At 68.4% G+C, this 55,887-nt stretch carries 49 protein-coding genes (1 of these 49 only partly in view); 20 read left to right on the forward strand and 29 right to left on the reverse strand.

The genetic code is table 11. The features are described 5' to 3' along the window. Positions 1 to 21: 21 nt before the first annotated feature. Positions 22 to 294, reverse strand: a complete 273-nt coding sequence (locus tag ACUTR7_RS28015; RefSeq protein ID WP_445610306.1) for a hypothetical protein — start codon at positions 292 to 294, stop codon at positions 22 to 24. Positions 295 to 787: 493 nt separating this feature from the next. Continuing rightward, positions 788 to 1,060 (reverse strand): hypothetical protein, encoded by a 273-nt coding sequence (locus ACUTR7_RS28020; protein WP_445610307.1) that lies wholly within the window; start codon positions 1,058 to 1,060, stop codon positions 788 to 790. 454 nt (positions 1,061 to 1,514) lie between these two features. Between ACUTR7_RS28020 and ACUTR7_RS28025 the strand changes: the two genes are divergently transcribed. Both ACUTR7_RS28025 and ACUTR7_RS28030 read left to right on the forward strand, forming a co-directional pair. After that, positions 1,515 to 1,934, forward strand: a complete 420-nt coding sequence (locus ACUTR7_RS28025; RefSeq protein ID WP_123693043.1) for a hypothetical protein — start codon at positions 1,515 to 1,517, stop codon at positions 1,932 to 1,934. A 176-nt stretch (positions 1,935 to 2,110) separates the two neighbouring features. Then, the gene (locus tag ACUTR7_RS28030; RefSeq protein WP_445610308.1) at positions 2,111 to 4,987 is read left to right on the forward strand and encodes an aconitate hydratase; all 2,877 of its coding nucleotides are present in this window, start codon (positions 2,111 to 2,113) and stop codon (positions 4,985 to 4,987) included. A gap of 142 nt (positions 4,988 to 5,129) precedes the next feature. On the opposite strand, the gene ACUTR7_RS28035 is transcribed toward ACUTR7_RS28030, so the two are convergent. Next, on the reverse strand, positions 5,130 to 6,029 hold the full coding sequence (locus ACUTR7_RS28035; RefSeq protein WP_445610309.1) for a LysR substrate-binding domain-containing protein: 900 nt from the start codon (positions 6,027 to 6,029) through the stop codon (positions 5,130 to 5,132). Positions 6,030 to 6,165: 136 nt separating this feature from the next. On the opposite strand from ACUTR7_RS28035, the gene ACUTR7_RS28040 reads away from it, so the two are divergent. The 3 genes from ACUTR7_RS28040 to ACUTR7_RS28050 all read left to right on the forward strand — a co-directional run bounded on the left by ACUTR7_RS28040 (position 6,166) and on the right by ACUTR7_RS28050 (position 10,084). Further along, positions 6,166 to 7,869: an acyl-CoA dehydrogenase family protein gene (locus ACUTR7_RS28040; protein WP_445610310.1), complete on the forward strand. Its 1,704-nt coding sequence runs from the start codon at positions 6,166 to 6,168 to the stop codon at positions 7,867 to 7,869. 75 nt (positions 7,870 to 7,944) lie between these two features. After that, a complete protein-coding gene (locus ACUTR7_RS28045; protein WP_063326753.1) occupies positions 7,945 to 8,949 on the forward strand; it encodes a Bug family tripartite tricarboxylate transporter substrate binding protein in 1,005 nt (334 codons plus the stop codon). 13 nt (positions 8,950 to 8,962) lie between these two features. Further along, positions 8,963 to 10,084: a CaiB/BaiF CoA transferase family protein gene (locus tag ACUTR7_RS28050; RefSeq protein WP_445610311.1), complete on the forward strand. Its 1,122-nt coding sequence runs from the start codon at positions 8,963 to 8,965 to the stop codon at positions 10,082 to 10,084. A 7-nt stretch (positions 10,085 to 10,091) separates the two neighbouring features. On the opposite strand, the gene ACUTR7_RS28055 is transcribed toward ACUTR7_RS28050, so the two are convergent. Further along, positions 10,092 to 11,747, reverse strand: coding sequence for a GDYXXLXY domain-containing protein (locus tag ACUTR7_RS28055; RefSeq protein WP_445610312.1), 1,656 nt, complete (start codon positions 11,745 to 11,747; stop codon positions 10,092 to 10,094). Then, entirely contained in the window at positions 11,744 to 12,715 is a 972-nt protein-coding gene (locus ACUTR7_RS28060) for a DUF2157 domain-containing protein (RefSeq protein ID WP_013803422.1), read from the reverse strand. Before ACUTR7_RS28060 ends, ACUTR7_RS28055 begins: the two co-directional genes overlap by 4 nt. A gap of 232 nt (positions 12,716 to 12,947) precedes the next feature. Between ACUTR7_RS28060 and ACUTR7_RS28065 the strand changes: the two genes are divergently transcribed. The 4 genes from ACUTR7_RS28065 to ACUTR7_RS28080 all read left to right on the forward strand — a co-directional run bounded on the left by ACUTR7_RS28065 (position 12,948) and on the right by ACUTR7_RS28080 (position 18,260). Beyond that, entirely contained in the window at positions 12,948 to 13,481 is a 534-nt protein-coding gene (locus ACUTR7_RS28065; protein WP_445610313.1) for a hypothetical protein, read from the forward strand. A 136-nt stretch (positions 13,482 to 13,617) separates the two neighbouring features. Continuing rightward, complete coding sequence (ccoG, locus tag ACUTR7_RS28070; protein WP_051940588.1) at positions 13,618 to 15,087, forward strand: cytochrome c oxidase accessory protein CcoG; 1,470 nt, start codon at positions 13,618 to 13,620, stop codon at positions 15,085 to 15,087. Between the two features lie 245 nt (positions 15,088 to 15,332). After that, positions 15,333 to 17,186: a dihydroxy-acid dehydratase gene (ilvD, locus tag ACUTR7_RS28075; RefSeq protein ID WP_445610314.1), complete on the forward strand. Its 1,854-nt coding sequence runs from the start codon at positions 15,333 to 15,335 to the stop codon at positions 17,184 to 17,186. Between the two features lie 81 nt (positions 17,187 to 17,267). Next, positions 17,268 to 18,260, forward strand: coding sequence for a Bug family tripartite tricarboxylate transporter substrate binding protein (locus ACUTR7_RS28080; RefSeq protein WP_012204371.1), 993 nt, complete (start codon positions 17,268 to 17,270; stop codon positions 18,258 to 18,260). Positions 18,261 to 18,488: 228 nt separating this feature from the next. On the opposite strand, the gene ACUTR7_RS28085 is transcribed toward ACUTR7_RS28080, so the two are convergent. The 5 genes from ACUTR7_RS28085 to ACUTR7_RS28105 all read right to left on the reverse strand — a co-directional run bounded on the left by ACUTR7_RS28085 (position 18,489) and on the right by ACUTR7_RS28105 (position 25,691). Further along, the gene (locus ACUTR7_RS28085; protein WP_445610315.1) at positions 18,489 to 20,651 is read right to left on the reverse strand and encodes a TonB-dependent receptor family protein; all 2,163 of its coding nucleotides are present in this window, start codon (positions 20,649 to 20,651) and stop codon (positions 18,489 to 18,491) included. Positions 20,652 to 20,899: 248 nt separating this feature from the next. Next, entirely contained in the window at positions 20,900 to 22,345 is a 1,446-nt protein-coding gene (locus ACUTR7_RS28090) for an aminotransferase-like domain-containing protein (RefSeq protein WP_445610316.1), read from the reverse strand. Between the two features lie 32 nt (positions 22,346 to 22,377). Next, positions 22,378 to 23,247 carry a hypothetical protein gene (locus ACUTR7_RS28095; RefSeq protein WP_012204374.1) on the reverse strand — a complete coding sequence of 290 codons (870 nt, stop codon included), beginning with the start codon at positions 23,245 to 23,247 and terminating at the stop codon, positions 22,378 to 22,380. A gap of 122 nt (positions 23,248 to 23,369) precedes the next feature. Then, a complete protein-coding gene (gene trhP / locus ACUTR7_RS28100) occupies positions 23,370 to 24,758 on the reverse strand; it encodes a prephenate-dependent tRNA uridine(34) hydroxylase TrhP (RefSeq protein ID WP_012204375.1) in 1,389 nt (462 codons plus the stop codon). Positions 24,759 to 24,779: 21 nt separating this feature from the next. Next, positions 24,780 to 25,691, reverse strand: coding sequence for a LysR family transcriptional regulator (locus tag ACUTR7_RS28105; RefSeq protein ID WP_445610317.1), 912 nt, complete (start codon positions 25,689 to 25,691; stop codon positions 24,780 to 24,782). Between the two features lie 144 nt (positions 25,692 to 25,835). Between ACUTR7_RS28105 and ACUTR7_RS28110 the strand changes: the two genes are divergently transcribed. Beyond that, positions 25,836 to 26,606, forward strand: coding sequence for a sulfite exporter TauE/SafE family protein (locus ACUTR7_RS28110; protein ID WP_012204377.1), 771 nt, complete (start codon positions 25,836 to 25,838; stop codon positions 26,604 to 26,606). 10 nt (positions 26,607 to 26,616) lie between these two features. Here ACUTR7_RS28110 and prfH read toward each other — a convergent pair whose 3' ends face one another. The 11 genes from prfH to ACUTR7_RS28165 form a co-directional block, all read right to left on the reverse strand. Then, positions 26,617 to 27,216 carry a peptide chain release factor H gene (gene prfH, locus ACUTR7_RS28115; protein WP_239974454.1) on the reverse strand — a complete coding sequence of 200 codons (600 nt, stop codon included), beginning with the start codon at positions 27,214 to 27,216 and terminating at the stop codon, positions 26,617 to 26,619. Further along, the gene (locus tag ACUTR7_RS28120; protein ID WP_445610318.1) at positions 27,207 to 28,361 is read right to left on the reverse strand and encodes an RNA ligase RtcB family protein; all 1,155 of its coding nucleotides are present in this window, start codon (positions 28,359 to 28,361) and stop codon (positions 27,207 to 27,209) included. The genes prfH and ACUTR7_RS28120 overlap by 10 nt, the downstream gene beginning before the upstream one ends. Before the next feature lie 397 nt (positions 28,362 to 28,758). Beyond that, entirely contained in the window at positions 28,759 to 29,901 is a 1,143-nt protein-coding gene (gene tolA, locus ACUTR7_RS28125; RefSeq protein WP_445610319.1) for a cell envelope integrity protein TolA, read from the reverse strand. A gap of 24 nt (positions 29,902 to 29,925) precedes the next feature. Then, the gene (locus tag ACUTR7_RS28130; RefSeq protein ID WP_012204381.1) at positions 29,926 to 30,351 is read right to left on the reverse strand and encodes an ExbD/TolR family protein; all 426 of its coding nucleotides are present in this window, start codon (positions 30,349 to 30,351) and stop codon (positions 29,926 to 29,928) included. A 30-nt stretch (positions 30,352 to 30,381) separates the two neighbouring features. Further along, entirely contained in the window at positions 30,382 to 31,086 is a 705-nt protein-coding gene (gene tolQ / locus ACUTR7_RS28135; protein ID WP_012204382.1) for a protein TolQ, read from the reverse strand. Continuing rightward, positions 31,083 to 31,499: a tol-pal system-associated acyl-CoA thioesterase gene (ybgC, locus tag ACUTR7_RS28140; RefSeq protein ID WP_016450455.1), complete on the reverse strand. Its 417-nt coding sequence runs from the start codon at positions 31,497 to 31,499 to the stop codon at positions 31,083 to 31,085. Before ybgC ends, tolQ begins: the two co-directional genes overlap by 4 nt. A gap of 12 nt (positions 31,500 to 31,511) precedes the next feature. After that, a complete protein-coding gene (locus ACUTR7_RS28145; protein WP_043796416.1) occupies positions 31,512 to 32,696 on the reverse strand; it encodes a pyridoxal phosphate-dependent aminotransferase in 1,185 nt (394 codons plus the stop codon). Positions 32,697 to 32,800: 104 nt separating this feature from the next. Further along, positions 32,801 to 33,439 carry a transcription antitermination factor NusB gene (nusB, locus tag ACUTR7_RS28150; RefSeq protein ID WP_445610320.1) on the reverse strand — a complete coding sequence of 213 codons (639 nt, stop codon included), beginning with the start codon at positions 33,437 to 33,439 and terminating at the stop codon, positions 32,801 to 32,803. Further along, complete coding sequence (ribH, locus tag ACUTR7_RS28155) at positions 33,436 to 33,906, reverse strand: 6,7-dimethyl-8-ribityllumazine synthase (protein ID WP_012204386.1); 471 nt, start codon at positions 33,904 to 33,906, stop codon at positions 33,436 to 33,438. The genes nusB and ribH overlap by 4 nt, the downstream gene beginning before the upstream one ends. A 3-nt stretch (positions 33,907 to 33,909) precedes the next feature. Next, positions 33,910 to 35,031, reverse strand: a complete 1,122-nt coding sequence (gene ribBA, locus ACUTR7_RS28160; protein WP_013803408.1) for a bifunctional 3,4-dihydroxy-2-butanone-4-phosphate synthase/GTP cyclohydrolase II — start codon at positions 35,029 to 35,031, stop codon at positions 33,910 to 33,912. Positions 35,032 to 35,243: 212 nt separating this feature from the next. Continuing rightward, complete coding sequence (locus ACUTR7_RS28165) at positions 35,244 to 35,558, reverse strand: 2Fe-2S iron-sulfur cluster-binding protein (RefSeq protein WP_016450460.1); 315 nt, start codon at positions 35,556 to 35,558, stop codon at positions 35,244 to 35,246. Positions 35,559 to 35,710: 152 nt separating this feature from the next. Here ACUTR7_RS28165 and ACUTR7_RS28170 point away from each other — a divergent pair, with 152 nt between their 5' ends. The 3 genes from ACUTR7_RS28170 (at position 35,711) to gshA (ending at position 39,420) form a co-directional block, all read left to right on the forward strand. Further along, positions 35,711 to 36,136, forward strand: coding sequence for a hypothetical protein (locus ACUTR7_RS28170; protein WP_043823767.1), 426 nt, complete (start codon positions 35,711 to 35,713; stop codon positions 36,134 to 36,136). 575 nt (positions 36,137 to 36,711) lie between these two features. Further along, the gene (locus ACUTR7_RS28175; protein ID WP_013803405.1) at positions 36,712 to 37,620 is read left to right on the forward strand and encodes an SDR family NAD(P)-dependent oxidoreductase; all 909 of its coding nucleotides are present in this window, start codon (positions 36,712 to 36,714) and stop codon (positions 37,618 to 37,620) included. Between the two features lie 270 nt (positions 37,621 to 37,890). Further along, positions 37,891 to 39,420: a glutamate--cysteine ligase gene (gshA, locus tag ACUTR7_RS28180; protein ID WP_445610321.1), complete on the forward strand. Its 1,530-nt coding sequence runs from the start codon at positions 37,891 to 37,893 to the stop codon at positions 39,418 to 39,420. 7 nt (positions 39,421 to 39,427) lie between these two features. Here the strand turns inward: gshA and ACUTR7_RS28185 are convergent, their stop codons facing one another. Beyond that, on the reverse strand, positions 39,428 to 39,640 hold the full coding sequence (locus ACUTR7_RS28185) for an oxidoreductase-like domain-containing protein (protein WP_012204391.1): 213 nt from the start codon (positions 39,638 to 39,640) through the stop codon (positions 39,428 to 39,430). A 2-nt stretch (positions 39,641 to 39,642) separates the two neighbouring features. After that, positions 39,643 to 39,885, reverse strand: a complete 243-nt coding sequence (locus tag ACUTR7_RS28190) for a hypothetical protein (protein ID WP_043823769.1) — start codon at positions 39,883 to 39,885, stop codon at positions 39,643 to 39,645. A 167-nt stretch (positions 39,886 to 40,052) separates the two neighbouring features. Here ACUTR7_RS28190 and ylqF point away from each other — a divergent pair, with 167 nt between their 5' ends. Further along, positions 40,053 to 41,006, forward strand: a complete 954-nt coding sequence (ylqF, locus tag ACUTR7_RS28195; RefSeq protein WP_012204393.1) for a ribosome biogenesis GTPase YlqF — start codon at positions 40,053 to 40,055, stop codon at positions 41,004 to 41,006. 136 nt (positions 41,007 to 41,142) lie between these two features. Further along, positions 41,143 to 43,434 carry a putative bifunctional diguanylate cyclase/phosphodiesterase gene (locus ACUTR7_RS28200; protein WP_071954809.1) on the forward strand — a complete coding sequence of 764 codons (2,292 nt, stop codon included), beginning with the start codon at positions 41,143 to 41,145 and terminating at the stop codon, positions 43,432 to 43,434. 70 nt (positions 43,435 to 43,504) lie between these two features. On the opposite strand, the gene ACUTR7_RS28205 is transcribed toward ACUTR7_RS28200, so the two are convergent. Then, positions 43,505 to 44,701 (reverse strand): M20 aminoacylase family protein, encoded by a 1,197-nt coding sequence (locus ACUTR7_RS28205; protein WP_445610322.1) that lies wholly within the window; start codon positions 44,699 to 44,701, stop codon positions 43,505 to 43,507. 244 nt (positions 44,702 to 44,945) lie between these two features. Here ACUTR7_RS28205 and ACUTR7_RS28210 point away from each other — a divergent pair, with 244 nt between their 5' ends. Further along, complete coding sequence (locus ACUTR7_RS28210) at positions 44,946 to 45,938, forward strand: DHH family phosphoesterase (RefSeq protein ID WP_071954811.1); 993 nt, start codon at positions 44,946 to 44,948, stop codon at positions 45,936 to 45,938. Here the strand turns inward: ACUTR7_RS28210 and ACUTR7_RS28215 are convergent. Further along, on the reverse strand, positions 45,878 to 46,747 hold the full coding sequence (locus ACUTR7_RS28215) for a pseudouridine synthase (RefSeq protein ID WP_445610323.1): 870 nt from the start codon (positions 46,745 to 46,747) through the stop codon (positions 45,878 to 45,880). The two genes, ACUTR7_RS28210 and ACUTR7_RS28215, sit on opposite strands and share 61 nt — an antisense overlap. A 218-nt stretch (positions 46,748 to 46,965) precedes the next feature. Between ACUTR7_RS28215 and ACUTR7_RS28220 the strand changes: the two genes are divergently transcribed. After that, a complete protein-coding gene (locus ACUTR7_RS28220; RefSeq protein ID WP_445610324.1) occupies positions 46,966 to 47,964 on the forward strand; it encodes a diaminopimelate dehydrogenase in 999 nt (332 codons plus the stop codon). On the opposite strand, the gene ACUTR7_RS28225 is transcribed toward ACUTR7_RS28220, so the two are convergent. Next, positions 47,961 to 49,334, reverse strand: coding sequence for an MFS transporter (locus tag ACUTR7_RS28225; protein ID WP_445610325.1), 1,374 nt, complete (start codon positions 49,332 to 49,334; stop codon positions 47,961 to 47,963). The genes ACUTR7_RS28220 and ACUTR7_RS28225 overlap by 4 nt on opposite strands. A gap of 90 nt (positions 49,335 to 49,424) precedes the next feature. Between ACUTR7_RS28225 and ACUTR7_RS28230 the strand changes: the two genes are divergently transcribed. After that, on the forward strand, positions 49,425 to 49,772 hold the full coding sequence (locus tag ACUTR7_RS28230; protein ID WP_012204400.1) for a MoaF-related domain-containing protein: 348 nt from the start codon (positions 49,425 to 49,427) through the stop codon (positions 49,770 to 49,772). A 366-nt stretch (positions 49,773 to 50,138) separates the two neighbouring features. Beyond that, a complete protein-coding gene (cls, locus tag ACUTR7_RS28235) occupies positions 50,139 to 51,587 on the forward strand; it encodes a cardiolipin synthase (RefSeq protein WP_445610326.1) in 1,449 nt (482 codons plus the stop codon). 61 nt (positions 51,588 to 51,648) lie between these two features. On the opposite strand, the gene ACUTR7_RS28240 is transcribed toward cls, so the two are convergent. Then, positions 51,649 to 52,491 (reverse strand): META and DUF4377 domain-containing protein, encoded by an 843-nt coding sequence (locus tag ACUTR7_RS28240; RefSeq protein ID WP_013803395.1) that lies wholly within the window; start codon positions 52,489 to 52,491, stop codon positions 51,649 to 51,651. A 332-nt stretch (positions 52,492 to 52,823) separates the two neighbouring features. On the opposite strand from ACUTR7_RS28240, the gene ACUTR7_RS28245 reads away from it, so the two are divergent. Next, positions 52,824 to 53,402, forward strand: coding sequence for a DUF2242 domain-containing protein (locus ACUTR7_RS28245; RefSeq protein WP_013803394.1), 579 nt, complete (start codon positions 52,824 to 52,826; stop codon positions 53,400 to 53,402). A gap of 22 nt (positions 53,403 to 53,424) precedes the next feature. Here the strand turns inward: ACUTR7_RS28245 and ACUTR7_RS28250 are convergent, their stop codons facing one another. Then, positions 53,425 to 54,297, reverse strand: coding sequence for a peptidoglycan DD-metalloendopeptidase family protein (locus ACUTR7_RS28250; protein ID WP_063326734.1), 873 nt, complete (start codon positions 54,295 to 54,297; stop codon positions 53,425 to 53,427). Positions 54,298 to 54,427: 130 nt separating this feature from the next. After that, positions 54,428 to 55,887 carry the 3' portion of a DUF3300 domain-containing protein gene (locus ACUTR7_RS28255; RefSeq protein ID WP_445610327.1) on the reverse strand. It continues 862 nt past the right edge of the window, so 1,460 of the gene's 2,322 nt are visible here — the last part of the coding sequence; its start codon lies off the right edge, out of view; its stop codon occupies positions 54,428 to 54,430.

Consider the following 55,887-nt stretch of genomic DNA (forward strand, 5'->3'; position numbering starts at 1 on the left):
CTTTGCTGCGCTCGGCCCGGTTCAGGGGGGTGCGCTGCTTTTGACGTGGTGGGAGCAGCCCACGGCGACGACTTCGCCGCTGGTTTCGCTGGCCAGCATGTCGGCGCTGTTGCGGATGGTGCGCAGGGCGCTGGCGAGCACTTCCAGGCGGTTGCTGGTTTCGGGCGTTTCCAGCCACAGCAGGGCCATGCGGGAGAGTGCCGAGATTTCGGCACAGCCTTGCTGCACCAGGCGGTCCACCTCGGTCACGATCTGGGTGAAATGCTCGGCGCTGGGTGGGGGTCTGGGTGTCATGGCTCGGCTCTCCGTGCAAGGTTGAGAGAGGCCGTGGAAAGGCAAACGTTGCGCATGCTTCCGTGCTCCTAGTCGAGGCTTGAGACCACCGGGTTGCGTTTTCAAGCGCAGGCAGGTGGGCGGGATGTTGAAAACACGAGACTAGTCGTGCGGGCAGCCTTGCGGTGAGCCCCATCCCGCCCGAAATCGCACAGACGTGGGCAAGCGCCCACGAATACAGGATTCAGACGTGACAAAGCCTCGCTGACGGGGAGGCTGCACCGCTAGTCTTGGAAAAGGTGTTTTCAAGCACCGGCCCCGTGACAGGGGGCTGGTGCGGATTGTGGCATAGCGACTGGAGTTGCTCCAACGGGGCTGGCATGACCTGGCAACTGCGGCGAGTCAGATGACGAAGCAGTCCTGTCCTTCGGCAGGACTGCAACCCCGCAGGCGGCCCGACGCAGGCGCTGACATACGGGGAGTGGGCTCGGGCCTTTGCTGCGCTCGGCCCGGTTCAGGGGGGTGCGCTGCTTTTGACGTAATGGGAGCAGCCCACGGCGACGACTTCGCCGCTGGTTTCGCTGGCCAGCATGTCGGCGCTGTTGCGGATGGTGCGCAGGGCGCTGGCGAGCACGTCCAGGCGGTTGCTGGTCCCGGGCGTTTCCAGCCACAGCAGGGCCATGCGGGAGAGCGCCGAGATCTCGGCACAGCCTTGCTGGACCAGGCGGTCCACCTCGGTCACGACCTGGGTGAAATGCTCGGCGCTTGGTGGGGGTCTGGGTGTCATGGCTCGGCTCTCCGTGCAAAGGTGAGGCGGGCCATCGAGATGGATGCGATGTACATGGTTCCGTGCTCCTATTCGAGACTGAACCACCAGGCCGGGTTTTCAAGCACAGCAAGGGTGGACGGGATGTTGAAAACACGAGAATAGTCGTGCGGGCAGCCTTGCGGTGAGCCCCATCCCGTCCCAAACCGTTCGGATGCAGGCAAGCGCCCACGATCCAAGCAAATCAGACGTGACAAGGCCTCGCTATCGGGGAGGCCGCTCCGCTATTCTTCAAAGGTGTTTTCAAGCACCGGCCCCGTGACAGGGGGCTGGTGCGGATTGTGGCATAGCGACTGGAGTTGCTCCAGCGGGGCTGGCATGACCTGGCAGGTCATGGACTCGGGGGGCGGTGGCGGCGGAGCATCGGTGGGGCCGGCTTGCGAGGTGCATGCCCGGCAATCCACAAGGAGTGCTGATGCCGATGTTTTCCCATGCCCGTTTCCTGCCCCGCACCCTGTGGGCCGACGCCATCTGCTGTGCCGCGGCCGGTGCGGTGCAACTGGCCTTTGCGCAGCCGCTGGCCGTTGTCACGGGCTTGCCGCAGGCGCTGCTGCTGGGCACGGGGTGCTTCTTGCTGGCCTGGGCCTGCGTGGCTGGCTGGGGCGCGTGCCGCATGCCGCGCAGCAGGGGGCTGGTGGCGCTTGCCGTGTTCGGCAACTTCGGCTGGGCCCTGGCGTGCGGGGTTGTGCTGTACAGCGGCGTGCTGGAGCCTGCGCCCGCAGGCTGGGCATGGGTGCTGGGCCAGGCGGCCATCGGCGTGGCGCTGGGCGATCTGCAGTGCGCGGGGTTGTGGCGCAGCAGGGCTTCGCTGGCCGGTTCGATGACAGCCCCGTGAAAGCCTGCCGCTTTTGCCGCGCGGACAGCGTTGTCCGCGTGTGACTATCGCCAATGGACCACAGCATCCGCGGGCACTTCTGGGCACAATGGAAATCAGAGTCTTGGTGCATGCCCAGCAGCCCGGAAAAGGCGGCGCGCATGTGCCTTCCCAGAGTTTCATCCAGGAGTCTCACGATGCGCCACGAATATGAAAACACCCTCAAGTCCTTTGCTGCGGCGGGGGGCAAGAAGGGCAAGTTCTTCTCCCTGCCTGAACTGGCAAGGCAATATCCACAGGTCCGGCGATTGCCCGTGTCGCTGCGCATCGTGCTGGAGTCCGTGCTGCGCAACTGCGATGGCAACAAGGTGACGCGCGAGCATGTGGAGCAGCTGGCGAGCTGGAAGCCCCAGGCCGAGCGCGTGGACGAGATCCCCTTCGTGGTATCGCGCGTGGTGCTGCAGGATTTCACGGGCGTGCCGTTGCTGGCCGACCTGGCCGCCATGCGCAGCACGGCCGCCAGGCTGGGCAAGAAGCCCAAGTCCATCGAGCCGCTGGTGCCCGTGGACCTGGTGGTGGACCACTCCATCATGGTGGACTACTTCGGCACCAAGAAGGCGCTGGACCTGAACATGAAGCTGGAGTTCCAGCGCAACAAGGAGCGCTACCAGTTCATGAAGTGGGGCATGCAGGCCTTCGACACCTTCGGCGTGGTGCCGCCGGGCTTCGGCATCGTCCACCAGGTGAACCTGGAGTACCTGGCGCGCGGCGTGCACAAGACCAAGGACGGTGTGCACTACCCCGACACCCTGGTGGGCACGGACAGCCACACGACCATGATCAACGGCATCGGCGTGGTGGGCTGGGGCGTGGGCGGCATCGAGGCCGAGGCGGCCATGCTGGGCCAGCCCGTGTACTTCCTCACGCCCGATGTGGTGGGCTTCGAGCTGTCGGGCCAGCTGCGCGAGGGCGTGACGGCCACCGACCTGGTGCTGTCGGTGACCGAGATCCTGCGCCGCGAGAAGGTGGTGGGCAAGTTCGTGGAGTTCTTCGGCGAAGGCACGCGCAGCCTGGCGCTGCCCGACCGCGCCACCATCGGCAACATGGCGCCCGAGTACGGCGCCACCATGGGCTTTTTCCCCGTCGATGAAAAAACCATCGACTACTTCAGGGGCACGGGCCGCAGCAAGGCCGAGATCGAGGCCTTCGAGGGCTATTTCCGCGCGCAGGAACTGTTCGGCGTGCCGGCCGCCGGCGAGATCGACTACTCGCATGTGGTGCGCCTGGACCTGGGCACGGTGGCGCCCAGCCTGGCCGGACCCAAGCGCCCGCAGGACCGCATCGAGCTGGGCAATGTGTCGTCCAAGTTCGATGAGCTGTTCAGCGCCCCTGCGGCGCACAACGGGTTCAACCAGCCGATGGAACGGCTGGGCCGGAGCTTTCGCGTAGGCGGTGGCGGCGAGGGCGAGGTGGCGCCCGAGACGCCGGCCCATCCGCCCGGCGCGCAGCGCTCGCTGGCCGAGATGGAGGCCAACAAGCCCAAGCTGGAGGCCGCCCACAGCGAGGCGCCGGTCGATGCCCCCACGCCGCCCAAGCGCCTGAGCATCGCCAACGGCGACGTGCTGATTGCCGCCATCACCAGCTGCACCAACACCTCCAACCCCAGCGTGATGCTGGCCGCCGGCCTGCTGGCCAAGAAGGCGGTGAAGGCCGGGCTCACGGTGCAGCCGCACATCAAGACCTCTCTGGCGCCGGGCTCGCGCGTGGTGACCGAGTATTTGACGGAAGCCGGCCTGCTGCCCTACCTGGAAAAGCTGGGCTTTGCGCTGGCCGGCTACGGCTGCACCACCTGCATCGGCAACGCGGGCGACCTCACGCCGGAGCTCAACGAGGCCATCACCAGCAACGACCTGGTCTGCGCGGCCGTACTGTCGGGCAACCGCAACTTCGAGGCGCGCATCCACCCCAACATCAAGGCCAACTTCCTGGCCAGCCCGCCCCTGGTCGTGGCCTATGCCATTGCCGGCACGGTGCGCCGCGACCTGATGACCGAGCCCGTGGGCCAGGGCAAGAACGGCCGTGACATCTACCTGGGCGACATCTGGCCGACCAGCGAAGAGATCCATGCGCTGATGAAGTACGCCATGAACGGCAAGGCCTTCCGCGAGAACTACGAGAAGGTGCGCTCCGAGCCCGGCAAGCTCTGGGAAAAGATCCACGGCGTGACGGGCGCCACCTATACCTGGCCCGAGAGTACCTACATTGCCGAGCCGCCGTTCTTCGACGGCTTCCGGCTTGAGCTGGAAGCGCCCGCCGCCGGCGCCGAAGGCTCCAACCCCTACGTGGTGCACGGCGCGCGCGTGATGGCGCTGTTCGGCGACTCCATCACCACCGACCACATCTCGCCGGCCGGCTCCATCAAGGAAAGCTCGCCCGCAGGCCAGTGGCTGCTGGCCCATGGCGTGCAAAAGGCCGACTTCAACAGCTACGGCTCGCGGCGCGGCAACCATGAGGTGATGATGCGCGGCACCTTTGCCAACGTGCGCATCAAGAACCTGATGATTCCGGCGCAGCCCGATGGCTCGCGCGAGGAGGGCGGCCTGACGCTGTACCGCGACGGCACGGGCCAGGTCACCAAGATGCCCATCTACGACGCGGCCATGAAGTACCAGGCCGAGGGCCGTGCCACCGTGATCTTCGCGGGCGAGGAGTACGGCACGGGATCGAGCCGCGACTGGGCCGCCAAGGGCACGCAGCTGCTGGGCATCAAGGCCGTGGTGGCGCGCAGCTTCGAGCGCATCCACCGTTCCAACCTGGTGGGCATGGGCGTGCTGCCGCTGCAGTTCCTGGGCACGGACAGCTGGCAGACCCTGGGCCTGACGGGCGAGGAGTTCGTGGAAGTGATTCCCGCCGCCGACCTGGCACCGCAAAGCGAGGCCCAGCTGGTGATCACGCGTGCCGACGGCAGCAAGCAGACCGTGGTGGTCAAGCTGCGCATCGACACGCCCATCGAGGTGGACTACTACCGGCACGGCGGCATCCTGCCGTACGTTCTCAGGCAGCTCCTTGAATGAAGTTGGAAACCCCCTGAGCCGCTATGCGGCTTCCCCCTGGAAGGGGGACGACACCCTGGCGGCAGGGCGGCCCTTGCTCGGTGTCCCTCGCTTTTAGGTCACGCCAGTTTTGGACACAGTGAACTGAGCAAGGGTGTGGCGTTTATGGCTGCTGCCCCAGCCTGCCCACGCTGTCGCGCAGGTGGGCCAGCAGCGATTCGACCAGGGGCTGCACATGGCCCGGATGCCACATGGCCTGCATCTGCGACTGCGGGTGCCGGCCCTGGATGGGCACGAAGGCCAGCCCCGGGAAGCCCACGCGCTGCAGGCAGGCCGGCACCAGGGACACGCCCTGACGCAGCGACACCATGGACAGCACCGACAGCCAGTGCCGCACCTCGTGGTGCAGGTCGGGCGTGAAGCCCTCGCTCTGGCAGATCTGCCAGATCTGCTGGTGGTAGTCGGGCGAGACCTGGCGCGAGAACAGCACCATGCGCTCGCCCCCCAGCTGGCGCACCTGCAGCGTGCGCTGGCCGGCCAGCGCATGGCCTGCGGGCAGGCAGGCCATGAACGGCTCGCTCACCAGGGTGTGTGATTGCAGGCCGGGCGCGGGGCGCGTGGCGTGCAGCAGGCCCAGGTCCAGCCGCTCCTGCTGCAGGGAGGCGATCTGCTCTGCGCTGTTGAGCTCCAGCATGTCGATGCGCACCAGCGGGTGCCGGGCTCGAAAGCTCTCCAGTGCCTCGGGCAGCCCGCGGTAGATGGCCGAACCCACAAAGCCCAGCCGGATGCGGCCCTGCACGCCGTCGGCGATGGCGCGCATGTCCTGGCGCACGCGCTGGGCCTGTTCCATGATGTCCTGGGCCTGCACGCGCAGGTGCTTGCCGGCGGCCGTGAGCCGCACCTCCTTGCTGGTGCGCTCGAACAGCTGGGCGCCCAACTCTTCCTCCAGCTGGCGGATGGCCACGCTCAGCGGCGGCTGGGAGATGGACAGGCGCTGGGCTGCGCGGCTGAAGTGCAGCTCCTCGGCCAGCACCAGAAAGTACCTCAGTTGTCTCAGCTCCATGGCGTTCTATCTGGTTTGACTATTGATCGATACGTTATCGATATTTGACTCGAATAGGACTGTTTCCAAGAATGGGGGCATCCCCAAGACCCGGAGCCCATGCGCCCGGGCCCGGTTCCCGCACAGGAGACAGACCATGAACCCCGAACCGCAGGCGCTGGCCGCCATGCAGTCTTCCCCCGCCCAGGCTTTCCAGGCCGTGCCCGACCGCCACGGCAGCAACCTGTACACCACCGATTCGCAGTTGCAGCCGCTGCTGGCGCTGTACCTGCCGCCCGAGGTGAACGCGCACCTGCAGCCCTATCTGGAGCGCATGGGCGCGCTGGCCGGCCGCGAGATCGATGAATGGGCACTGACCGCCGACCGCAACCCGCCCGAGCTGGAGCACCGCGACCGCACGGGGCGCGATGCGCAGCGCATCGTCAAGCATCCGGCCTATGTGGAGATGGAGCGCGTGGCCTATGGCGAGTTCGGCCTGGCCGTCATGTCGCACCGCACGGGCGTGCTGGGCTGGGATGGCAAGCTGCCGCCGCTGGCCAAGTACGCGCTGACCTATCTGTTCGTGCAGGCCGAGTTCGGCCTGTGCTGCCCGCTGTCCATGACCGACTCGCTGGCGCGCACGCTGCGCAAGTACGGCGAGCCGGCCCTGGTCGAAAAGTACTGGCCGCGCATGACGCAGCTGCGCTTCGAGGACCAGGCCCAGGGCGCCATGTTCATGACAGAGCAGGCGGCCGGCTCGGACATCTCCAACACCCAGACGCTGGCCCGCCCGGCCGCCGACGGCAGCTGGCGCCTGTCGGGCGACAAGTGGTTCTGCTCCAACCCCGATGCCGACTTCGCCATGGTGCTGGCGCGCGTGGAGGGCGCGCCAGCGGGCATGAAGGGCATCTCGCTGTTCCTGCTGCCGCGCCGGCTCGATGACGGCTCGGCCAACCACTACCGCATCGTGCGGCTCAAGCACAAGCTGGGCACGCGCTCCATGGCCAGCGGCGAGATCGTGCTCGACGGCGCCGTCGCCTACCTGGTGGGCGAGCAGGGCCGGGGCTTCGTGCAGATGGCCGACATGGTGAACAACTCGCGCCTGTCCAACGGCGTGCGCTCGGCCGGGCTGATGCGCCGCGCCGTGGCCGAGGCCGAGTACGTGGCGCGCGAGCGCCGCGCCTTCGGCAAGGCCCTGCAGGACATGCCGCTGATGCAGCGCCAGCTCGACAAGCTGCGCATCTACTCCGAACAGGCCCGCACCATGGTGCTGCAGACGGCCCAGGCGCTGCAGCGTTCGGACGCAGGCGAAGACGGCGCCTACGCGCTGCTGCGCATCCTCACGCCCATGATCAAGTTCCGCGCCTGCCGCGACGCGCGCAAGGTCACGGGCGATGCCATGGAAGTGCGCGGCGGATGCGGCTACATCGAGGAGTGGAGCGATCCGCGCCTGGTGCGCGACTCCCACCTGGGATCGATCTGGGAAGGCACCAGCAACATCGTGGCGCTGGACGTGATCCGCGCCATCAAGCGCGAAGGCTCGCTGCCCGTGCTGCGCGACCACGCGGCCCAGCTGCTGGCCCAGACCGAGGCGGCCACGGACTTCAAGGCCGCGCTGTCGGCCAGCATGGACAAGGCTGCGGCCCTGGCCCTGCGCGCGGCCGAGGAGGGCGGTGACCGCCTGGCGCGCGCCGCCGCCTCGGGCCTGTACCACTGCTTCACGGCCACGGCCATGGCCTGGGAGGCCTCGTGCACCGGCAGCGCCGAACGCATGCGCTGGGCCCAGCTGGTGCTGCTGCACCGCGTGCTGCCGCGCGACCCGCTGGCGGCAGGCGACCTGCCCGAAGGCTGGACACGCTGAGCCCATCGACCGCACCGACCCAGAACACACATCCCGTCCACAGGGATGACCGCACAAGTACCGGAGACAAACACCATGCCTTGCACTGACCCGAAGCCGTCTTTCCAGAAACGCCGATTCCTGTGGGCCTGTGCGCTCGCCGCCACCGCCGCGCTGCCGGCCGCCGCACTGGCCGAGCGCTTTCCCGAGCGGCCCATCAGCTTCGTCGTTCCCTTCCCGCCCGGCGGGCCCACGGACGCCATGGCCCGCACGCTGGCGATAGCGCTGACCGAGACGCTGGGCCAGAGCGTGATCGTGGAGAACAAGGCCGGTGCGGGCGGCAACATCGGCGCCGACTTCGTGGCCCGCGCCAGGCCCGACGGCTACACCATCATGTTCGGCACCTCGGGGCCGTTGGCCATCAACAAGCACCTGTACCGCAAGATCAACTACGACCCGCAGACCAGCTTCGCGCCCATCATCCGCGTGGGCCACCTGCCCAATGTGCTGGTGGTCAATCCGGCCACCAAGGCCACCACCGTGCAGGAGCTGATTGCTCAGGACAAGGCCAAGCCGGGCAGCCTGGACTATGCGTCCTCGGGCAACGGCGCCTCCTCGCACCTGGCGGGCGTGCTGTTCAACAAGATGGCCGGCACCTCGCTGCAGCACATCCCGTACAAGGGCACGGGCCCGGCGCTCAACGACCTGCTGGCGGGGCAGGTGAACATGACCTTCACCGACATCCTCACGGCCATGCCCTACATCAAGGCCGGCAAGTTCAAGGCCATTGGCGTGGCCACGGAAAAGCGCTCCCAGGCCATGCCCGATATTCCCACCATCGCCGAGCAGGGCCTGCCCGGCTACGACGTGAGCGTGTTCTTCGGCGTGGTGGCACCGGCCGGCACGCCGGCCGACCGCATCGAGACGCTGAACGCGGCCTTCCGCAAGGCCCTGAGCAGCGAGCGCATCCGCAAGACCTTTGCCGACCAGGGGCTGGAGCCGGCATCGGATCTGTCGCCAGCGGGGCTGTCGACCTTCATCGCGCAGGAGGTCACGAAATGGAAGGCCGTGGTCGATGCCTCCGGCGCCAAGCTCGACTGACGAGAGTATCCCCATGAACACAAATCAACGGGCGGGAGCGCTCCAGGGCATCCGTGTCCTCGACCTCTCCCGCATTCTTGGTGGCCCGCTGTGCGGCCAGATCCTGGGCGACCACGGCGCCGACGTTCTAAAGGTGGAGCCGCCGCAGGGCGACGATACGCGCGCCTGGGGGCCGCCGTTCCAGGACGGTGTGTCCTCCTACTACCGGGGCCTGAACCGCAACAAGCGGCTGCAGTTCCTGGACCTGTCGCAGTCTGAAGGGCAGCAGGCCGTGCTGGCGCTGATGGAGCAGGCCGACGTGGTGGTGGAGAACTTCAAGATCGGCACCATGGAAAAGTGGGGCATAGGCTGGGAGCAGCTGCGCGAGCGCTTTCCGCGCCTCATCTGGTGCCGCGTCAGCGGCTTCGGCGCCGATGGCCCGCTGGGTGCCTGGCCCGGCTATGACGCGGCCATCCAGGCCATGACGGGGCTGATGAGCGTCAACGGCGAGGCCGGCGGCGATCCGCTGCGCGTGGGCCTGCCGGTGGTGGACATGGTCACGGGCATGAACGGTGTCATCGGCGTGCTGCTGGCGCTGCAGGAGCGCCAGCGCAGCGGCCTGGGCCAGCTGGTCGATGTCTCGCTGTACGACAGCGGCATCTCGCTGCTGCATCCGCATGCGGGCAACTGGTTCATGAGCGGCAGGACACCGGGGCGCTCGGGCAACGCCCATCCCAACATCTATCCCTACGACAGCTTTGCCACGGGCACCACGCCGGTCTTCCTGGCCGTGGGCAACGACCGCCAGTTCCGCCTGCTGTGCGAGCACCTGGGATGCCCGCAACTGGTGGCCGACGAACGCTTTGCCACGGCCGGCCAGCGCTCGCACCACCGCGATGCGCTCAAGCCGCTGCTGGAGCAGGCCCTGCAGGCCAGCGACGGTCCCGCGCTGGCCGATGCGCTGATGGCCATCGGCGTGCCCGCCGCGCCCGTGCTGGGCGTGGACGCGGCGCTCAACCACCCGCATACCCTGCACCGCGAGATGGTGGTGGAGATGGAGGGCGGCTACCGGGGCCTGGGCGCGCCCGTCAAGCTCAGCCGCACGCCGGCCAGCTACCGGCATGCGCCGCTGGCCGAGGGCGACAGTTTCGAGTGAGCTGCATTCAGGGCACGATGGGGCGCAGTTGCGCGTCAGCCATGCCCACCAGCAGCGCACGCCCGTCGGGCTCCACGCGGAACTCGCCGTAGCGGGCCTGCTCCCAGCGCTGGCCATCGCCTTCGCGGAAGTACCAGGCATCCGTCACCAGCGTCCACCGGCCGCCGCGCGGGGTGAGTTCAAAGCGCTGCTCGCCCGGCGCCAGCGGCTCGCTGGCCGTGCCGGTGCGCAGCCACTGCACCACGCCCTGTTCATCGAGCTTGCCGATGGCGTAGAGGCGTCCGCTGCGCAGGTTCTCTTTCTCCACGTCCCTGTCCTCGGAAGGCAGGCGGAAGTTCAGGCGCATGTAGTCGCCCTGCATCAGGGAGCGCGGGTCCACCGGCGCCAGTTCCACGAACACCTTGCGGCCCTGGGCGATGGTGCGTTCCTTCTGCGCAATGCCGATATTGGCCACCGCCAGCGTGCAGGCCGCCGTCAGCACCACCAGCCACGGCGCCCAGCGCTGCAGGGGCACGGCGCCCGATGCGGCGGCGGTCTCCGCGCTGCCTGGCAGGGATGCGGCGCGCGGCCCTGTCCAGGCCAGCAGGCCCAGCAAGGCGCCGCAGCCGGCCAGCACCATGGCCTTGGTGGCCAGTGGCCAGGCCAGCTGGTAGTAGAAGCTGCCCACGATCCAGGCAGCAGCCAGGGCGGCCGCTGCGGCCTGCCGCCAGCGGCCGCTGGTGCCGGTCACCGCCAGCGCCAGCAGGCAGGCGCCCAGCCAGGGCAGAAAGGCACTCAGCACGGCCAGCACCACGGCAGCCACGGCGGCGCGCGGCTGCCGCAGCGTGGGCCATGCGCGCTGGGCGAACCAGGCGGCTGCCAGGGCCAGCACGGCCGAGCCGGCCTGCGTCAGAACGCCCATGGAGATGTTCGGGGCGGCTTCCTGCGCCAGCTCGCCTGCCAGGCCGCCGCCCAGCGCGCCGGCCACCATGAAGCTCCTGCCGGACAGAAAGGCCAGGCCAGCCAGCACCGCCAGCAGCCAGCCCGTGGCAAAGGGCTCCAGCGCCGCCGCCATGCGGGTCTGTGTCGCAGACTGCCCCAGCGCGCGCCACTGGGCTGCCAGCAGCAGCATCCAGAGCAGCAGCGCCGCATGCACGATGACCCAGGTCGGCAGGCCTGCGTACAGGGTGGATGGATCGTTGTCCGGCCAGAGCATGGTGCAAAACAGCAGCGCGCAGGCGGCGCCCAGCAGCACACGCAGCCAGGGCCTTGGAATGGCGGCCGTGCAGGCCAGCGCAATGGCCAGGCCTATCGCGCCCGCAGCCTGCCCCGACAGGTCGCGCGCCAGGCCAAAGCCCAGCAGGCCGGCGCCGGTCAGCATGGCAGGCAGGGCCAGTTGCTCCAGGAAGACGGGCAGCTCCTCGGCGCGCAGCACGGCCACGGCTGCGGCCAGCATCATGGCGCCGATCACATAGGTGCCGGCGCCGCGCTCTATCCAGTCGGACAGGGCAAACGCAAACAGAATCAGCAAGGGAAGAAGGGCCAGCCAGGCGCCCAGCGCCGTGAGCAGCACCACCGCCCAATGGCGGTCGTTGGCGGCAGGGCGGCGGTCCTGCAAGGCGGCAGGCGGCAGGATGCCCTGGTCCACGGCCTGGCGCAGCAGGGTGTCGTGTTCGTGGCTCATTGAAGGCCTCCTTCCGCGTTGCGTGACATTCGAAGCACCAGGCTGACCGTGGCCGCCAGCAGGCACGCAGCGCCCAGGCCGACGAGCAGCAGCATGCCCGTGAAGTCCGCCCCCAGTTTTTCCAGCAGCAGGTAGACCAGGCCGCACACCAGCAGCACGTTCAGGCCCAGCGCCGCACCGCTGAGCAGGAAGATATCGAAATGCCTGCGCTGGCCCGCCAGCGCCGCCGCGCCTGCCAGCAGCACCAGCCCCAGCGGGTACTGCGGCGCCACCGTGCTGTGGAACAGCCCGCTGATGGCGGTGGAGGTGATCATCGCCAGCGCCAGCGCGCCCGCGCCGCGCAAGGCCCACAGCCCCGCGCCCGTGAAGCGCCGCAGGGCCGGTGCCATGACCGCGGTGACGGCAAGGGCGGCGCCCAGGGCCACGGCATGCACGCCCAGGTCGCGCGACTCCACCTCCCAGAACTGCGGCGTATGGGCCTGCGCCCACAGCGCAATGCCCGTCATGGCAACCACCACCCAGGGTACCCAGACGCCATCGCTGCGCGCCGCCAGGGCCAGCGGCAGGGTCAGCGCTGCCCACAGCGCAAACAGCTGCCAGGGGTCCGCTCCCGTCTGGTAGGTCTGCCCGAAAAAGGCGAACAGAGCACCCGTGCCCAGCAGCGCCAGCACCGACAGCGGCACGCGCGCCGCCGCGCGCCATGCCGCGCCAAGACACATCACGAGCACGAAGCCCTGCAGCAGGGCAAAGCGCTGCATGCGGCCCATGCTCTCCCAATTGGCGGCAATCCACAGCACGATGCCCAGCCCGCCCAGCGCCGCGCCCAGCAAGGCCACCACGGGCCACAGGCGGGTTCTGAGCGCAGCCGGTTCCTGCTCGAATCCCGCCAGTGCAAACAGCTGCACGGCGGCCTTGCGGTCCAGGCCATGTTGGCGGACAAGGTCATGCAATAGGGGGCGCAGGTTCATGGTGCGGACGTTCCTTGGCTTGAAGAGTCGGATGCCCGACTGTGCCAGAACCTCGCGCGCATGGATGGCGGCGCAGGACGGCATTCCGGCGAGCCGTGGGAAGATCGCGGCCAGAGTCCTGCCATCCTCTTGCCATTGCTGCTTATCCCAATCCTGCCGACATGCCTTTCCTGCCTGCCCCTTGCCCCGGTGCGCAAACGCACCCGCACCCACAACCTGCAGGGCAGGCGCGATGAAGCGCGGCGATGCGCTGGACGGGCAGATCGAGTGGCAGCCGGTCACCCGGCCTGCCGCCATCGCGCTGACGGCCTTTGCCGCCTGGATCATCTGGGGCCACTTCTTCAGCCAGGGTCACTGGCTGCTGCTGCTGGACAACGCCAACCTGGCACTGCACGAAGCCGGGCATCCGCTGGTGGCCCTGTTCTCGCAGCATCTCTCGGTCTACGGCGGCACGCTGTTCCAGCTGCTGTTCCCGGCCCTGTTCATGCGCCATTTCCACAGGCAGGGCCAGCGCACGGGCTGGATTGCCGCGCTGATGTGGCTGGGCGAGAACCTGATGAACGTGGCCCACTACATGAAGGACGCGCGTGCCCAGGTACTGCCGCTGGTGGGCGGGGGCGACCATGACTGGACGGAGATCTTCAGCCGCTGGGGCGTGCTCCAGGCCGATGTGCGCATCGGCACGCTGACGGCGCTGCTGGGTCTGTGCCTGGTGTTGTGGGGGCTGCGGCTTGCCGTTGCGGCGCTGCGCTCGCCGCAGGCCTGACCCGCCATCTGATACGGTCGAATCCGCTGCATCTGCTGCTACCGCCGGGGCAGGGCGCTGGGCATAGTCCAGGCAGTCCCCGGCAATTCATGACAAGCCCGCATCAAGGGCGCACCGGCCGGGGCGAAGGCCCCGCATGTCAGAACGACCGAAACCGCTTCCCGATGAAACCGCCGCAGCCCCCCGGCCGCGGCCCGCGCCACGCAAGGTGATTCCCATCACCGACGCCAGCGCGGATTCCCCGCTGTTCGAATCGCGCAGGAAGATCCAGCCGCGCTCCATCACGGGGCGCTTCACCCATTGGCGCTGGGCCATGGTCTGGCTCACGCAGCTGTTCTTCTATGGCATTCCCTGGCTGCAGATCCATGGCCGGCAGGCCCTGCTGTTCGACCTGGAGCAGCGGCGCTTCTACGTCTTCGGCTGGCTGTTGTATCCGCAGGACTTCATCTACCTGGCGGTGCTGCTCATCGTCTCGGCGCTGGCGCTGTTCCTGTTCACCACGGTGGCGGGGCGGCTGTGGTGCGGCTTTTCCTGCCCGCAGACGGTCTACACCGAGCTGTTCATGTGGGTGGAGCGCCGGCTGGAGGGCGACCGCAGCGCGCGGCTGCGGCTGGACGGCAGCGGCTGGGGTGCGGAGAAGATCGCGCGGCGCGGCGGCAAGCATGCGCTGTGGCTGCTGATCTCGCTGTGGACGGGGCTGACCTTCGTCGGCTACTTCGTGCCCATCCGCAGCCTGCTGCCCGAGGTGCTGGCGCTGACCGGCGCATGGCAGATCTTCTGGGTGCTGTTCTATGCGCTGGCCACCTACGGCAACGCGGGCTTCCTGCGCGAGCAGGTCTGCAAGCACATGTGCCCCTATGCGCGCTTCCAGAGCGCCATGTTCGACAAGGACACCCTGGTCGTCACCTACGACACCGCACGCGGCGAATCGCGCGGTCCGCGCCACAAGGGGGTGGACTACCGGGCCCAGGGGCTTGGCGACTGCATCGACTGCACGCTGTGCGTGCAGGTCTGCCCGGTGGGCATCGACATACGCGACGGCCTGCAGTACGAGTGCATCGGCTGCGGCCTGTGCATCGACGCCTGCAACAGCGTCATGGACCGCATGCATTACCCGCGCGGGCTGATCCGCCTGTCCACGCAGAACGGCGTGGCCCGGGGCTGGCGCCAGAGCGAGCTGGTGCGCCGCATCTTCCGCCCGCGCGTGCTCATCTACGGCACGGCGCTGGTGGCCATCTCCACGGCCATGGTGGCCAGCCTGGCGCTGCGCACGCCGCTGAAGGTGGACGTGGTGCGCGACCGGGGCACGCTGTCGCGCATCGTGGCCGGCGGCCAGATCGAGAACATCTACCGCGTGCAGATCGGCAATGCCACGGAGCAGGACCAGCGCTATGTGCTGTCGGCCTCGGGCATCGAGGGCCTGCGCGTGGCTTCGGAGACCGAGGTGGACGTGGGCGCGGCCCAGGACCGCTGGGTCGTGGTGCGGCTGCAGGCGCCCTATGGCGCGGCCGGCCCTGGCTCGCACGGCGTGGAGATCACGGCCACGGCGGTGGGTGACCCGGCGCTCTCCAAGCAGGCGCACAGCACGTTCCTGGTGCCGCGCTGAAGGGCCGGTTGGATGGATTGATTCAGGAGTACGGCGCAGTTGTTGTGCACGATGCCTGGTCCGCTGCAGCGCGGGCTGGCATCGGTTTTGAGGCCCCGGAAGTTTGTTCCGGGGCCTTTTTTTCATCCTGCCGGCACCGAGGCGGCTTGCAGGGCGGCGACTCCCGGGCGACACGATCTGGTGTAAATGCTCATAGGGAAATCCGCAGACCCCGCTATGGTGGGCGGCTGTTTTCCGTCCCGCGTATGAACAAGAAACCTGCCTCCCCCGACAACGTCTTTTCCGAGTCCAGCGCCTCCGCATCGCTGGCCGCCTCCACCACCACAACCAGCACCACCGGCAGCAGCCCGGCAGCGGCCACGCCCACGCCCACGCCCCTTCGCTCCGCCCTGATCCGCTCCGGCACCATCCGTGCCACCACGCGCAGCTTCCTGCATGCCCTTGGCCAGGACGACGAAGACATAGAGCGCCCGCACATCGGCGTGTTCCACACGGGCGGGGAGATGAGCCCCTGCAACCTCAACCTGCGCGACCAGGCCCAGCATGCCAAGACCGGCATCTATGCCGGGGGCGGTACGCCGCATGAATGCCCGGTGGTGTCGGTCAGCGACGGGCTGACCATGGCGCATTCGGGCATGCGGTTTTCGCTGGTCTCGCGCGAGCTGATCGCCGACAGCGTGGAGGCTTCGGTGCGCGGCCACCAGTGGGATGGCATCTTCGCCATCGGCGCCTGCGACAAGAACCTGCCGGGGCTGATGATGGGCATGGTGCGCTGCAATGTGCCCAGCGTCTTCGTGCATGGCGGCTCGGCCCTGCCGGGACAGGCGCCCGGCGTGCACGGGCGCGACCTGAACGTGGTCGATACCTACGAGACCATCGGCCAGGTGCTGGCCGGCACCGCCACGGCGCAGGACCTGGAGGCCATGAGCCGCGCCTGCCTGCCCACGGCCGGCGCCTGCGCTGGCCAGTTCACGGCCAACACCATGGGCATGGTGAGCGAGGCGCTGGGCCTGGCGCCCATCGGCTCCAGCATGGTGCCCGCCGTGTTCAGCGAGCGCGCACCGCTGATGCGCCGCGCCGCGCGCCAGCTCATGCAGGCCGTGTGGGCCAGCGCCGAAGGCGGCGGCCCGCTGCCGCGCGACATCATCACGCGCCGGGCGCTGGAGAATGCCTGCGCCGTGGTCAGCGCCACGGGCGGATCGACCAATGCCGCCCTGCACCTGCCGGCCATCGCGCATGAGGCCGGCATCCGCTTCCACCTGGACGACGTGGCCGAGATCTTCGCGCGCACGCCGCTGATTGCCGATCTGCGCCCCGGCGGGCGCTTCCTGGCGCGCGACGTGTACTACATCGGCGGCGCCGGCGTGATCCTGCGCACGCTGATGGAGCAGGGCTTTGTCCACGGCGATGCGCTCACCTTCACGGGCCGCACCCTGGCCGAAGAACTGGCCGATGCCGCGCCGCCCGATGGCGAGGTGGTGCGCACGCCCGGCAACCCCATCACGCGCGACGGTGGCCTGACCGTGCTCAAGGGCAATCTCTGCCCCGATGGCGCGCTGCTGAAGACGGCCGGCCTCAAGACCCTGGTGCACCGGGGCCCCGCGCGCGTCTTCGAGTCCGAGGAACAGGCCCAGGCCGCCGTGCAGGCCATGCAGTACGCGGCCGGCGATGTCATCGTCATCCGCAACGAAGGCCCGCGCGGCAGCCCCGGCATGCGCGAGATGCTGGGCATCACGGCACTGCTCTATGGCCAGGGCATGGGCGACAAGGTGGCCCTGCTGACCGATGGGCGCTTCTCTGGTGCCACGCGCGGCCTGTGCATCGGCTATGCAGGCCCCGAGGCCGCCGACAACGGCCCCATTGCCGCGCTGCGCGACGGCGACCTCATTGCCATCGACGCCCGCGCCGATGCGCGCAGCATCACGGTGGAAATCGGCGAGGCGGAACTGGCCGAACGTCTGGAACAATCAGCCGCCGCGCGCCGCCAGGCCCCGCCGCTGGGCGGCGTGCTGGAAAAATACGCGCTCACCGTGCGCCCGGCCCACCAGGGTGCGGTCACGCATTCGGGCCAGGTGGTCTGGCTGCGCGACGACAGTTGAAGCCGCCGGGCTGGCACGCATTTCCCCCGCTGTTCCCCCACTGTTTTTTTCAGAGTTTCAATTTCAACCGGAGACATACGCATGAACATCGACCGCCGCCAATGGCTGGGCACCGCTGGAGCGGGTGCGCTGCTGGCCAGCCTGGGCCAGCAGGCCTGGGCCCAGGCCCAGGGCCCCATCGAGACCCTGAACATCATCACCGGCTTCGCGGCCGGAGGCACCTCGGACGCCATCTGCCGCCGCGTGGGCACCAAGCTGTCGGGCTATGCCAAGACCGCCGTGGTGGAAAACCGCACGGGTGCGGGCGGGCAGATCGCCATCAGCTACGTCAAGGGCCGGCCCGCAGACGGCGCCACCCTGCTGCAGACGCCCACGTCCATGCTGTCCATCTACCCGCACATCTACAAGAAGCTGCCCTATGACCCGGTGGCCGACCTGGCGCCAGTCACCGTGGGCTGCATCTTCGACTTCGGCTTTGCCGTCGGCCCCGCCGTGCCCGCCAGCGTGACCACCGTGCCCGAATTCTTCGCCTGGGCCAAGGCCAACCCCGCAGGCGCCAACTTCGGCTCGCCCGCTCCCGGCTCCACCCCGCACTTCATCGGCGCCCTGCTGGGCCAGCATGCCGGTGTGGACTTCAAGCACGCCGGCTACCGCGGCACCCAGCCCGCGCTGCTGGACATGCTGGGCGGCAACGTCTCCGCCGTCTGCGGCCCCGTGGGCGACATGCTGCAGCACCTGGCCGGCGGCAAGATGCGCATCCTGGGCGTCAGCGGCGCCAAGCGCAGCCGCTTCGCACCCCAGGTGCCCACGCTGGTGGAGCAGGGCTACAAGGACATGGCGCACAGCGAATGGTTCGCCTTCTTCGTGCCTGCCAAGACGCCTGCCGAGACCGTGCAGCGCCTGAACGGCCACATGCGCAAGGCCCTGGCCACGCCCGACGTGGTGGACAGCCTGGCCACCTTCGGCCTGGACGCCCAATCCTCCACCCCCGCCGAACTGGCCGCGCTGCTGCAGTCCGAACTCGCCAAATGGGGCCCCATCGTCAAGCGCGTGGGATTCACAGCAGAGGGCTGAAAAGAACAAAACGGGCCGAGCGAAGCGAAGGCCCGCCCCATGCCCACTCCCCGTATGTCAGCGCAGGTTGCCCGCAGCGAAGCGGAGGGTCGCTGACATTCGGGTCGCCTTCTTTGATCTGACCTTTCTTGGCGAATCAAGAAAGGGCAGTCGGCCGCCGGGCCGAGACCCGGCCTCAGGAAAATACCACCCGGCAGGGTCAAAAACAGACCCACGTAAACCAAAGCCTCAGAACGGCAACGTCCCCTGCACATACAACGTCCGAGGCATCCCCACATACTTGCCCCCGTTGTTATCCGTAGACCGCGTGTAGTACCTGCGATCGAACAGATTCTTGACCCCCACAGCCACCCGCAGATTGCTCAGCGACTTGCCAAAGTCATAGCCCGCACGCAGGCCCACGGTCGCAAACCCGGGAATATCACCCAGCCGCCCCGCAGCATCTTCCTGCGTCACATACTGCGTGCCCGATCCCGGAGAGCGCTGCTTCGATTGCGCGGCCAGGTCCGCATTCAGCGTCCACTGCCCCAGCGCATAGCGCGCCCACAGCTGGCCCGTGTGGCGCGAGTACAGCGGCAGGTCGCGCCCCGCGAAATCGCCAGCGCGCGAGACAGCCTCGGTGTAGGTGTAGGACACACCCGCCGTCAGGCCCTTGAGCGCGGCATTCCACTGGCCCAGGTCGTAGCGCAGCGAGGACTCGATGCCGCGGTGGCGCGTGGCGCCCAGGTCGGTCCAGATGCCGTCCACGCCCACGCGGGTCAGCAGCAGTTCCTTGTCGAAGTCGATGTTGAACAGCGTCAGCTCGGCGTTCAGCGCCGGGCTGTTGTAGTGCGTGCCCACCTCATAGGTCTTGGCCGATTCGGGATGCAGGCCGCGCTCGGTCTGGGCCAGCTGCGCGTACTGCTGCGGGCCGAAGGACTTGCCCGCGTTGACGAACAGCGACCACTGCGCATTCATGCGGTAGAGCACGGACAGCGTGGGCAGGAACTCGCTTGCATCGGCCTTGGGGAACAGCTGGCTGGTGACGGTGCTGCCATCGGCGCCCAGGTTGCTGACGTTGTTGAAGGAGTTGATGCGTTCGTAGCGCACGCCGGGCGTGATGGTCCAGTTGCCGATGTCGATGCGGTCATCGATGTAGAAGGCATGGGCCGTGGTGCCGCCCTGGCTGGTCTGGTAGGGCGTGATCGGCAGGGCCATGGCGTTGGCCATGGTGGCGGGGTTGTAGTAGGCGGTGCGCAGCGCGACCTCGGAACTGCTTTCCTTGAGGTAGCGGTAGCCCACGCTGACTTCCTGCACCACGGCGCCGGTCTCGAACAGGCGCGAGTAGCGCGGCTCGATGCCGAAATAGTGGTAGCTGCGCGGCGCGGCCGTCAGACGGCGCTGGTTGGCGTTGTCCTGCTCGATGTAGCTGCCGCGGAACGAGTCCACGTAGTAGCCCAGCACCTCGAAGTTGTTGCGCCCGTCCTTGTGGTTGTACTTGAACGAGGCATCGGTGCGGCGGCCGTCGAAGCTGTCGTAGGAGCGCGTGGACTGGAACGGGTCGGCCGCGTACTGCGCCGTGGTCAGTCCGCCGGGCATGCGGCCCGAGCCCTCGAAGTGGTGCAGCGAGACGGCGATGTCGTCCTGGGCCGAGATGCGGTAGGCGCCCTTGAGCAGGATGTCGTCGATGTCGGTCTTGTCATTGCCTGCGCGCCAGCCGTCGCCATGCGTGCCCGAGTACAGCAGGGCCAGGCCCAGGCCGGATTCGTTGGTGCCGCCCACGAACAGGCTGGGCGTGGTCTTGGCATTGCCGCCGTGGCTGTAGATCTCGGTGCCCACCGAGGCCTCTGCGGCAAAGGTCTTGGGAATGGCGCGCGTGACGAAGTTGATGATGCCGCCCACGTTCTGGGGGCCGTAGCGCACCGAGCCCGCGCCGCGGATCACATCCACCGACTCCAGGTTGCCCAGCGACACGGGCGCCAGCGACAGCTGGGGCTGGCCGTAGGGCGCGTAGGAGACGGGCACGCCGTCCATCAGCACATACGAGCGCGGCGACAGGCGCGCCGTCAGGCCGCGCACGCCGATGTTCAGAGACACGTCGCTGCCGCCCGTGCCGTTGCTGTCCTGCACCTGCACGCCGGGCACCAGGCGCAGCACGTCGCGCAGGCTGGAGGAGCCGGTTTCCTCGATGCGCGCCCGTTCGACGATGGTGCGCGCGCCGGCATGGTCCAGCACCTTTTCCTCGGTGGGGTTGTCCAGCCAGTTGCCCGTGACGGTGATGGCGGACAGGCCGGCCTCGGGTGCGGTGGTGGTGGGGGATGGCGCCTGTGCCGACGCCTGCAGCGACAGCAGGGCGGCGGCGACAGCGGCCGCGCAGCGTGTGAGCCTGGCGCAGTGATTGCTGGAAACCATGGAAAACTTCCTTTGTGCCTCTGGGATTGGTGCAGCGCTGAAGGGTCGGCTGGCAGGCTGCAGGACGCGTGGCGGCGGGCGAGGCGGAAGCAGGAGACAAGGACCGGTCAGCATGCATGGCGGCGATGCCGGTTCGGGGTGCGAGTCTAAATGAGAATCATCCAGCTTGCACCAGGCTGACAGCAGCTGTGCCGGGCCGCGTTGCCCGGGCGCTACAGCGCAGCAGGTGCTGCCAGCGCAGCGGGCGCTTACCTTGCTGCTTTTGCTGTTGGACGGGGCTGCATTGCGCGGGCCAGTTCGCCCAGCGTGGCCAGGGCCTGCCCGGTCTCGTCGCTCCAGTCATGGCCGTAGTTCAGCCGCAGGCAGTGGCCGAAGGCCTGCGAGGCCGAGAAGATCGGCCCCGGCGCCACGCTGATGCCGCGCGCCAGCGCCGCGCGGTGCAGGGCCAGCGCATTGCAGTACGGCGGCAGCTCTATCCACATGAAGTAGCCGCCCTCGGGCCGCGTGGCCCGCGTGCCTTGTGGAAAGTGGCGGGCAATGGCCGATGCCATGTGGTCCCGCTGCAGGGCCAGGCTCTGGCGCAGGCGGCGCAAGTGGCGGTCGGCGCCGCCGCTTTCCAGGTAGTCGGCCAGCGCCTGCTGGGTGGGCGCATTCGTGGCCAGCGTGGTGGTGAGCTTTTGCCGGGCCACGGCGCGCGTGAAGCGCCCCGGCGCGGCCCAGCCCGTGCGCCAGCCCGGCGCCAGCCATTTGGAGAACGAGCTGCAGTGCAGCACCCAGCCTTCGGTGTCGAAGGTCTTGGCGGGCGGCGGGCGGCGCTCGCCGAAGTACAGCTCGCCGTACACGTCGTCTTCGATCAGCGGCACGCGGTGGCGCGTGACCAGCTCCACCAGTGCGCGTTTGCGCGCCTCTGGCATGAGGCTGCCCAGCGGGTTCTGAAAGCAGGTCATCAGCCAGACGGCCTGGGGCCTGTGGCGCTGCAGTGCTGCCTCCAGCGCAGCCAGGTCCATGCCCTCGCCCGGATGGGTGGGCACCTCGATGGCCGACAGGCCCATGCGCTCCAGCGCCTGCAGCGCACCATAGAAGCAGGGCGATTCGATGACCACGGCGCCGCCGGGCCGCGTGACGGCGGCCAGGCACAGGTTCAGAGCCTCCAGTGCGCCGTTGGTGATGACCAGATCGGCCGGCGTCAGCGCCAGGCCGTCGGCCAGGTAGCGGCGTGCGATCTGGCGGCGCAGCGCCAGGCTTCCGGGCGTGAGGTCGTCGATGGCGCTGCGCGGGTCGGCCTCGCGCGCGGCATGCGCCAGGCACTGGCCCAGGCGGCGCAGCGGGAACAGGCCCGGCGAGGGAAAGGCCGAGCCCAGGGGCACGACATCGCGGTCCATGGCCGATTCCAGCACCTCGAACACGCGCTCGCTCACATCGACCACGGCAAAGCTGTCGCCCTCGGGCGAAGACGGCTCGGTGGGCTCGGGCGGCGCGCTGCGCGGGCGCTGGGCCACGAAGTAGCCCGATCGCTCGCGCGCGCGCACCAGGCCGCGCGCCTCCAGCAGGTAGTAGGCCTGGAACACCGTGGAGGCGCTGACGCCGCGCCGCTCGCTGGTCTGGCGCACCGAGGGCAGCTTGTCACCTGGGCACAGAACGCCTGCGGTGATGGATGCCTCGATATCGTCGGCCAGCTCCTGGTAGCGCGTCATGGCGGCGTGCGTGCTTGGGTGCGGGCGCCGCTTCAGCCTTGCTCGGCCAGCAGTTCCTGCAGCGCCTTGATCTGCTGGCGCAGGCGCTCGTTCTCGGCTTCGAGTTCGTTCACGCGCTGCTGCAGCTCCTCGGGCGAGGCGGTCACGGCCGCGCCTTCGCCGTCGGCCGCTTCGGCTTCGGGCTTGGCGGCCTTGGGCTTTTTCTTGGCATCGCGCACGCGCTTGGCGGCCTGCTTGAGTTCGTCGGCGCCTGCGGCGGCCACGGCCTGCTGCTCGTCCACGGGCAGGCTGGCGACCACGGCGGCGGTGCTCAGCGAGATGTCGCCCGAGCGCACGGCGGCCACCACTTCGGGCGCGGCCTTTTGCTGGATGGTCTCGATCAGCTTGACCTGGCTGCTGGACAGGCGGGCCACGCGGGCCAGGGCCTCGCGTGTGTCCAGGGCCTCATCGGGCACCTTGGCCACGCTGGCCAGGGCGGCGGCGACCACGGGGTCGGTCTCGCCTTCCCAGGGGGCTTCACCCTCGGCCTGGGGCGCATCGGCCTTGGCGGCCATCACGGCAGCGGCGGCGGCCGAGCGGCGCGTGGCAATGATCTCGCGCTTGCGCAGCGCCAGCACGCCGCGCTGGAAGTCGGACACGCTGCGGCGGCCCAGGTGCTGGTCGATCATCCACAGGTGCACGTCGTCCATGTTCTTGAACTGCGTGGCCTGCACGGTGTTGAAGGGCAGGCCGTGCTTTTGGCAGATGGCGTAGCGGTTGTGGCCGTCGATGAGCAGGTCGTTCCAGAGCACGAGCGCGTCGCGGCAGCCTTCGGCCACGATGCTGCGCTCCAGCGCGTCGAGTTCATCGGGGGTCAGCGGGTCGATGTAGGCCTTGAGTTCTTCGTTGACGACGATGTCCATGGCAGTGCAGAAATGAGGAATGAAAGGAACGGCGGCCGCTCCGGGCCATTGCAGCAATGGCCCTGGACAGCCGCCAGGAAAAAATCAAGGGCAAGAAGAGCAGGGAGGCCTGCGCCCCGGCTTCACAGCAGGCGCGAGATCAGCGCACCCTCGGCCGGCGCATCCAGCGGAATGCGCACGCGGATCGGGTTGCCCTGGGCGACCTGCACGGGTTCGCCGTCGAGGTTGAACATCTTCTCCAGCAGCACCTGGCGGTTGCCCTGCGGGTGGATGATCTCCAGCGTGTCGCCCACCGAGAAGCGGTTCTTGGTCTCCACCTCCGCCATGCCGTCGGCATAGCTGCGCACTTCGCCCACGAAGTGGCTGCGCTGCAGCACCGAGTGGCCGGTCTCGTAGTTCTGGTAGTCCTGCGAGGGACGGCGCTCCAGCAGGCCGCCCGTGTAGCCACGGTTGGCCAGGCCTTCGAGTTCGGTGATCAGGTGGGGGTTGAAGGGGCGGCCGGCCACGGCATCGTCGATGGCGCGGCGGTAGACCTGGGCCGTGCGGGCCACGTAGTACAGGCTCTTGGTGCGGCCCTCGATCTTGAGCGAGTCCACGCCGATCTTCACCAGGCGCTCCACATGCTCCACGGCGCGCAGGTCCTTGGAGTTCATGATGTAGGTGCCGTGCTCGTCTTCCATGATGGGCATCAGCTCGCCGGGGCGGCCCTTTTCCTCCAGCAGGTAGACCTGCTCGGCCTTGGGGTGGCGCGCGCCGTCGCCGCAGGTGCTGGTGAACTGGCTGTCGGCTTCCTCGCGGGCCTTCTCGAAGCTGAAGTCCTGCTCCATGGTCTGGGCCAGGGCCTCGCCGGTATTGGGGTCCACGGCCGCGTCATGCGTCTTGTAGTCCCAGCGGCAGGCATTGGTGCAGGTGCCCTGGTTGGGATCGCGCCGGTTGAAGTAGCCCGACAGCAGGCAGCGGCCCGAGTAGGCGATGCACAGCGCGCCGTGCACGAAGACCTCGATCTCCATGTCCGGGCATTCCTGGCGGATCTTCTCGATCTCGTCCAGCGACAGCTCGCGCGACAGGATGATGCGCGAGACGCCGGCCTTCTGCCAGAACTTCACCGTGGCCCAGTTGGTGGTGTTGGCCTGCACCGAGAGATGGACCTCGGTCTCGGGCCACTTTTCCTTGACCATCATGATCAGGCCGGGGTCGGCCATGATCAGCGCGTCGGGCTTGCACTCGATCACGGGCTCGATGTCGCGGATATAGGTGCGCACCTTGTCGTTGTGGGCGATCAGGTTGCTGGTGACGAAGAATTTCTTGCCCCGCGCATGCGCCTCGGAGATGCCCTGGGCGATCTGTTCGAGGCGGAATTCGTTGTTGCGTGCGCGCAGGCTGTAGCGGGGTTGCCCGGCGTAGATGGCGTCGGCGCCAAAGTCGTAGGCCGCGCGCATCTTGTCGAGCGAGCCGGCCGGCAGCAGCAGTTCGGGGGCTTTGAGGGTCATGATCCCCGTATTGTCCCGCATCGCGCTTTCCAACACGGTTCGCTATGGCTCCGCCAGGCCCAGTCCCTTCAGATGCACCAGCAACTGCCTTGCATGGGCGGGCAACTGGTCTTCCCGGGCCGTGCACAGCAGCAGCTGGCGCCGGGCCCAGGCATCGCTCAAGGGCACGGCGCGGGCGCCGCTGGCCGGGGCCAGGCGCTGCGCGGCGGCGGCGGGCATGACGGCCACGCCCACGCCCTGGCCCACCAGCTGGCAGATGCTGTCCAGGTGCTGCAGCTGGGCGCGCCAGCGCAACTGCCCTTCCGACGGCCCTTCCAGCAAGGCGGCCTGCTGGCGCACCAGCACCTGCAGGGCGGCATCGTGCGGCAGGCCTACCCAGTCTTCGGTCAGCAGGTCCTGCAAGGCCAGCCGCTTGCGCCGGGCCAGGCGGTGGGCGCGCGGCAGCACGGCCACCAGCGGGTCGGGGCGCCAGGGCGTGGCCTGCAGGCCGCGCAGGTCCTGGGCATCGCTGGCCACGCCGATGTCGCACAGGCCCTGGCGCAGCCGGTCCAGCACTTCGGCGCTGCGGCATTCCTGCAGCTCCAGCGCCACGCGCGGATGGCCGCGCAGGAATCCGGCCACGGCCAGCGGCAGGTGCTCGCTGACGGCCGAGGTGTTGCCGCATACGCGCACATGCCCGGCCAGGCCCGCGCCGTACTCGGCCATGTCGCCGCGCAGGCGTTGCATCCGGGCCAGAACGTCACGCGCATGCTGGCCCAGCGTGTGGCCGGCCGCCGTGGGCCGCACGCCGCGCGCCTGGCGCGCGAGCAGGGCGCAGCCCAGTTGCGCCTCCATGCCGCGCACGCGCTCGCTGGCCGAGGCCAGGGTCATGTGCGCGCGCCCGGCCGCCGCCGTGAGCGTGCCGCAGTCGAGGATGTGGACGAACAGCTGCAGGTCGGTGAGGTCGAATCGCATGGACTGTGGTGCTGAAGGATCAGGCCATGCCTGAGCCTTGGTTTGAAGATTCCCGATTGTGACCCCTGCGGTGGTGCGCGAGCATGGCGCCATGAGGTTCAGGAAAGGCCTGAGCCAAGTCAGTGAAAGTGCAGGGTGGCCGTGATGTGGGATGCGTGGTGGGTGCTGGCGGCGGCGGTGGCCGTGTTCGGGCTGGCCGGTGTCGTCAAGGGAGTGGTGGGCCTGGGCCTGCCCACGGTGTCCATGGCGCTGCTGGCGCTGTTCATGCCGGCCGGGCAGGCGGCGGCCTGGCTGCTGCTACCGTCCCTGGTGACCAATGTGGTGCAGATGCGGCCCATGCCATCGCTGCGGCCTTTGCTGCGGCGCCTGGGCTGGATGCAGCTGGGCATTGTCGCGGGCACGGTGGGCGGCATGCTGTGGTGGGGCCCGGTGGGCGAGGCAGCCGTGGCGCGCACGGCGCTGGGCGTGGCCCTGGTTATTTATGCCCTGTGGGGCCTTTGGGGGCCGGGCCTGCAGTTGCCACAGAGGCATCAGGCCTGGCTGGGCCTGTTGTGTGGTCTGTTGACGGGCGGGATCACGGCGTTGACCGGCGTGTTCGTGGTGCCGGCCGTGGCCTTTTTGCAATCGCTGGCGCTGGGCCGGCAGGCGCTGATGCAGGCCATGGGCCTGTGCTTCACGGTGTCCACGCTGGCGCTGGGCGCGGGCATGGCGCTGGCGCAGGGGCCGGGCCATGCCGCTTCGTCCTGGACGGGCTGGGGGGCCACGGCCCTGGTTTCCGCACTGATGCTGCTGCCCGCCCTGGCCGGCATGGCCTGGGGCGAGCGGCTGCGCCAGTCGCTGTCGCCCCAGGTTTTCAAGCGCGTGCTGATGCTGGGCCTGCTGGCCCTGGGCATCTACATGTGCGCCAGGGGTTAGTCCCGGGCGTTCAGGCGCGGAACACCTTCACGGGGCTGCCGCGCTCCACCTCCCAGTGCTGCTGGCTGCGCGTGCGCCGGGCCTGGCCCTCGCCCTGCGCGTTGAGGCGCGCCAGCTTCAGGGCCAGCAGCTCGCGCGCCAGCCGCTTGTTGGCGTGCTGGCTGCGCTCGCTCATGACCTTCACCGAGATCCCGCTGGGCACATGCAGGGCATGGACGGCGGAGTCCGTGGTGTTGACATGCTGGCCGCCCTTGCCCGAGGCCTTGCAGGCCTGGAAGACGATTTCGCCGTCTGCCGGCAATTGCCGGGGCGGCTCGCACTTCTGCACGGCAACAAACCAGTTCCTGCGCGGGTGGTGGGGGCGCAGGGGACTGTCGAAGACCCACTGGATGGTGCCCAGCCAGGCGCCCAGCGTGCCGTGAAGCAGGCCGGTGTCGCCCTCGCAGCGCAGCAGCACGGACTTGTAGCCGGCCGGCGTGGGTGTTTCCTCCAGCACGTCCACGGCGATGCCGCGCGCAGCGCAGTCGCGCAGCAGCTCGCGCAGGGTCAGGCGCACGGCATGCTCGCACTCGGCGGGGCCGTGGGATGCAGTCAGCTGGATCAGCAGCATTGCATGGCTCCCTTCTTGTAGGTCAGCAGGGGGCGCAGCCGCGCCACCAGTTGCACCAGGCCGGCTTCCTGCAGGCTGGCGACGACGGAGTCCACGTCCTTGTAGGCCTGGGGGGCCTCCTCGTAGACCAGTTCGCGGTCGGCGCAGACCACGGCGCTGCCGAATTTGGTGCGCAGCAGCTCGTCCAGCGTGAAGCGCGGGCGCAGGCGGCCCATGCAATCGGTGCGTGCCCACTTGCGGCCCGCGCCGTGTGCCAGCGAGTGCAGCGCCTCGTCACGCCCGGCCACGGGCCGCACAAGGTAGCTGTAGTCGCCGCGCGAACCCGGAATCACCACCAGCCCCTGGTCGGCCGGCGTGGCGCCCTTGCGGTGCAAAAAGCCGTCCTCGCCGCGCCAGTGGTGGGCGATCACGTGGTTGTGGGTGATGTCCAGCAGGGCCTGGCCGCGCGTGCGCAGGGCGCGCAGCAGGCGTGCCGCAATGCTGGCGCGGTTGAGCTGGGCGAAGGCGATGGCGGCCGCGTGCTGGCGCAGGTACTGCGTGGCGGCATCGCTGCTGGCTGCCAGGCCGTCGTGGCTGAAGGCTTCCACATGGGCGCGCAGGATGGCGCCGCCCAGCCCGCGCGAGCCGCTGTGCACCATGAGGTGCACGCGTTTCCTGTCGAGCGCGCCGTCCTCGTACAGCGTGTCCACCACCTGCAGTTCGGCAAAGTGGTTGCCGCCGCCAATGGTGCCCAGACTGTCCTGCAGATATGCCAGGTCGGCCACGCCGCTGGCCCGGGCGATGTGCTCCAGCTGCTGCATGTCCACGGCGTCCAGCAGCTCCTGGGGCAGGGGGCCGTCGATGTTGCCCACCGCCTTTTCCAGCTTGGGGGCCGAGGTCTTGTGCGCCGCCAGCTCCGTGCTGTACAGCGACATGCCGCAGCCGATGTCGCCGCCGACCAGGGCCGGGTAGAAGCGGCCCACGGAAAAGAAGGCTGCCCCTACCGGGTAGCCCCGGCCCGGGTGCAGGTCGGGCAGGCCCACGGCTGCGCGCATGCCGGCCAGGTTGCGGGCCGTTGTTTGAAGTTGTTGGATGGCGGCGTCTTCAATCCAGACGCCGCGGTTGGCGAACACCTCAATGTAGGTGTCCGAAAGGGAATTGCCCATGAATGGCTTTCGATCGAGTGCTTGGGGCACATTCCGGCAGATGCGGAATGCGCAATGGGCAGTCGCCGCAAGCTCGACGGACAGGCATCAGGAAAAGCGCACGCGCAGCCGAAAGCCGGGCCTCAGGGGGCCGGAAATCAGGTCTGCAGCGTGGCCTGGAGGCGCTAGGGCTTCAAGCGTGCACGACTGCAAAGGGACGTGTCGAATGGGACATGGGTTCTCTCCTTTGCGATGGTGGACGGGGGCCGCGAATGCGGCAAAGACAGGGATGCTAGGGACAAGCGGCCGGTGCCGCAAGCGAAGTCGCAGGCGCGTGGCGGATTGCATACAACGCAAGATGGAAAAAGCCCCGCAGGCAGGTACCGGCGGGGCTTTTTGATGAAGGGCCTGTGCCCGTTCAGTCCTGCGGGCGGAATCCGATGACCAGGTCCGAAGGAACGCGGCCATCGATGTCGCGCGGCAGCGTCTCGGTCTTTTGCAGCGCGCGGATGACGGCGTCGTCCCAGGCCTTGTTGCCGCTGGACTTGGCAATGGTGGCGCCGGTGATGGTGCCATCGGGTGCGGTGCGCACGCGCACCTCGGCCCGCGGATTGCCGCTGATGGCGTCCGGGTAGACGATGTTGGGCTTGACGCGTGCAGCCACCTTGGCGCCATAGCCGGCCGAGGGGCCTCCGGCCGAGCTGCCCGAGCCACCGCTCTTGCTGCCGCCTGCGCCTTCGCCGGCCGAGCCGCCGCTGCCGGCCAGGCCCTGCATGCGGCGGATGTTCTCCAGGCGGCGTGCCTCGGCTTCCTTGGCCTCGCGGGCTTCCTTGGCGGCCTGTTCCTTCTTGCGCTTGTCCTCGGCGGCCTTCTTCTCGGCTTCGGCCTTGGCGGCCTTTTCCTTGTCGGCCTTCTCGGCCTTCTCGCGCTCGGCCTTGTCCTTGGCGGCTTTTTCTTTGTCCGCCTTTTCCTTTTCGGCCTTGTCCTTCTTTTGCTGCTCCAGGCGGTCCTTGCGGTCCTGCTCGGCCTTGTCCTTTTTCTGCTGCTCGAGCTTGTCGCGGCGGTCCTTCTCGGCTCTTTCCGCCTTCTCGCGCTCGGCCTTGTCCTTGGCCGCCTTGTCGGCCTTTTCCTTGTCCAGGCGCTCCTGGCGTTCCTTCTCGCGCTGCTCACGGGCGGCCTGTTCGGCGCGCTCCTTCTTTTGCTGCTCGATCTTGCGCTTCTTCTCCAGCGCGATCTCGGCCTCGCGGTCGTCGTCCACGGCCTGCGGCTTGGGAGGTGGGGGCTGTGCAATCACGGGCGCGGGCGGCGGCGGTGGCGGCTGGGGAACAGGCTCGGGTGCAGGTGGCGGCGGTGGCGCAGGCACGGGCAGGGTGGGAGCGGGTGCGGCCGTGGACCAGAACTCGGCCTCGACCATGGGCTCGTCGGCCTGCTTCGGGGGGCGCACGGTCCACAGCATGGCGGCCACGAGCAGCCCGTGCGCTGCCGCGGCCAGGGCCCACGAGCGCGTGCGGCCGCGCGTGCGCGGCGGTGCGAACTGGTCGTGGTCTTGCAGGTTGGGCATGGAATCGAAGGCGGGCGGCGCTGCTTACTGGGAGGACTTGACGCCGAAGGCCACGCGCTTGACGCCGGCCGACTGCAGGGCCGACATGGCGGCCATCACGGTCTCGAAGGGCAGCTTCTTGTCCGCCGAAATCAGCACGGCGCTGTCGTCGCTTTGCTGGTCCTGCCAGCTCCTGGCGGCTGCGCCCAGCTCCTTGAGCGTGACGGTCTTGTCGGTGCTGCCGGCCTTGATGCGGATGCCGCCGTCCTTGTCGATCATCACGTCGGCGCGCTTCGGGGGCGTGCGCGCGGCCTTGCCGGCGCTGGGCACGTTGATGGAGCCCGGCGTGAGCATGGGGGCCGTCACCATGAAGATGATGAGCAGCACCAGCATCACGTCGATGAAGGGCACCATGTTGATCTCGTTGACGGTGCGGCGGCTGCGGCCGCCGCGCGAGGCTACTGCGGGCATGTGCTCACTCCTTGCTGGCTTTGAGCGACTTCAATGGCCGGACGGGGTGCTGGAGCCGGTCGCACCCACGTTGCGCTGCAGGATGTTGGAGAACTCTTCGATGAAGGTTTCCTGCTGGCTGGCCACGCGGTCGATCTGGTGGGCATAGCGGTTGTAGGCCGTGACGGCCGGGATGGCGGCGAACAGGCCCATGGCCGTGGCCACCAGCGCCTCGGCAATGCCGGGGGCCACGGTGGCCAGCGTGATCTGCTCCATGTTGGCAAAGCCGGTGAAGGCGTGCATCACGCCCCAGACGGTGCCGAACAGGCCGATGTAGGGAGAGACCGAACCCACGGTGCCCAGGAAGGACAGGCCCGACTCGACCTCGTCCATCTCGCGCTGGAAGCTGGCGCGCATGGCGCGGCGCGTGCCGTCCATCAACTGGTTCACATCGGCGATGCGGCGCTCGCGCAGCTTCTGGTACTCGCGCATGCCGCTGGCGAAGATGCGTTCCATGGGGCCGCCCTGCTTGGCGTGGTGAGCGGCCGAGGCATAGAGATCGTTGAGGCTGGTGCCCGACCAGAAGTCCTGCTCGAAGCCGTCGTTGAGCGAGCGCACGCGCTTCAAGGTCTGCGACTTGCGGAAGATGGTGGCCCAGCTGGCCACCGAGGCGCCCACGAGGATCAGCATGACCAGCTGCACGACCCAGCTGGCCTGCAGCACGAGGCTGAGTATGGACATGTCATGGGAGTTCATGAGAGTTGCTCCAGGATGCGGTTCGGAATTCTTGCGGGGCGCATGGTCGAGCCATCCACCCATCCAATGCGGATCGTGCCTTCGCACAACAGGGGCGGCGGCGCATTGCCATCGCCGGCGGATGCCAGCAGCGCCTGCTGCCGTATTGTCAGCGAAGCGCGCCCGCTGCTTTGCAGCTCGGCGGTAACAAGGAGTTGGTCATCGAGCCGGGCCGCCCGCAGGTATTGCAGCTGGGCCTGGGTTACGACAAACATGCCGCCCGTTTGTTCCCGCAACTGCTGCTGGCCTATGCCCAGGGCGCGCAGCCACTCGGTGCGGGCACGCTCGAAGAACTTCAGATAGTTGGCGTAGAACACGATGCCGCCGGCATCGGTGTCCTCCCAGTAGACGCGGATGGGAAATTCGAAGGCCATGTGCGGCGGCCCTCAGGCCAGCAGGCGCTGCAGGCGGCGCACGGCCTCCTGCAGCTGTTCCATGGAGTTGGCCGTGGAAAAGCGCACGAAGTCGGCGGTCTCGAACGTGCCGAAGTCGCGGCCCGGCGTGATGGCCAGGTGGGCGCGCTCCATGACGGCGTAGGCAAAGTCCCAGCTGCCCTGGACGCCAAGCTTGGCGGCAGCCGCACGGCAGTCGGCCCAGGCGTAGAAGGCGCCGTCGGGCTGCACGGGCACGGGCAGGCCCAGGGCCTCGAGCGCAGGGATGAAGAAGTCGCGCCGGGCCTTGAATTCGGCGCGGCGGCGCTCGTACTCGGCAATGGACTCGGGCTCGAAGCAGGCCAGGGCGGCGCGCTGCGAGACGGTGCTGGCGCAGATGAAGAGGTTCTGCGCCACGCGCTCGACCACGGGCACCATGGCCTCGGGCACCACCATCCAGCCCAGGCGCCAGCCCGTCATGTTGAAGTACTTGCTGAAGCTGTTGATGCTGATCACGTCCTCGCCCAGCGCCAGCGCGGTCTGGCCGAAGGCGTCGTCATGCGACAGGCCCAGGTAGATCTCGTCGATGATGGTCAGCCCGCCCCGGGCGCGCACCACGTCGAGGATGCGGCGCAGCTCGGCCGGCGCAATCGAGGTGCCCGTGGGATTGGAGGGCGAGGCCAGCAGCACGCCGCGCGTGTGCTCGTTCCAGGCGGCCTCGACCTTGTCGGCGCTCAGCTGGTAGCGCTCGGCCGCCGTGGTCGGCACCATCACGGCCCGGCCTTCGGCTGCGCTCACGAAGTGGCGGTTGCAGGGATAGCTGGGGTCGGGCATGAGGATTTCGTCGCCCGCGTCGATGGTCGCCAGGCAGGCCAGCTGCAGCGCGGCCGAGGCGCCGGCCGTGACCACGATGCGCCGCGCCGGCACATCCACGCCGAAGCGCTGCGCATACCAGTGGCTGATGCGCTCGCGCAGCTGGGGCAGGCCCAGGGCCGGCGTGTACTGCGTGGCGCCGTCCTGCACGGCGCGCGCTGCGGCCTCCTGCACCAGCGGGGGGGCGGTGAAGTCGGGCTCGCCGATGTTCAGGAAGATCATCGGCGTGTCGCTGTCCGCGCAGCCGCGCGCCATCTCCTGCGCCGCCTTGGCGATCTCCATCACGTAAAAGGGCTCAATGCGGTCGGCGCGGGTCGAAAACTTCATGACGGGTGAAATCCTGGAAGAGGCGCCCGCGCCCGGCAGGCGCGGGCGGGCCATGGATGGCCGGATGCGGCGGGGCCTGTGCCCCGAAGACCCGAGGCGCGGCGTCAGCCGGCGGCCTTGTCGGCAGCGTCGTCTGCTGCTGCGTCCGTGGCGGCATCTGCTGCCGCGTCGTTGGCCGTGTCTGCCTTGGCGGCGGCGGGCTGCGCGGGCGCGGAGCCCTTGCCCGCACGGTCATGCTCGACTTCGGCCGCGCGCAGCGTGGGCGCCAGGCCGTTGAGCACGGCGTTCACGTATTTGTGGCCGTCGGTGCCGCCGAATTCCTTGGCCAGCTCGATGCACTCGTTGAGCACCACGCGCCAGGGCACGTCGGGGCAGTGCTGGAATTCATACACGCCGATCCACATGCTGGCGTGCTCGATGGGCGAGATCTCGGCCATGGTGCGGTCCAGCTTGGGGGCGATCAGCGCGTCCAGGTCCACCTGGGAGTTGATGCAGCCGCGCAGCAGCGCGTCGTAGTGCACCGAGTCGGCCTTGTGAAAGCCGGACAGGTCGCGCGTGAAGCGGTCGATGGCCTCCACGTCGTTGCCGCCCACCAGGTGCTGGTACAGCGCCTGCAGCGCGAATTCACGCGCGCGGCTGCGGTTGGACTTGGAGGCGGCCTTGCGCGCGCCGGTGCTGGTCAGGCCGCCGCGGCTTTGGCGGGGAGGGCGGCCCGAGGCCGGTGTGGATTGTTCGTCGCTCATGTTCGGGCTATGGTTTGGAGCAGGTTGGCCATCTCCACGGCGACCCGGGCCGCGTCGCGTCCCTTTTCGGTCTGGCGCGCGATGGCCTGCTCCGTGTTCTCGGTGGTGATGATCGCGTTGGCGATCGGCAGCTGGTAGTCCAGGGCCAGGCGCGTGACACCCGCGCCCGATTCGTTGGCCACCAGCTCGAAGTGGTATGTCTCCCCACGGATGATGCAGCCCAGCGCCACCAGGGCGTCGTACCGGTCGGACTCGGCCATCGCCTGCAGCGCCACGGGCACTTCCAGGGCGCCGGGCACGGTGACGTGGTCGATGTTTCCGGCCTGCACGCCCAGGGCCAGCAGCTCTTCGCGGCAGGCCTGGGTCAGGCTGTTGGTGATGCTTTCATTGAAGCGGGCCTGGACGATGCCGACGCGCAGCTGCGCGCCGTCGAGGTTCTGGGCCTGGCCCTTTTCTGCGTTCAACATTTCTTATTCCTTGGGGATGTAGCCGCTGATTTCGAGGCCGTAGCCGGCCATGCTGGGCAAGCGGCGCGGCTGGCCCATGAGCTGCATGCGCTGCACGCCGCATTCGCGCAGGATCTGCGCGCCCACGCCATAGGTGCGCAGGTCCATGCGGCCGCGCTCGGGGGCCTGGGCGGCACGGGCGCTGCCGTCGAACTGGGCCATCAGCTGGTCGCCGGTCTCGCCGCAGTTGAGCAGCACGGCCACGCCGTGGCCCTGGCGGGCGATGTATTCGAGGCTGGAGTCCAGGCTCCAGGAATGCAGGGTGCGGCCGGTCTCCAGCGCATCCAGCACGGACAGCGGCTCATGCACGCGCACGGGCACGGGGGTGTCGGCTTCCCACTGGCCCTTGACCAGGGCCAGGTGCACGGATTGGCTGGGCAGGTCGCGGAAGGCATGGGCGATGAACTCGCCATGCGCCGTCTGCAGCGGGCGCGTGCCGACCTTGCTGAGCAGGGATTCGTTGCGGCTGCGGTACTGGATCAGGTCGGCAATGGTGCCGATCTTCAGGCCGTGCTCGGCAGCGAACAGCTGCAGGTCGGGCAGGCGGGCCATGGTGCCGTCGTCCTTCATGATCTCGCAGATCACGGCGGCGGGGCTGCAGCCGGCCAGGGCGGCGAAGTCGCAGCCAGCCTCGGTATGGCCGGCGCGCATGAGCACGCCGCCGTCGACGGCCTGCAGCGGGAAGATGTGGCCGGGCTGGACCAGATCCGTGGGCTTGGAGTCCTTGGCCACGGCGGCCTGCACGGTGCGCGCGCGGTCGGCTGCGGAAATGCCGGTGGTCACGCCCTCGGCCGCTTCGATGGAGACGGTGAAGGCCGTGCTGTACACAGTGCCGTTGCGCGCGGCCATGGGCGGCAGCTTCAGGTATTCGCAGCGCTCGCGCGTGAGCGTCAGGCAGATCAGGCCGCGGCCGAAGCGCGCCATGAAGTTGATCGCCTCGGGCGTGACATGGTCGGCGGCCAGCACCAGGTCGCCTTCGTTCTCGCGGTCTTCCTCATCGACGAGGATGACCATGCGGCCCGCGCGCATGTCGGCAATGATGTCTTCCACCGGCGAGATGGGCACGGGGGACGTGGAGTTGTTCATGGAGTGCCTTCTGGAGGAGCCGGGTCGTGCGGACAGGGCGCGGCACACGCGCCGGCTCCCTCGGCCTGGCAGGCGTCAGAAGTGGGCTTCCAAAGAACGTGTGGCGCGGCGCAGCCGCTGTCGGCAATCGGCATGACCCGGAATGACCTTGCGAAAGCGCACATTCTATTCCAGCGGCCATCGGCCGCAGGCGGCGCGGGCTTTGGCCGGATTCAGGGGCCGGGGTCCTGCAGCACCACATCGCCTTCGGGATAGGCGATGCAGGGCAGCACGCAGCCCTCGGCCCGTTCCTCGCGCGTCACGCCCGGCCATTCGATCTCGTAGCGCACGCTGCCCGAGACCAGCTGCCCGATGCAGGTGCGGCAGGTGCCGTTGCGGCAGGAACTGGGCCAGTCCACGCCGCCCTGCTCCAGCGAATGCAGCAGCGGCTGGTCGGCCCAGGCATCGACCTGCAGGCCGCTGGGCGTGAGGCGGGCTGTGAAGAAGGGCGGGGAAAAAGGGGAGGAGGCGGGGGAATCCTGGCTCATGGTTATCAAGGGGGAATCAGGGGGGATCAGCAATTCGGTGGGGCGAAGGGTGTTTGTACCCTGTCTCGGGCCATGTCTGGCGCCAGGGGGCTGGGTTGGGGTGGGTCTCCCGGACAGCGGTCAGCGGTCGGCGGTGCGCTAGGCTTGGCGCCATGCATATCAAGCCCTACCTCCTGCCTGTGGTTGTTTTCCTGCTGGTCGGTCCCGGTGTGGGCGTGCTGACCGTGATGCTTCTGGGTGCGGACGGTGTGCCGTCCCTTTCGGTGAACTGGCTGCTCGTCCTGTTTGGCTATGGCATAGGAGCTGTTCCTGCCGCTTTGGCGGGGGTGATCTATGTGGTCGGCTGGCCTCTCAGGGGCCTGCTCCAGGTACTGAGCACCAGGGAGTTCGGCGCCGTGCTGGGTGCGGTGAGCGGTGTCGCTGCGCTGGCGGCATGCTTTGCAGCGACCTCCGGCACGCCGTTTCCCAGATCCCTCAGCGTCTATGTCTTTCCCCTGGTTGCCGGTGCCGTCTGCGGGGCGCTTGCAGCGCATGCGCGAGATGAGGCCTGTGAGGGGAGCGGGTCGCAAGGCGTTTGAACGCGTCCGGCTGTGAAGCACAGGTTTGCCTGTTTTTTGAGCAATTGGCAGGCTTGTTTGACAAATCAATGACTTATGTTGCGAATTTGGCATTTTTGGCGGCTTGTCCACATGCTTGTCCAGTCCGAATGGGGGTAAATGCGTACATGCGGGTTGCGCGGTGGATAAGCGGGACGCGGCCCGAAAATCCGGGGTCTTCTGCCTGTTTTTTAAGCAGGTTGCATGTTTTCCTTTTGAATCAATGGCTTATGTGGCTTATCCCGCCTGCTGTGAAAGTTGTTCACAAGATTGTTCAGGGTGAGACGGGATAAGTCGGGCAGACGACTTGTGGATTTGATTAAAAAATAGGCAAAAGAAAAAAATCCATTCAAAACAACCGCTTGGGTCACCAGTCCCGAGCCAGCACATGGTTGTCCACAGGCTTGTCACGCAATGGTGGGGACAAGGCTGGCGGGCCTGCCGCAGTCGCTTGGGCAACCGGAATGAAGGCGGCGTCCGTCTACATTGCTGGGTGACCGGCGCCTTGCCATCCGGCGGGCGGAGCCGGCATCCAATGCAACAAAGGGAGCATCTCCATGGCGATTGAGTTTGAAGGCCGCGTGGCCATCGTGACGGGGGCCGGCGGCGGCCTGGGGCGTCTGCATGCGCTGGCGCTGGCGGCGCGCGGCGCCAAGGTGCTGGTCAATGATCTGGGCGGCGCGGTCGATGGCAGCGGCGGCTCGGCCACGGCGGCCCAGGCCGTGGTGGACGAGATCCGCGCGGCGGGCGGCCAGGCGCTGGCCAACGGCGCATCGGTCACCGATTTCGCGGCCGTGCAGGCCATGGTGCAGCAGGCCGTCGATGCCTGGGGCCGCGTGGACATCCTGGTCAACAACGCCGGCATCCTGCGCGACAAGAGCTTCGCCAAGATGGACATGGATGATTTCCGCTTGGTGGTGGAAGTGCACCTGATGGGCGCCGCGCATTGCTGCAAGGCCGTGTGGCCGCACATGCAGGCGCAGAACTACGGGCGCATCGTGATGACCACCTCGTCCACGGGCCTGTATGGCAACTTCGGCCAGGCCAACTACGGCGCGGCCAAGCTGGCCCAGGTCGGCCTCATGCAGACGCTGGCCATCGAAGGCGCCAAGCACGGCATCCATGTGAATGCGCTGGCCCCCACGGCGGCCACCCGCATGACCGAAGGCCTGATGCCCGAGGCCGTGCTGGCCGCCCTCAAGCCCGAGGCCGTGGTGCCCGCCATGCTGGTGCTGGCCCACGAAAGTGCGCCCACACGTACCACGCTGTGCGCAGGCGCGGGCGGCTTCGAGGCGGCCTTCATCACGCTGACCGAAGGCGTGTATCTGGGCCAGGGCGATCAGGTTCCGGAGCAACTGGCGGCGCAACTGGCCCAGGTGCTGGACCGCAGCGGCGAACAGGTGCCCGCCAGCGGCGCCGCGCAGGGCACGCTGGAAGTGGGCAAGGCCATGGCCGCTGCCCGTTGATGAAGCGGGGGCCGGCAAGTGATTTCACCGCTGGCCGGCCTGCCCTTGCCCGGCGTCAAGGCAGGGCCGGCCGTGAGGGCGAAACTCTGACATATTCCTTTCGCTCGCGGCGGTGCCATGCGGGGCAACAGGCCAAAACGCGTGGTTAAGCGGACAGGCACCATCGCGTTTCCTGCCGTTTCTCTATCATTCGGCGTCCGGGTCGGGTCCGCCGGGAATCCTGGTGGTTTCCGTGTGGGCCGGTGCCCATCAACGAATCGGTAAACAAGAATGAAAACATCGCAGGCATCCATGGCGGTTCCCGATCCCCAGCGGCTCAAGGGCATACGCCGTGGCATAGAAAAGGAGGGCCTGCGCGTGCTGCCTTCCGGCAGCCTGGCGCTGACGCCGCATCCCCTGGCACTGGGCTCGGCGCTCACGCATCCGCACATCACCACCGACTACAGCGAATCGCAGATCGAGCTGATCACGGGCGCGCGCCTGGGCGTGCAGGAATGCCTGGACGAGCTGGTGCAGATCCACCAGTTCGTGCTGCGCAGCCTGCGCGATGCGGGCGGCGAGATGCTGTGGTCGTCCAGCATGCCCTGCCAGCTGCCCACGGACGAGACGATTCCGCTGGCGCGCTATGGCTCCTCGCATTCGGGCCGATCCAAGAGCGTGTACCGCATGGGCCTGGGCCATCGCTATGGCCGGCGCATGCAGACCATCTCGGGCATCCACTACAACTGGTCGCTGCCCGGCGTGGCCAGCGAGCAGTATTTCTCGCTGATCCGCAACTTCCGGCGCCATGCCTTCGTGCTGCTGTATCTGTACGGCGCATCGCCCGCGCTGTGTCCCTGTTTCGTCGAGGGGCGCGAGCATGGCCTGAAGCCGCTGGGCAATACGGGCCAGGCGCTGTACCTGCCCCATGCCACCTCGCTGCGCATGGGCCGCCTGGGCTACCAGAGCGATGCGCAGGCCAGCATCAACGTCAGCTACAACGGCCTGGAAGGCTATGCGAATTCGCTGCATGAGGCGCTGACCCATCCCTACCCGGCCTACGAGATGCTGGGCGTGCGCAATCCGGGCGGCGACTACAACCAGCTGGGCACGGGTCTGCTGCAGATCGAGAACGAGTTCTACGGCACCATCCGCCCCAAGCGCACCGTCAGCCGTGGCGAGCGCCCGCTGCATGCCCTGCGCGAGCGCGGCGTGGAGTATGTGGAAGTGCGCCTGATGGACCTCGATCCCTTCGAGGATGTGGGCATTGCCGCCCCCACCATGCGCATGCTGGACGTGTTCCTGCTGCACTGCCTGAATGCCGACAGCCCGCCCGATACGCCGGCCGAGATCGCCGAACTCAAGCACAACCAGCACCTGACCGCCGAGCGTGGCCGCGAGCCCGGCCTGCAACTGGTGCGCGCGGGCCGCGAGGTGCCGCTGCGCGACTGGGCCCATGAAGTGCTGGACCAGTGCCGCCCCTATGCCCAGGCGCTGGACAGCACGCACGGCACGCACGATTACAGTGCCGCGCTGGCCCAGGCGCTGGAGCGCCTGGAGCATCCGGAGCGCACGCCGTCGGCCCATGTGCTGGGCGAGCTGACGGGCGAGTACGGCAACAGCTTCTCGCGCTTCACGCTGGCCCGTTCCGAGAAGGCCCGCGATTCGCTGCTGGCCCTGCCCTGGAGCCAGGCGCAGCAGCAGCGCTTCGAGCAATGGTCGGCGCAGTCCGTGCAGGACCAGCGCGACATCGAGGCCGCAGACACGCTGTCCTTCGAGGAATGGCGCCTGCGCTACATGTCGCCCGAGAACCTGCGCTGACCGTGCCTCAGCCAGGTCCGCCGCTCAGGGCCTGGCCTGCATCCTCGCACCAGAACAGCACGGCGTCGTAGAAGCCTTCCCAGACGCAGCCGTTGCAGCCGCGGCCGCAGCAACTGGTGGGCTGGGGCGGCGCCGGGCGCAGTGCAATGCCTGCAGCCTGGGCGCGCTGCTGCCAAAGCCCGATCTGCGACAGCGCCTGCTCCAGCGGGCCCTGCACCATGCTCAGCGCCGCGCCTTGCTGCGGCGCACCACAAACAGCACGATGAAGGCCGTGCCCAGCAGCAGGGCGAACCAGCCGACCAGGTACGACTGGGCCATCATCTGCACGATGCCCCCGGGTGCCATGAACTGCGGCGCCAGCAGAATCACCAGGCCGATCACGGCGCAGGTCACTCCCTTGATCAACAGTTCGATGTCGGCCTTGCGCGAGGCGGAGCGGGAAGAGGGGGTATCGGGCAAGGACATAGGCAGTGAGGCGGGGCGTAAAAGCGGGGGACAATTGCGGCTTGCGCAAGAAAGAATGAAGCCTGCGGTTTGCGCTGGGGCGCAGCGCGCTGTTCCATCCTGTCTGCGCAAGCCATGAATTATCCTTGCGCCCCTGCCAGTTCCCCCGTTTCCCAGAAAGTAATCCCATGGCCATACAGTGGTTCCCCGGTCACATGAATCTCACGCGCAAGGTGATCACCGAGCGCGTCAAGGAAATCGATGTGGTCATCGAAGTGCTGGATGCGCGCCTGCCGGGGTCGAGCAGCAACCCGCTGCTGCAGGAGCTGACGGGCCACAAGCCGCGCCTGCAGGTGCTCAACAAGCAGGACCTGGCCGATGCCGCGCGCACGCCGCTGTGGCTGGACTGGTACAACGCCCAGAGCGACACGCGCGCCATTGCGCTGGACGCCTCCGAGCCCGCGCCCACGCGCCGGCTGATCGAGGCCTGCAAGCTGCTGGCCCCCAACCGTGGCGGCATGGCCAAGCCCATGCGCGTGCTGATCTGCGGCATTCCCAACGTGGGCAAGTCCACGCTGATCAACTCCATGAGCGGCAAGCGGCAGGCCAAGACGGGGGACGAGGCCGGCATCACCAAGCTGGAGCAGCGCATCGTGCTGGCCGACGACTTCTACCTCTGGGACACGCCCGGCATGCTGTGGCCGCGCATCATCGTCGAGCAAAGCGGCTACAACCTGGCCGCCAGCGGCGCCGTGGGCCGCAACGCCTATGACGAGGAACTGGTGGCGCTGGAGCTGCTGGGCTATCTGCAGAAGAACTACGCGGACCTGCTGGAGGCGCGCTACAAGCTGGGCCTGGACAACGAACGCATTGCCGCCCTGCATGACGACGAGCTGCTGGACGCCATCGGCCGGCGCCGCGGCGCCATGATGAGCGGCGGACGTGTCAATCTGCAAAAAGCTGCCGAGCTGGTGCTCACGGATTTCCGCGGAGCAATCCTGGGCCGCATCACGCTGGAGACGCCCGACGAATACGCGCAGTGGCTGGCCGTGGGCCAGGAACGCGATGCCGAGCGCCAGGCCCGCAAGGACGCCAGCAAGGCGCGCAAGCGCCCCCCGCGCGAGCGCAAAAGCGCGCCCTGAGGCACCGCCGGCTGGCGCCGGCATACCCCGTTTGGTGCAAGAGAGCGTCCGACCGGGGCGGTGGCACAACCACCACAGCCGCAGGCGGCGCCGACCGCTAGCATGTTGAGTGTTCTTTCTCTGTTGGGGCTTTTTCATGCGGCGTCATCGAGTCGAGGCGGAAATCCATTTGTCCCTGCGCCGGGTCGTTCTGGTCGGCAGCCTATGGATCACCAGCCTCACCGTGCTCCTGGCCATGGCGCTTCTGACGCAGGACCCCGTTCCCTGGCCCAGCGTTCGGCTGAACCTGGTTGCCGCGGGCGTGAGCTTCGGCGCCGTGCTGCTGGGCTGGCGCCGGCACTGGAGGCTGGCCTCCAATCTTCTGGTCTGGGGCACCTGGGTGGCAGCCGTGACCGTGGTGGCTGCCACGGGCGGCGTGCAAAGCAGCTCGGTGCTGGCCTTTCCGGCCTTGCTCGTCATGTGCGCCTGGGTGCTGGGCGTGCGCACCACGCTGGCCATGCTGGTGCTGTCCGTGCTGGCCATGGCCGCGTTCTGGGTGGCGGGCCGCGAGGGCGTTGACTGGATAGGCCAGCGCGAAACCTCGCCCGTGTTCTCCATGCTGTACTTCGTGGGCATGCTGGGGCTGACGGGCACGGTCACGCTGATGGCAAGGCGCAGCCTGATCCGCCGTGCCCAGGAACTGCAGGACACGCTGGGCTCGCTGGAGCAGCACCAGGACGATCTGCGCAAGTTCTACCGCGCCGTGGAGCAGAACCCCGAAAGCATCGTCATCACCGACGTGCACCAGAACATCGTCTACGTGAACGAGGCCTTTTTGCAGCGCACCGGCTTTGCGCGCAACGAGGTCCTGGGCCAGCCCACGCACCGCTACTCCACCATGGGCCTGGACGCGCCGGCCTGGGAAGAGGCCTTGCACCAGCTGGGCCGGGGCGCGCTGTGGCGCGGCCAGATGACCAACCGCACACGCCAGGGCGAGGACCTGCCCGAGGCCGTGCTGGTGGCGCCCATACGCGCCTCGGACGGCAGCATCGTCAACTATGTGGAACTCAAGCAGGACCTGTCCGAGCGCATGCGCGCAGAACGCCAGATCCATGCACTGGCGCATTTCGACGCGCTCACCGGCCTGCCCAACCGCCTGTCGCTGACCCAGCGCCTGCGCGCGCTGGCGCGCGAATTCCGCGAGGGCGGCAAGGGCGGTGAGCCGCGCCACGGCCTGCTGCTGCTGGACATGGACCGCTTCACCGCCTTCAACGATGTGCGCGGCACGGTGCGTGGCGATGCGCTGCTGGGCGCGCTGGCGCTGCGCCTGGCCGATGCCCTGCCCGACGGCGTGCTGCTGGCCCGCATGGGCGCCGATGAATTCGCCGTGCTGCTGGAGAAGGCCGGCCAGGAGGCGGCCGAGGTCGATCAGCACATGCGCGCCCTGGCACAGGTGCTGCAGGACGCGCTGGAGCGGCCGCTGTGGCTGGAGGAAACCGGCGAGGAAGTGCAGGCCAGTTGCAGCATTGGCGCGGCCAGCTTTGCCGCCTCGCGCACCGACAGCGGTGGCCACGATGTGCTGCGCCGCGCGGGCGTGGCCCTGCACCAGGCCAAGCAGGCCGGGCTGGGCCAGGTCGTCATCTTCCAGCCCGACATGGCCGAGGCCGTGGGCAAGCGCTTTCGCATCGAAAAGGACTTGCGCCGCGCCATTCCTGCCGGCGAGCTGCAGCCCTATCTGCAGTCCCAGGTGGACCACATGGGGCGCTGTGTGGGCGCCGAGGTGCTGGTGCGCTGGAACCATCCGCGCCTGGGCATGGTCGAGCCCGGTGATTTCATTCCCGTGGCCGAGGAATCGGACCTGATCGTGCAACTGGGCGACTGGATGCTGGAGCAGGCCTGCCGCATGCTGGTGCGGCCCGAGTTCGTGCAGCAGGGCTGGCGGCTGTCGGTCAACGTCAGCTGGCGGCAGTTCCGCCAGCCCGACGTGGTGGACAAGCTCAAGCGCACCCTGGCCGCAACCGGGGCCGACCCGCGCCGCCTCACGCTGGAGGTCACCGAAAGCGTGGTCATGCGCGATGTGGACGAGGCGCGCGAGCGCATGGCCGAGCTGCAGCTGCTGGGCGTGGAGATGGGGTTGGACGACTTCGGCACCGGCTATTCATCGCTGGCCTATCTGCAGCGGCTGCCGTTCCGTGAACTCAAGATCGACAAGTCCTTTGTGCAGGACTGCCATACCTCGCCAGGCAATGCCGCCATGGTCGAGGCCATCCTGCTGCTGGCCAGACGCCTGCGCCTGCGCGTGGTGGCCGAAGGAGTGGAGACCGAAGAGCAGGCCGGCACGCTGCGGGCCTGGAATCAGGACGTGCTGTTCCAGGGCTACCACTACGGCCGGCCCCTGCCGGCGGTCGAGTGGGTGGATCTGCAGCTGGGGGCGCCTGCCGGCGTGTGAAAGCCGGCGTGAGGGCCAGCGCAAGGGCCTGCGTGTGAGGGCAGGCCCAAGAGCCTACGTGTGACGGCGTTCAGGTCCTGGACTGTTCCAGCCAGCGGCGCGCCAGCAGGTCCCAGAAGCGTGCGCCGCGCCCCAGGTTGTCGTCGTTGAAGTCGTAGCCGGGGTTGTGCAGGCCCACGCCGGGCTCGCCCGTGGCGGGGCCGTTGCCGATCCAGCCATAGGCGCCGGGCACGGCCTCCAGCATGAAGCCGAAGTCCTCGGCCGTCATGGCCGGCAGGATGTCGGCGTGGGTGCGGTCCTCGCCCACCGCCTCGCGCATCACCTCGGCCATGAAGCTGGCCTCGTGCGCGTGGTTGGTGGTGTTGGGGTAGCCGGGCTTGAGAATGAACTCGGCGCGGCACAGATGGGCGGCCGCCACATGCTCGCTGATGCGCTGCATGCCTTCGATGAACATCTGCTGCGTCTCGGTCCTGAGGGCGCGCACCGTGCCGAAGATGCTGGCCTCGTCGGGAATGATGTTCTCCACCGTGCCGCTGGTGATCTTGCCCACGGTGAGCACGGCGCTGTCCAGCGGATCGGTGCTGCGCGACACCAGGGTCTGCAACTGGCCGACGATGGCGCAGGCCACGGGAATCGGGTCCAGCGTGGTGTGGGGCATGGCAGCGTGGCCGCCCTTGCCGTGCACGCGGATCTCGAAGCGCAGCGTGGAGGCCATGATGGGCCCCACGCGCACCGCCATCTCGCCGGCAGGCAGGGCAGGCCAGTTGTGCAGCGCGAACACGGCCTCGCAGGGGAAGCGGTCGAACAAGCCGTCCTCCATCATGGCCTTGGCGCCTGCGCCGCCTTCCTCGGCGGGCTGGAAGATCAGGTGCACCGATCCATCGAAATCCGGCTGCTGCGCCAGCAGCGTGGCCGCGCCCAGCAGCATGGTCGTGTGGCCGTCATGGCCGCAGGCATGCATGCAGCCCGGGTTCTGGCTGGCGTGGCCGAAGGCGTTGAGCTCCGTCACCGGCAGCGCATCCATGTCGGCCCGTATGCCGATGCTGCGGCCCGGGTTGGCGGCGCTGCGCCCCCGGCCGTGGATGCTTGCCACCACGCCGGTCCTGCCCAGCCCGCGGTGCACCTGCAGACCCAGCGCCATCAGGTAGGCCGCCACCTTGTCGCCGGTGCGGTGCTCCTCGTAGCGCAACTCGGGGTTGGCATGCAGGTCGTGGCGGAACTTCAGCAGGGAGCCGAGGTGGGGGGTGATGTCGGGTGTGGATCGCATACAGGGGCCGCGGCGGCCTGCACGCCCAGCGGGTCCGCAGGCGGTCGCAGCAATTCAATGACAAGGCGGACATGATAGGTCCTGGGGTTTGCCTGCGGCGCCTGCCGGGGCGATAGGCCTTGTGCTGCCCAGGCTTTGCGCTACGTTCCTTGCGAGCAGCCCGCGCAATGCCCGGCTGCCCAGGGTGCCCGGGCGCTGGAGCAAGTGCAGGGGAATGGCGCCAGGACCGACAATCGCCCCCATCATGAAAAACACCATCCTGCCCCTGCAATTGTTCGTGCGCCCCGAGCATGACGATCCCCAGCCCCTGATCCTCTACCACGGCCGCCGCTGCCCGGACGGCTACGGCGCGGCGCTGGCGGCCTGGCTGTACTACGGCGGGCAGGCTGAATTCCGGGGCCTGGACCATGGCGAGATCCAGAAGGCCGACGACCTGGGCGAGCTGGCCGGCCGCGCCGTCTACGTGCTGGACTTCGCCTTCGAGCCCGAGCTCATGGCCGAGATCGAGTCGCGCGTGGCCAAGCTCGTGGTGCTGGACCACCACAAGAGCGCTGCCGAAAAGCTGAGCGGCTACCAGTGCCGCTGCGGCGTCGTGCACTTCGACATGAACAAGTCCGGCGCGCGCCTGGCATGGGAGTTCTTCCAGGCCGACAAGCCCGTGCCCGGCCTGATCCGCTTCATCGAGGACCGCGACATCTGGAAGTGGGAATTCGCCGAGAGCGCGGGCTTTCTCGCGGCGCTGGACATGGAGCCGCGCAGCTTCGAGCGCTGGGCCGAGATCGCGGCCTTCACGCCCGAGCAGGAAGCCGCCTTCATGGCGCGCGGCGGCGCCATGGACGAAAAATTCCAGAAGCTGTGCGCCGACATTTCCGAGGCGGCCCAGCCCCTGGTCTTCAACGGCATGCAAGGGCTGATGGTCAACTGCCCGGGCATGTTCCACAGCCAGGTCGGCGACCTGCTGGCGCGCCAGAGCGGCAGCTTCGCGCTGATGTGGCATGCCAGCACCAAGGGCGTGAAGATCGGCCTGCGCTCGCGCTCGGAGTTCAACTGCATTCCGCTGGCCGAGAGCTTTGGCGGCGGTGGCCATGCCCAGGCCTGCGGCTTCAAGATGGGCAACGAACGCCTGGTGGAGCTGCTGTCTGGCGTGCTCAAGGCCGATGCCTCGGCCGACTACGCCTACGTGGCAGCGCCGCTGATGGAGCAGCCTGAAACGGGCGCGCCTGCCGAAGCCGTCTGATCCGGCCGCGCCGTCGCCGGCAGGCCCGCACAGGCCTGCCAGCCGGGCAGGGCGCACAGCGCGCGCCAGTGCTGCACATCGGCCACATGGCCCAGTTGCCGCCAGTCGGCCTCGAAGCGCAGCGTCTCGCCCGTCATCGGGTGCGCCAGCTCCAGCGCATGGGCGTGCAGCCACAGCCGCTGCAGGCCCAGCCGCTCGGCCCACCAGCGGTTCAGCGGCCCCTTGCCATGCGTGGCGTCGCCAATGATGGGATGGGCCACATGCTTGAGATGACGGCGTATCTGGTGGCGCCGGCCCGTGGCGGGCAGGGCCTCGACCAGCGAGACCCGCGTGGCCGCGTGGCGCGGGTCAAAGGCCTCGGGCCACTCAAGGCGCGCCAGGCAGCGCAGCGAAGTCTGTGCGGGCTGGGCTGGGGCGTCCTCGGGCGCATCGTCGGGCCTGAGCGCGTGGTCCACCTCCACCGCATCCGGCAGCCAGCCCCGCACCAGCGCCAGGTATTGCTTGCGCACTTCCTGCCCGGCAAAGGCCTGGCCCAGCCGCTGGGCGGCCTGGGCATGCAAGGCCATGACCAGCACGCCGCAGGTGCCCTTGTCCAGGCGGTGCGCGGGGTACACATGGCAGCCCAACTGGTCGCGCAGGGTCTGCAGCACAAAGCGCGTCTCGTGCGCGTCCAGTCCCGTGCGGTGCACCAGCCAGCCTGCGGGCTTGTAGACCGCCACCAGATGCTCGTCGCGCCAGAGGATGTGCAGCGGCGCGTCGTCGGGCTCTGGCGGCTGGGCCAGGGAGGGGATGGATGAAGGCTGGAACATGAGGGCGTGAGTGTAGGCGCTGTCCGCCCACCGCCATGCAGACCCCCGCGCACTACCTTTGCGCACTCCCCCGCGCACTACCCCCGTGCAGGGCAACGCAGTGCTGCCTCCCGTTGCACGACTGGCGGCTTCAGGGCGATGCAAGATCGCGCCTGGTTCTGCGCCGCCGCGTGAACCGGAGCTTCTGAACCCCTCTCAAACGCAACGCACCACACCGCATGGACCATCGCAGCACCGCTCCCATCCGCATCGCCATCGTCGGCCACGGCAACCTGGGCCGTGGCGTGGAGGCGGCCATTGGCCGCAACCCCGACATGGTGCTGGCCGGCATCTACACCCGCCGTGATCCGGCCCGGCTGTGTCCGCTGCAGCCCGGCACGCCCGTGCACGGCATGGACAGCCTGCTGGCCCATCGCGCCGGCATCGACGTGCTGGTGCTGTGCGGCGGCTCCAAGGACGACCTGCCGCAGCAGTCGCCCGCGCTGGCCGCGCATTTCAGCCTGGTGGACAGCTTCGACACCCATGCGCGCATTCCCGAGCATTTCGACCGGGTGGATGCCGCCGCCCGCGCAGCCGGCACCACGGCGCTGATCTCGGCGGGCTGGGACCCGGGCATGTTCTCCCTGCAACGCCTCATGGGCGAGGCCCTGCTTCCCGATGGCGCCACCTACACCTTCTGGGGCAAGGGCCTGAGCCAGGGGCACTCGGACGCCATCCGGCGCATTCCTGGTGTGGCCGGGGGCGTGCAGTACACCATTCCCGTGGACGAGGCCGTGCAGCGCGTGCGCAGCGGCGTGCGGCCCGAGCTGTCTGCGCGCGAGCGGCACCGGCGCGAGTGCTTTGTGGTGCTGGAGCAGGGGGCCGATGCCGATGGCGTGCGCCAGGCCATCGTCGGCATGCCGCATTACTTTGACGAATACGACACCACGGTGCATTTCATCAGCGCCGAGGAGCTTGCCCGTGACCATGCGGCCATGCCGCATGGCGGATTCGTCATCCGCAGCGGCCGCAGCTCGCAGGGGCTGCACCACTCCATCGAATACCGCCTGCAGCTGGACAGCAATCCGGAATTCACGGCCAGCGTGCTCGTGGCCTATGCGCGCGCCGTGCACAGGCTGCAGCAGTCGGGGCAGACGGGCTGCAAGACTGTGTTTGACGTGGCGCCCGGCCTGCTGTCGCCCAAAACTGCGCAGCAGCTGCGGGCCGAGCTGCTTTAGCCCTGGCCCACGCGGGCCGCGTCTTCCAGCCGGTCCACATCACGCAGCGGCTTGAACAGGGTCATCCAGCTGCCGACCACGCCCAGCGTGCACAGGCTGCCCACCACGGCAGCCGGCACGGCGCCCAGCCAGGCGGCGCTGGTGCCGGCGCGGAATTCGCCCAGCTCGTTGGACGAACCGATGAACAGCATGTTCACCGCGTTCACGCGCCCGCGCATGGAGTCGGGCGTGGAAAACTGCACCAGGGCCGAGCGGATGTAGACACTCACCATGTCGGCCGCGCCGGCCAGCATCAGGGCGGCCATGGACAGCCAGAACCAGTGCGACAGCGCAAACACCAGGTTGGCCACGCCGAAGATGGCCACGGCGGCGAACATCACGCGGCCCACATGGCGCTGGATGGGACGGGCCGACAGCCACAGGCCCATGGCCACCTCGCCCACGGTCATGGACGAGCGCAGCAGGCCCAGGCCTTCGGGGCCGACCTTGAGCACCTCGTGCGCATACACGGGCAGCAGTGCCACCACGCCGCCCAGCAGCACGGCGAACAGGTCCAGCGAAATCGTGCCCAGGATGATGGGGCGCGTGCGGATGAAATGAATGCCTTCGCCAAAGCGCTGCCACAGCGAGCCGCCCGCCGGCGCCATGGCCCCGGCAAAGCGCACGGGCACCGTGCCCAGCAGCAGCACGGCCAGCACCAGGGAGACGCCGCAGACCGCATAGGTCAGCACGGCGCCGCCCCAGGCGTAGAGCACTCCGCCCAGCACAGGCGCCGCGATGGCTGCCGTGCGCATCAGCATGCTGTTGGTGGCCAGTGCCTGGGCCAGCTGCTCGCGCGGCACGATCTGCGGCAGCAGGCTTTGCAGGGCCGGCCCCGTGAAGGCGCGGCTGCAGCCGAACAGCACCAGCACGGCATAGATCCAGTTCACATCGTGCGCGGCCGCGCCCTCGTGCCAGGACAGCCACAGCAGCAGCAGGGAGCACAGGGCAGCCACGGTCCAGCTGCCCGACAGCAGGCGCTTGCGGCTCATGCGGTCGCTGAGGTCGCCGGCCGGAATCAGCAGCGCCAGCATTGGCAGGAACTGGGCCAGCCCCACGTAGGCCAGGGACATGGGGTCGCGCGTCAGGTCATACACCTGCCAGGCCACGACCACCGCCTGCATCTGCTGGGCGAACATGGACAGCATGCGCGCCATGACGAAGGGGACGAAGGCGCTGCTGCGCAGGCCGGCAGCGGGGCTGTCGGCCGATGAGGGGGGAAGCGGGGAGGAGGGCAAGATCGGATATCCGTGGAGGAGCACGCGCAGTATCTGCGAAATGCCGGCGCCTTGCTGGCCGTTGTGCCCGCTCCACGCTGCCGACGAAGGCATGCGGTCTGCTCCCACAAACACCCGCGGCGCGGCGCGAGAATATGCCATCACGGGTCAGGCCAGAACCCCGCATCAGAGGAGCAACACACCATGTCCATGTTGTCCATGCAATACGCCGGCACCTTGATCGGGCGCGAAGCGGTCATCGACTTCCCCGACAGCAAGGCTGATGTGCGGTACACGCCGCAAGGCCAGATGGTCTGGCATGTGGTCGATTCCCTGGGCCATGTATCCGATGGCTGCGAACGGCTCAGCTACCTGCAGGTCAGCGACAGCCTGCACTTCCTCAACTGGATCGAGAAAACGGGCTTCACCGTCAGCCAGGTCATCGACACGGCCCAGGGCACGGTGCAGGCCTTCTGGTCGTTTGCCGACCCGGCCAGCGAGGGCGGGCACCGCTCGTCCATGTTCGTCGAAGGCCGTTTCCGCTTCCGTTGAGGCGCCCGCCTGCACGGCGCAGCCCGGCCGCGTGAAACATTGCGGCATCTGCGCGATCTGCCTGTTTTTTCAGCGCCTGCGGCAAACCCATGGCTGGCGCGGCAATGCAGGGTTGTCCCGAAGCTTGTCCACAGGCAGGCCCACAGTCGCTGGGCATAACCGTCACGCTGCGGTCATTTTCGTCATGCAGCGGAAAAGTTCCTGGAATGTGGGTGTGCACTATCGTTGCATTTCAGCATCGGCGGGTTCATGGAATTCCGGTTCATTGCCTGAGGCGAGGCCGGCCGCGCGCAGATCCAGGTTTGCCGCCGTGAAACATCCCTTCCGCCCAATCCCGTCCGCAGGGCCCCCGGCTATGCTGGCTGCATGACCTGGCTGTTTCTTGCATTGCATCTGCTGCTCATTGCAGGCTTTGGCCTGCGCATCCTGCTGCGCGACGATGTGCGGCCCGACGTGCGCATGGGCTGGCTCACCGTCATCGTGCTGCTCCCCTATGCGAGCTGCGCGCTGTACTACCTGTTTGGCGAGGTGACGCTGCGCCGCCGAGGCCGGGCCCGGTACCGCAAGGTGCAGGACTTTGCGCCCGGCGCCCCGGTCACGGGCAGCGGCGTGCCGGTGGCGGGCATCGCGCCGCAATGGCAGGCGGCCTTTGGCTATGCGGCGTCCATCAACCACTTTCCCGTACAGCCGGGCCATGCCGCGCAGCTCATGGCCGATGGTGCCCAGGCCCGCGCCCGCATGCTGGCCGACATGGAGGCCGCCCGTCACGAGATCAACGTGCTCTACTACATCTGGCTGGCCGATGACACGGGAACGGCCGTGGCCCAGGCGCTGGTGCGCGCGGCCCGGCGTGGCGTGGTCTGCCGCGCCATGGTGGACGGGCTGGGCTCGCGCGCGCTGCTGCGCTCCGACCTCTGGCAGCAGATGGCGCAGGCCGGTGTGCAACTGGCCGTGGCCCTGCCGGCCAGCCACCCGTTCAGGGTGATGTTCACCAGCCGGCTGGACCTGCGCAACCACCGCAAGATCACCGTGATCGATGGTGCCATCACATACTGCGGCAGCCAGAACTGCGCGGACGAGGCCTTCGCCGTCAAGGCCCGCTACGCGCCCTGGGTCGATATCATGCTGCGCTTGCAAGGCCCGGTGGTGGCGCAGATGCAGCAGGTCTTTGCCAGCGACTGGGCGCAGGCGCGCAGCGCAGACCATGGACTGTCCATGCCCTTGGCTGCCCAACCCGAAGCGGGGCCGGCCGACACGCCCGCCGAAGGCTTTGCCGCCGTCGTCATTGCCGAAGGCCCGGCCGAGCGGCCGCGCTCCACCTCGCAGCTGGTGTCCACCCTGCTGGCCAGTGCGCGGCGCGAAGTGGTGATCTCCACGCCCTATTTCATCCCCGATGCCACCGTGCTGGAGGCCCTGTGCGCCGCCGCCTGGCGCGGCGTGCAGGTCACGCTCATCCTGCCGGCGCGCAACGATTCCTGGATCGTGGGCGCGGCCAGCCGCAGCACCTACCGCTACCTGCTGCGGGCCGGCGTCATCCTCCATGAATTCCGCCCCGGCCTGCTGCATGCCAAGACCCTGTGCGTGGACGGGCAGGTGGCCCTCGTGGGCTCCACCAACCTGGACCTGCGCAGCTTCGACCTGAACTTCGAGAACAACGTGCTGCTGCAGGACGAGGCCGTGACCCGCGCCATCCGCCAGCGCCAGGGCGACTACATCCGCCAGTCCGACCGCATCACCGCCGCCCAGGTCCACGCCTGGCACTGGGGCCGCCGCATCTGGAACAACCTGCTGGCAATGCTGAGCCCGGTGCTGTGAGCCTGCAAAGAAAAAGGCCTGCGCAATGCAGGCCTTCAGGGCTGTTGGGAGGCAGACGCGCTCAGCGGCCCACGCGCTCGCTCTCGACCACCATGTCCAGCACATAGGCGTAGGCCGATGCGTCGGCGGGCACGTTCTGGCGCTTGTAGCGCTGGATGCGCAGCACGTTGCGGATGCCGGGTTCGTGCTTGTAGCCCTCGATCTCGCTGTAGAAGTTCTCCCACTCGCCGGTGGAGGTCTTCACGCCGTTGTCGCCGTAGCGGATCTCGCGCACGCGCAGGCACTGGAAGTCCTTGATCAGCGGGTGATTGCAGGCCGTGCGCTGGGGTGCCACTTCCAGGAAGATGCGCTCGCCGGCGCTGCCGTACTGGGTCTGGGCCGTGGGCGAGCCGTCGAACTGCCAGCGCGTGCCATCGATGAAGGTGAGCGTCAGGCGCGCAGGCTGCTTGCCTTCGCCCAGTTGCACGGACCATTGCTTGGCCGTGGGCAGGATGCGGGCCACCTTTTGCTCCAGCGCCATCAGTTGGTCGTCATCGCAGGCCATCAGCGTGCTGGCGGCGCGTTGGGTGGCGATGCGGTTGCCTTCGGTGCGGTAGCCCGTGGTCACCACGTTGCACAGGTTCTTGACGGCCAGGCGCTGGTCGGCGAATTCCAGTTGCAGGGGCCGCTTGCGCGAGGCGGCGGTCAGGAACCAGCTCTGGTCTTCGGTGCCCTGGGGCGTGAAGGCCTGGCGAAGATTCCAGTGGTAGGCGGTCAGCGATTGGGCATCACCGGGTGGGCCGGCAGGGGCCGACGCCTGGGTCTTGGCGCCTTCTTCGGCATTGCCACCCTTGTCGATATGGCTGCAGGCGCCGAGCCCCATGGTGACGATCACGGGCAGGCACCAGGTCCAGCTTGGCTTCATGTTGAATTCCTTGGTTGATGGGTACGGAGACAGGCTCAGGCGCGGCGGGCTGGTGGCAGCCCTGGCGCGGCATGTGCCGCGCCGGCCCTGGCCGAACCGGGGCACCATAACGCAGATGCGCGGCGGCGCCTGTCAGAACGGGGCGCTATTCACATTCCTTTGCATCTATTTGATGCAGGCGGAAAAAACGGATTGCTGCAAAGTTGCCGGCCGATGCGTTGCGCTCAGGTGAGAATAGGCGGCCAGCCGCCATGCCATCCGCAGGCTGCGGCGCCGGAGCAAGGAGCAGGTTCGTGTATCGACGTTGGAGTGCAGCAAACAGGGTGCGTGGCATGCGCTACGCGGGAGCTTTGGCCATCATTGCAATGCTTGCGGGCTGCGGCTCGACCATTCCCCAGCATGTGCCCGTGCAGGAGAGCTTCGGCTCCACCGAGACCTTCTCGCGCATGTTCGATGCCTCGCCGGCCCAGACCTGCGAGGCCGCGCGCCGCGCGCTGCTGAGCCAGGGCTACATCGCCATGGCGCGCACGGCCGAACTCATAGAGGGCAGCAAGAGCTTCCAGCCCGACCCCGAACTGAACCTGCAGATGAACATCCGCGTGGTCTGCGTGCCCGAGACGGCCGATGGCCAGGTCAGCATCGGCTTTGTCACGGCGCTGCAGGACCGCTATACCTTGAAGAAGAGCGCCAACTCGGCCAGCCTGGGCGTGGGTGCGCTGGGGTCGGTGTCGCTGCCGTTCTCCTCGGGCAGCGACTCCATGGTCAAGGTGGGCAGCGAGACGATTGCCAAGAGCGGTTTCTACGACAGCTTCTTCGAGCTGGTATCGCGCTACCTGGCGCAGGACCGCGAGTCCATCGCCGTGCCCACGCCGGTGGCGCCGCAGAACACCATTCCCTCGGCCAACCACTGACGCCTGCGGGCGCCGGCCCGGCTCAGGCGGCCAGGAACAGCGCCGGGTCCACCATGGTGCGGTTGAGCATCACGCCCCAGTGCAGGTGCGGGCCGGTGACGCGGCCCGTGGCGCCGACCTTGCAGAAGGCATCTCCCGTGTCCAGCTGATCGCCCAGCTTGCACTGCACGCTGCTCAGATGGCAGTACATGCTCAGCAGGCCACCGCCGTGGTCCAGCCACACGGTGCCGCCGTTGAAGAAATAGTCGCCCACATCCACCACCTTGCCCGGCAGCGGCGCGACGACGTTGGTGCCCGTGGCTGCCGCGATGTCCATGCCGCTGTGCGGATTGCGCGGCTGGCCGTTGAACACGCGGCGCAGGCCGAAGCTGCTGCTGCGGCGACCCGGCACGGGCTGGCGCATGCGCAGGTCGCCAGGGCGTGCAGGCGGCTCGGTGAACAGCGCCATGATGGTCTGCTGGTGGGCTCGTTCACGCTGGTAGCGGGCATCGTCCTCGGGTGACAGGTCCACGGTCTTGGGCGAGACCTTCAGGCGCTGCTCGGTGTATTTCTTGTCGCGCACTTCGTAGGGCAGGGTGCGCGGTGCGCCTTCGCCCTTCACCGTCACGCCATGCGTGCCGGGCGCCACCGACAGCGCAATGCCGACCACGGCCGTCCATTCGATCATGTCGCCCACCACCAGCACGGGCACGTCGCCGGCCAGCACCTGGGGCCGCTGGGCCGCTGGCCCCAGCGACAGGCGGGCCACGCCACCGGGCACGCGGCTGTCATGCGGCCAGGGGGATTCCCCGGAGGCCGCAGCGGCCCAGGCCGGGACCATCAGGCCCGCGCCCGAGGCGCACAGGGATTGCACAAACAGTCGGCGGGAGCGGGAATTCGTCGTCGGTATCTGCATGAGGGAAGCGGGGGGGCTGTGGTCGAGCGCCCCATTGTCCGCCATGCCGGCGCGCCAGCTTGTCAACGCCTCAACGTCATGACGCCATGACGCCATGACGCCATGGCATTCAAATGCGCTTGCGCGCCGCTCAACGGTCCCGGCGCTCGTCACGCCCGCCGCGCCGCTCCTGTGGGCGGGCCGCGTTGGCCATGCGCTGCTGTTGCTGGCGTTGCTCCTGCTGTGCGCGGGCCTGTTGCTGCTGGGCACGCGCCTGTGCCTGGGCCTGCTGTGCTTGCTGGGCCTGCATGCGTTGCTGCTGGGCAGCCTCGAACTGCTGCTGTCTTTGCTGCTGCGCCTGCCGCTCCTGCATCTGGGCCTGTCTTTGCGCCTGCTGCTGGGCCTGTTGCTGGGCCTGCATCCTGGCCTGCATCTGCTCCTGTGCGCGTGCCTGTTGCTGCTGCTGCTGCTGTTGCTGTTGCTGTTGCTGTTGCTGTTGCTGCATTTGCTGCTGGCGCGCCTGGTCCTGGGAGCGCTGCTGCAAGGCCTGGCGATCGCGCTCGGCCTGCTGACGGGCCTGGGCTTGCGCCTGAACCTGGGCCTGGTCACGCGCCTGATCCCGCATCTGCGCCTGGGCCTGCATCTGGGCCTGGCGCTGCTGTTGCTGGCGCGCCTGTTCCTCGCCGCGAAGGCGGGCGGCCTGCGTCTCCATTTGCTGCTGTTGCTGCTGGCGCTGGCGCGCTGCATCGGCCATGGAGCGGTCGCGGTCCTGCCTGTCCTGTGGCCTCATGCCCTGCTGCGTGGCTGCGGAAGACCAGGAAGGCACGCGGGAGTCGCGGCCCCTGTCACCCTGCATGGCTGCCGCAGGCAGTGCTGGCGCGGGTCGCTGCGCGGTGCCCGATGGGGATGAGGGGGCCGATTGCGCAGACTGAGGGGACTGCGGCCATTTGCCGAACTGGCCCGGCTGCGAGGCCGGCACCGGGTTCATACGGGGCTGCAGCGAGGCCTGGGGCCGGTCATCGGGCCTGAGGCCCGGGCGTCCGCGATCGGCGCCATCGTGCCGGGCAAAGCCCTGGGCGCCGCCGGGCGGCACCATGCCTTGGGCGGACGGGGGCGGGCTGCCCTGCGGCGGCCTCAGGCCCAGGCGCTGGGACATGCCGGAGTGCGCTGCTGCGGCGGCGCCGGTCATGCCTGCGGCACCGGCTAGGGCCGCAGCGGCCATGCCGCCTGAACGTGGGTCACCAGAACGAGGGTCACCAGAACGAGGGTCACCAGAACGAGGGTCACCGGAGCGCGGGTCGCCCGAGCGAGGATCACCGCCCTGCTGCGGGAAGTCAGGGCGGCGCGGCTCGAAGTGCGGGTTGTTCGCGATGTGGGTGACGTTGCCAACGTTGTTGATGCGCGTGTTGTGGATGTTCTGCACCACCGTGGTCGAGCGCGAGACGTAGGTGTTGTTGTTGTAGATCACGGCCGGGCGGCGCGAGGGCGGTGGCGGCGGTTCGTTGCGGTGCCAGCGGTAGCCGGGCTCGCCCCAGCGCATGCCCCAGGAGTTCCAGCCCCAGGGGCGGCGGTCCACGGACTCGGCCAGGATCACGCCTGCGCCGAAGCCGA

Source organism: Delftia sp. NA_296.1 (assembly GCF_052692095.1).

Coding starts and splice junctions, on each gene's coding strand:
- ACUTR7_RS28215 (WP_445610323.1), bottom strand. CDS start 46,747: ATGTTCCAGCCTTCATCCATCCCCTCCCTGGCCCAGCCGCCAGAGCCC.
- ilvD (WP_445610314.1), top strand. CDS start 15,333: ATGAACAAGAAACCTGCCTCCCCCGACAACGTCTTTTCCGAGTCCAGC.
- ACUTR7_RS28065 (WP_445610313.1), top strand. CDS start 12,948: ATGAAGCGCGGCGATGCGCTGGACGGGCAGATCGAGTGGCAGCCGGTC.
- ACUTR7_RS28175 (WP_013803405.1), top strand. CDS start 36,712: ATGGCGATTGAGTTTGAAGGCCGCGTGGCCATCGTGACGGGGGCCGGC.
- ACUTR7_RS28200 (WP_071954809.1), top strand. CDS start 41,143: ATGCGGCGTCATCGAGTCGAGGCGGAAATCCATTTGTCCCTGCGCCGG.
- ACUTR7_RS28225 (WP_445610325.1), bottom strand. CDS start 49,334: ATGCCTTCGTCGGCAGCGTGGAGCGGGCACAACGGCCAGCAAGGCGCC.
- ACUTR7_RS28015 (WP_445610306.1), bottom strand. CDS start 294: ATGACACCCAGACCCCCACCCAGCGCCGAGCATTTCACCCAGATCGTG.
- ACUTR7_RS28095 (WP_012204374.1), bottom strand. CDS start 23,247: ATGGACATCGTCGTCAACGAAGAACTCAAGGCCTACATCGACCCGCTG.
- ACUTR7_RS28090 (WP_445610316.1), bottom strand. CDS start 22,345: ATGACGCGCTACCAGGAGCTGGCCGACGATATCGAGGCATCCATCACC.
- ACUTR7_RS28040 (WP_445610310.1), top strand. CDS start 6,166: ATGAACCCCGAACCGCAGGCGCTGGCCGCCATGCAGTCTTCCCCCGCC.
- gshA (WP_445610321.1), top strand. CDS start 37,891: ATGAAAACATCGCAGGCATCCATGGCGGTTCCCGATCCCCAGCGGCTC.
- prfH (WP_239974454.1), bottom strand. CDS start 27,216: ATGCTGCTGATCCAGCTGACTGCATCCCACGGCCCCGCCGAGTGCGAG.
- ACUTR7_RS28105 (WP_445610317.1), bottom strand. CDS start 25,691: ATGCGATTCGACCTCACCGACCTGCAGCTGTTCGTCCACATCCTCGAC.
- ACUTR7_RS28120 (WP_445610318.1), bottom strand. CDS start 28,361: ATGGGCAATTCCCTTTCGGACACCTACATTGAGGTGTTCGCCAACCGC.
- ACUTR7_RS28050 (WP_445610311.1), top strand. CDS start 8,963: ATGAACACAAATCAACGGGCGGGAGCGCTCCAGGGCATCCGTGTCCTC.
- ACUTR7_RS28190 (WP_043823769.1), bottom strand. CDS start 39,885: ATGTCCTTGCCCGATACCCCCTCTTCCCGCTCCGCCTCGCGCAAGGCC.
- ACUTR7_RS28025 (WP_123693043.1), top strand. CDS start 1,515: ATGCCGATGTTTTCCCATGCCCGTTTCCTGCCCCGCACCCTGTGGGCC.
- ACUTR7_RS28060 (WP_013803422.1), bottom strand. CDS start 12,715: ATGAACCTGCGCCCCCTATTGCATGACCTTGTCCGCCAACATGGCCTG.
- ACUTR7_RS28205 (WP_445610322.1), bottom strand. CDS start 44,701: ATGCGATCCACACCCGACATCACCCCCCACCTCGGCTCCCTGCTGAAG.
- ACUTR7_RS28230 (WP_012204400.1), top strand. CDS start 49,425: ATGTCCATGTTGTCCATGCAATACGCCGGCACCTTGATCGGGCGCGAA.
- ACUTR7_RS28055 (WP_445610312.1), bottom strand. CDS start 11,747: ATGAGCCACGAACACGACACCCTGCTGCGCCAGGCCGTGGACCAGGGC.
- ACUTR7_RS28080 (WP_012204371.1), top strand. CDS start 17,268: ATGAACATCGACCGCCGCCAATGGCTGGGCACCGCTGGAGCGGGTGCG.
- ribBA (WP_013803408.1), bottom strand. CDS start 35,031: ATGAACAACTCCACGTCCCCCGTGCCCATCTCGCCGGTGGAAGACATC.
- ACUTR7_RS28245 (WP_013803394.1), top strand. CDS start 52,824: ATGCGCTACGCGGGAGCTTTGGCCATCATTGCAATGCTTGCGGGCTGC.
- ACUTR7_RS28110 (WP_012204377.1), top strand. CDS start 25,836: ATGTGGGATGCGTGGTGGGTGCTGGCGGCGGCGGTGGCCGTGTTCGGG.
- ACUTR7_RS28165 (WP_016450460.1), bottom strand. CDS start 35,558: ATGAGCCAGGATTCCCCCGCCTCCTCCCCTTTTTCCCCGCCCTTCTTC.
- ACUTR7_RS28185 (WP_012204391.1), bottom strand. CDS start 39,640: ATGGTGCAGGGCCCGCTGGAGCAGGCGCTGTCGCAGATCGGGCTTTGG.
- ylqF (WP_012204393.1), top strand. CDS start 40,053: ATGGCCATACAGTGGTTCCCCGGTCACATGAATCTCACGCGCAAGGTG.
- ACUTR7_RS28045 (WP_063326753.1), top strand. CDS start 7,945: ATGCCTTGCACTGACCCGAAGCCGTCTTTCCAGAAACGCCGATTCCTG.
- ACUTR7_RS28030 (WP_445610308.1), top strand. CDS start 2,111: ATGCGCCACGAATATGAAAACACCCTCAAGTCCTTTGCTGCGGCGGGG.
- ccoG (WP_051940588.1), top strand. CDS start 13,618: ATGTCAGAACGACCGAAACCGCTTCCCGATGAAACCGCCGCAGCCCCC.
- ACUTR7_RS28020 (WP_445610307.1), bottom strand. CDS start 1,060: ATGACACCCAGACCCCCACCAAGCGCCGAGCATTTCACCCAGGTCGTG.
- cls (WP_445610326.1), top strand. CDS start 50,139: ATGACCTGGCTGTTTCTTGCATTGCATCTGCTGCTCATTGCAGGCTTT.
- ACUTR7_RS28145 (WP_043796416.1), bottom strand. CDS start 32,696: ATGAAGTTTTCGACCCGCGCCGACCGCATTGAGCCCTTTTACGTGATG.
- ACUTR7_RS28220 (WP_445610324.1), top strand. CDS start 46,966: ATGGACCATCGCAGCACCGCTCCCATCCGCATCGCCATCGTCGGCCAC.
- ribH (WP_012204386.1), bottom strand. CDS start 33,906: ATGTTGAACGCAGAAAAGGGCCAGGCCCAGAACCTCGACGGCGCGCAG.
- ACUTR7_RS28170 (WP_043823767.1), top strand. CDS start 35,711: ATGCATATCAAGCCCTACCTCCTGCCTGTGGTTGTTTTCCTGCTGGTC.
- ybgC (WP_016450455.1), bottom strand. CDS start 31,499: ATGGCCTTCGAATTTCCCATCCGCGTCTACTGGGAGGACACCGATGCC.
- ACUTR7_RS28240 (WP_013803395.1), bottom strand. CDS start 52,491: ATGAAGCCAAGCTGGACCTGGTGCCTGCCCGTGATCGTCACCATGGGG.
- ACUTR7_RS28085 (WP_445610315.1), bottom strand. CDS start 20,651: ATGGTTTCCAGCAATCACTGCGCCAGGCTCACACGCTGCGCGGCCGCT.
- ACUTR7_RS28130 (WP_012204381.1), bottom strand. CDS start 30,351: ATGCCCGCAGTAGCCTCGCGCGGCGGCCGCAGCCGCCGCACCGTCAAC.
- nusB (WP_445610320.1), bottom strand. CDS start 33,439: ATGAGCGACGAACAATCCACACCGGCCTCGGGCCGCCCTCCCCGCCAA.
- tolA (WP_445610319.1), bottom strand. CDS start 29,901: ATGCCCAACCTGCAAGACCACGACCAGTTCGCACCGCCGCGCACGCGC.
- ACUTR7_RS28250 (WP_063326734.1), bottom strand. CDS start 54,297: ATGCAGATACCGACGACGAATTCCCGCTCCCGCCGACTGTTTGTGCAA.
- ACUTR7_RS28210 (WP_071954811.1), top strand. CDS start 44,946: ATGAAAAACACCATCCTGCCCCTGCAATTGTTCGTGCGCCCCGAGCAT.
- trhP (WP_012204375.1), bottom strand. CDS start 24,758: ATGCGGGACAATACGGGGATCATGACCCTCAAAGCCCCCGAACTGCTG.
- ACUTR7_RS28035 (WP_445610309.1), bottom strand. CDS start 6,029: ATGGAGCTGAGACAACTGAGGTACTTTCTGGTGCTGGCCGAGGAGCTG.
- tolQ (WP_012204382.1), bottom strand. CDS start 31,086: ATGAACTCCCATGACATGTCCATACTCAGCCTCGTGCTGCAGGCCAGC.